Raw genomic sequence first — 57671 nt, forward strand, 5'->3', positions numbered from 1 at the left:
CCGGGGTCATGTTCAAATAGGAAGCGATCATTTTTTGAGGAAAGCCCTGCAGCAGTTCGGGGCGTTTTTCGAGGATGTAGCGATACTGCTCCGTCGGATTGGCACATTGTTGTAGTTGTTCCCGTTCGCTAGGTTGGATGTCGAGGATCTGCCCCAATTTGAAAAATCCGGGGGTTCGGGCGATCAACCCATGCACGGCGTCGATCGTCAATTCGTAGAGGGTACAGTCCGAATAAGCCTTTACCTCGTATTCGGAAGGCGCTCGCGAAACGAAACTTTGCTGTTGAATGACCCAATCACCTGCCGCATGCAATGCCACGACCTGCTCTTCCATTGCACTATCGAAGCGGTATTGGTAGCAATGGCCCGAAAGCAGGAACCAGAGCTTTGAAGCGATGGCCCCCTGCTGTAACAATACCGTTCCCTTGGCAATGGTGCGTCGGGTCAAGACAGCTTCGAGTAGGGCTTGTTCCGATTCGGTTACAATGCCATAGCGTTCGATATTCGCTTTGAATAGGGTTTCCATAGGTGTTCGTACTTTAGGTCCGCTCGCGGAATCATAGGGTCCGTTTTCGGCGTTTGCTTTCATTGCGCAGGCCTAAGATCAAGCCGATCAATCCAATCCCCATACAGCCCAAAAGCCAGAAAAAGATATCGTATTTGTTGACCAACAAGCGGTACCCAAAGGTAAAACAGAACAGCAAAACCCCGACCAAGGTCCAAAGACCGTCATGCTCCATACGGATCTGGGTTTCCAATACCGGGGTTCTGTTGACCAGTACCCTGAGCGTCGGCCACTCCCAGACGAGCAACATCAAATTGGCCAAGACCATCAGTCCGGTGACCACAGGGGTGTAATTGAAGTCGTAAGACAAGGTAATCACAAAGATGTTCACGCTGATGGGCAAAAAGGCCACGGCCCCCAGGCGCGCATATTTTTGGGTCATGAGAAGCCCCCCTGCCACTAATTGTCCGATGCCGATGAATTGCCAGTACAAGCCTGACTGATAGAGGGTTTCAAAAAAGTGCCAGGCCGTATCGATTGGGTTTTCGGCCCCACTGGCCGAGGTAAACCGAAGCCCTTTGATCTTGATCAGGCTGGCGAAAACGAAGGTACCCCCGATGAGGTAGCGGGTGTAAATGACGAAAAGTTGTACGAGGCGGTGTTGTTTGATCCGTTGCATGGCGTGGCTGTTTTACGGGACGGTATCCCGAAAAATAGGACGATGGTATCGGCACATTGTTTCAATTCAAGTGATAAATTATTCCCGAAGTCATTCACTATGCGCTCGGGATACCCCCTTGATAAAGCTGGGGATTATTCGGAAGGAACTTGGGCATACCACCCGATGGGATGCCGAAAACTACTGGGCGCCCGGGTGATAACGGTATCTTTTATATAGTCATGGCCTACGCTGCTAATGGTGCCGTTGGTACCCAAAATCCAATAGGAGTGGGAAGGTAGCAAGGTCATGCTCAGTGTATCGCTGGTCAAATCGGGCCGTTGGGCCAAAAAGGGAGTGATTTGGGCAAACACCTCTTTGCCATTGGCGATGGTCATGAATTCCGCATCCACAAGGTGCTCGACGCTTTTGGTGGTGTCGCTTTGACGTCTAGAGGCCCAGCCCACACGAATGGGGCCTCCTTGACGAACGGCTTCCAATAGGGCGTTTTTATCCCCTTCAAGGGTTTGACCATGACGGTCGTTTTTATAGACCAAACGCCATTCTTGGGCGGTCTTGTTCGCTTCGGGCCGGCAACTGCATAGGCATCCGATGATGACCCATAGGAGGATTCGATAGTACATAGGTTAGGGGTTTTTTATGGATAGGAAGGTCTCGACTTCGGCCTGGTCACCGTCGAAGTATTTCTTACCGTGAACCGTGAAATCGGCGCGGTAGGCCCTGTTCAAGGTCGCATCGTTCTGCCAGATGTCCATCCAAGTAGCCAAAATAGCCTGGGGCATGGGCCCTTTGGAGACGAATTTTTCATACGTATCCCTGGCAATGCGGTGGGCGACCATCCCTTCCGGCACCTCTTCCACCGAACTGACGGCACAACCGATGATCATGGTATAGGCGCCTTGGTAGTCGCTTTCGTAGTCGGTATATACCGCATAGATCTCCTCATTGAGGGCGTTCGGTATCTTGTTTTGGATTTCTTCCCCCCAAAATCGACCCCAGAGGCGTTCGACATCCACAGCGGATTGTCCGTTGGCATTGGTCGTTCGGGTACTGATCCCAATGATATCAAAGGCTTCGATTTCCATAGGTGTCGGTTGTTTTTATGGTTCGTTTTGGCTTGTTGTACGTTCTTCCAAAAAGCATTTGCTTCGTTTGTATAAGCTTACAAGCTCAAATCGGTTTCACCATCGATCAAGTTGATATGGCAGCAATCAGTGCCCACGGTATACATCGCGCTGATGACGGCTTGTCCATTGACAAAGCCCGTAAATTGCAATTCGGTTTCTTGCAACAGCCCGAGTACCCCATCTTCGATCAGCGGATACTGTCCGGTTTCACGGGCATTGTCCCATTCACTATCCGAGAGGGTCAAGGTCAGTTCATTTCCCGATTGGCGTTCCAGGACTTGAATTGCATCCAAGGCCACCGGTTCTTGGGTCGCATCGGAAACACGGATGATGATCCGCCGCAATTCCAAGGTGCAAAACGTGTCTTGACATTCCGCAATGGTATCACCACCATCGTCTGAACCACATGCGAGGAAGCTCAAGGATAGGAGTAACAGGAATAGGGAGTGAGGGGTAGGTCGTAGTTTCATAAGAAGTATAAAAATAAGGATTAGCAGCGCATCAATTCGTTAAAGGAATCTTATAAACTGCGCGGATTGGATTGTTTTTGGTTTTCGGAAACGGTCTGTCGCAGCTCGCGATACGCCTTTTTCAAATAGGTGACCACCATCGTGTGGGCCAACCACAGCGGCATGCCCTTTAGATCAAAGCGAATGGTCTGGGTCATTCGACTCGACTCCTGGTCAAGGGCGGTAAATTGCACGGCCCCTTCGAAACGTTCTACCCGTTTCCAGCGCCTATCGGTGTTTGTGGTACAGTCGGGCCAAGCGGTTTCCCAACGCAGGCCTTGGTTTGCATTATCCGCTTTGGTCCGCGTATATCGCACACACAATTCAGTATCCCGGAAGGGAAAGGACTCCTTATGGGTCATATAGACCAACAACGCACTGTCGTTTTTCCGCTGCAGATCATAGATGGGATACTCCTTCGAAGCAGGAGCACCGGCCTTGGCATGTATGGCCTCCTCGAAACCTAGCAAGGCTTGTTTTGGGGTCAACCCGATTTGGCCGGAGATACGGTATTCCCATTCCCGTTTGCCCAATTGCCTTCGTGCTAAAGTGATCGATCCTTCCTCCTTTGACTTGTTTGAGATCGCTTGCCATTCGGTACGTTCCCATGCAGCGATGCTTTGGTTGCGGCCAGTGGCACAGCTCCCCATCGACAAGGCCAGTATGCCTGCCAATATCAAACCAAAGGTACGTGCGATTTTGGATTGTATCGTCTCCATAGTGTCTATTTGGAAAGGCAAAACTAGGAGCGGTTTTCATGGATGACATTGACCTAAATCAAGAAATCGGACAGCCTGCTCTGGCTGCCCGAATTCGTTCTGGAATATATGTAGGATTGGGTGTATTGTCCAATTCCAGCTCCTATTGCCTAATCGACCTGTTCGGCGTATTGGTTGACCTGGTAGTTGCCCGGTTCGAATTTGAAGGTCTTCATCAAGAAGGTCCAACTGTTGATCTGTGAGATGGCCAAAGTCAAGAAGCAGATCTCGGCTTTCGAGAAATGGGCGGTCAAAGGTTGGTACACGCCATCGTCCAAAGGCCGATCCCCACCGGTGGTCAAGGCATCTGTAAATCGGAGCACGGCCCGTTCTTTTTCCGTAAAGTAGGGGGTTGCTTCCCAAATGCTAAGGGAAGAAAGCCGCAGTTCCGATTCACCCAAATGCCGCAGTTCTTTGTGGTGCATATCAACACAGTAGGCGCAGCCATTGCGCTGGGCCACCCGTAGACGCAGTAACTCCAATAGCGGGGTTTCCAAAGTGGAGGAATTGATGAACTTTTCCAGTTCCATTAAACGGTCGAACAGTCCCTCGGGAATATCCTGATAGAAAATACGTTGCATAATGTTGCTTTTGATAATGAATAAGGGACAAAGGTATCAGGCAGGGCAATGCTACTTCTTAAGCTGTCTTAAGAAATGAAGGGGTCACTTTTTCCGTAGCTCGCTGAGGTATTCGGGACTCATATCGAGGTAAGAAGCAAGCATGTATTGGGGAATGCGTTGTACGAAACCCGGCAGTTCCTTCATGATCATGGCATAGCGTTCTTGACTGCTCTTACGGAGGTAATGGTAATGACGGCGTTGGAGGGCCACCATACGCCGTTCGGCGATGATCCGGAACAACCGATCGATCCCTGGAATTTCACGACTTGCGGTTTCCAGTTCATCAAAGCTGATCGCCCACAGCTCGGTTTCTTCCAAGGCTTGGATGTTCACACTTGCAGGCTGTTGTAGACTGAGCCCCTCGATATCGGTGAGCCACCAACGCTCAATGGCGAAGCTGGTGATCACTTCCTTGCCTTTCTCGTCGGTAAAATACGAACGAAGCAACCCTTTTCGAATAAAAAAGTAATGCCGGCAACGTTGCCCTTCTTTCAAGAGGTAGGCCTTTTTTGCTAGGCTACGAGCTTTAAAATACCCGCAAAACCGTTCGATATCGCGTTCGGATAGGGGGACTTTGGCGGTGATATACGTCTTGAGATCTTCGTACATAAAATAGCATGCATCGGTGCCCAACGGAAGGAAACCAGTAACAAAACTAGTTAAAATGCGGTTTCGACTACAGGGCGAGTGTCCCATTCAACAGGTTGGGGGCTTGGCATCCCCCTTAAATCCCTAATTTTGTCCCTTCATCAATCCAAAAAAAGGAAGCGCTATGGACCATGCCATCATCGAGTTCCTATCCCGATACATCACCTTGACAGCGGCCGAGAAAGCCTATATCGAAAAACAGAACGTCATCCAGTACTATGCAAAAGGCAGTAAACTCCTCTCTGAAGGGGAACGGGCGAGGGAATGTTATTTCGTATTAAAAGGCTGTGTGTATAGCTATTATTTGAGGGATGGCGATCTTAAGGTGACCGATTTTTTTACCGAAGGGCAACCCATAACCCCGACCAGCTATGTCGACAAGGTGCCATCGGCCTATTTCTTGGAATGTGCCGAAGATACGATCCTGGCCTTGGCCAATGAAGAACGGAATGCCGAGTTGATGCGCAACCTACCCCGTTTGGCGACGATCAGTGGCCAAGTCATGCAAGATCAAATGAACTTGCAGCGCTTGAAATACGATGAGATGATCCGCTTGACCCCGGAAGAGCGTTATCGCAAGCTTCAAGATCAGGCTCCTGGATTGTTGAATCGGGTGCCACAGTACCTGATCGCCAGTTTTTTGGGCATCCAACCTGAAACCCTCAGCCGCATTCGCAAACGATTGGTGGGTAAAGCCTGACCGTTCTTGATCCAAATCAATGTGCATGGGATCGACATGGTGGATTTTTGTCGGGAATTCAAATCCAAAACCCATGGACGATCGACGCCAACTACTTTCCACTTTATGGATTTTCGTCTTATTGCATATGGTATTTCGCGATCTGCACCAATTCGGAAACCAGGCCTTCGTTGCCGACATGCTGCGGGGCGAAGCCAACGGTATCAAAATCACCGAAGGATTGATGGTGGTGGGCTGGCTGATGATCGAGATTCCGTTGATGATGGTTTTGTTGTCAAAATACCTTCCTCCGAAACCCAATGCCTATACCAATGGTTTCGCGGCCCTGTTTACCCTATTGATCCTGCTTTCGGGCCTGGCGACCGCTGATTTGGATGATTGGTTTTTCACCCTGGTCGAAGTCGCGAGCTTATTGTACATCATAAGCATCGCGCGAAAGCTATTGCGGGATCACGCTATGCATCGGAATGCTAAAGCCACCCAGGGTTATTCGGATTCCGGTTTGGAGAAGCCGTAGTGTTTCAATCCTGAAATCGGATATAAGCGCTCTCTATCAAAACTGTCGAAGCGGTACTCGTCCATAGAAAAACTGTAGACCTTTCGGTCTTTGGGTTTCGGGGTTTTGAACTGGATGGTGATCTGGCTCGGGAGGTAGGCACCTACCTCCGTTTTGGCGCGCTCGTACCGGGCCGTGGCATGCTGCAAGCCTTTCGGCATCGCCAAGAAGAAATCATTGATGGTCACTTCCAAAAGATCGATAAACCGGGTCTCGGGATGGATGTAGACCAACATGCGGTCGTAGGTTTTGTTCGGGGACTCGGATCCCCAGGTGACATAAACGGTGTCATAGGCGATATCGTCTAGGATTTGGGTTCCGGCATAGCGGATGATCTCGGCTTGAGGAAGGTGCATCGGGGCTTCGATCAGATAGTGGTAGGTGGCCAGCCCCCATAAATACCGGTCGTGTTCGTGTCTTTTCAAGTAATCGCTGTCGCGTTCCGTTTTGTACCCCTCCCAAGACTGTAGGCCTTGGATGGTCCCTTTTTTTCGACCGCTGAGGTATTCGACCTGACCGTCGAAACTGTTGGTCGCGAACCGAAGCTGTAAGTTTTCTTTGTTGTTACCCGGAAAGGCGTTCATCGGCATGAGCAGCCAGAAGCCCTTCCAATCGAAAACGGTTCGGGCCTCATAGACTTGGGTTTGGGCCAATCGGTCATAGCCCATGGCCTTCTTGGCCGTTTCGAGCAATGCTTTGCCCCGCTCTTCCAAATTCTCCGGGTTTTCGGCCATATAAGGCGTGCGCAGGTCTACCGATTTGCAGGACATTCCCATTAGGGACAACGTCAATATCAAAAAAGGTATTGATTGTTTTAGGGTCATGGTTTCTTGTTTTTAAGGTTAAAAAAATCGGGAGATGGCAATACGTAGGAAGCTGTCTTGGCTAAAATTTCCCAAGATCAATTCGGAAGGATCGATATCGGAAAATATCCGGGCCTCGACCGCTACGGTCCAGTTCGAACCGAAACGGCGTGAAGCTTCCAAACTATACAGGGTACTGCTCGAATTCAAATCGGTCAATCCGCCCAACAATATGGAGGTATCCTGAACATCGTTGAACGCGATGCGGGTGCCGAAAAAGACATCATCCTGCAGGGCGTTCAGCGCAAGTTCATCGCGCCCGTCATAGAGGTATTCCCCAAGAATTCCGATATCCAAGCCATTTCCATCGATATTGCTGAAGGTATATTCCACGCCCGCTGCCAAGGCAAAAAAGTCTTGGGCATCGGCGTAACGGTAGATCGATTCCAACTTCCACAGAAAAGCGTTGTGGGTCAACTGTAGATCGATCCCCGTTTGATGGATGGTCGGATAAAAGGCATCGATGTCGCCCTCGGGGGTGAAGACAAAAAGCGGTTCGCGGCCATTGCCGTAAAAGTGGGATAGCCCGATATCGAAAGCTCCGACAAAATGCTTCCATCGCAAGGCAAGGTCTTGGCGCCATTGCTCGGCCCCACTTTCATACCCCAAATCGTCTTGGTTGACCACGGTACCGAAGCGTAGCCGCCCAGCCTCCCCGGCAAAAGTGCGTTTGCGATGAAAGGGCAGGTAAAAGAAATCGAAAGTACCCCAACTATCGGTGATCCAACTGAATTGGATCATGGGTTGCCCCAGTTTTTTTTCACCATCGAAGGTTTCGACCGCATCGGTCTGGTTGATGATATCGACCAAATGATTGCTCTCGATGACCCCCCAGAACACTTTTTTCAAACCAATGCTCAACTCCCAGTTGTTCTTGGCTTTTTGATAGTAGAGTTCCCGAATGTCCCAATGGGTCCGTTCGTCATCCCGGTCCAGACGGAAAAAGCCTTTGGCCTTGATGCTTTGATAACCCTTGTCCCATTCCAATGCATATTCAGGCAGAAAGGAGATGGAAGGGTAATGGTCCAACTGATCCGAAAAACGGGCGTCGTCATAGAAATAACGGTATTCACCACCGACCTCCAATTGAAATTCATGGGCAAAATCGGGGGAGGGCGTTTGTTCTTGTGACCAGACCGCGATGGTAATCAAGCCAAACAGGTGTAGATACACCCATCTGACCATAGGTTGATGTCGTTTCATGTTCAGGATGCTTTTCCAGTCAGGGAAGGGCAGGGAGCTGCACCCTGCCGCATTCCCTTCCTGGTAACCAACACATTATACCTTATCTCCCTGCCCGTTTCAAAGCGACCTGCGAGAAGTCTTCTTCGGTCAGCCCTTGATCGAAGTCGTAGTCACTGAATTCGAGAACCGTTTCCTTGTTGCTTTGGTGATTGACCATTTTCAATTGACCGGCCCGCCAGAATTTGTCTTTATACAGCTGATAATCCGAATAGGTCAAGGTCTTTAAAAGCGCATTCTTACGGTCATAGAACTCAATTTGTTCAAGGCGATAGCCCTTGTCTTTATTATAGGTCGCGATACGACGGGTATAACCTGATTTAGGATCTACGGGATCTTGCTCGACCCATAACATCGGTCCTTCTTGTTTCAGGAATTTGTAGCCGTATTTTTCCACTTCTTGGGAAGACAGATCTTCATAGGCGAACTCACTCCCTACGAAGGGGCCGGATTTGTTGTTGGACGAAATGCGTTTCACCCTGGCGATCGAAGGCAGGAACAACCATTGGTCGTCGCTACCGATTTTATGGGTAAAGGTCAAGGTGGCGGTGCCTTTCACGTCTTTCGGACTGTTGAATACGATAAGCGATTTATCGCCGTCTTCGGTCAATTCCAAGGTTTTGTTCTCCAAGTAACGTTCGGAGGTTTGCCCGTTTTTATTCTTCAGCGTCATTTTCAAGGCTACGGTCGAACTGCCGAAACCGAGATCGGCCTGTTCGGCGGCCTTGGCGATTTCCAAACCCCGTTGTTCGGCGGTCTGGGCGTTGATCAAGGCGAATCCGGCCAAAAAGGCCATGCTGGTTACGAATCTTTTTCTCATGATGTTTTTAATTTTTATGGATGTTGTGCTTTTGTCTTTATGCATTTTGGTTGCCGGCCGTGATCGCTTTTTTTCCTTCCCTACTGGTCAATAGCAGTAAAGCCGGTAAGAGGAGGAAATCGATGATCAGGGCCGACGAGATGATGATCAGGGTGATGCGGGCCATATAGCTGTTCAAGGCAAAAGGGGAGGTCGACAGCACGGCGAAACCGGCCATTAAAACCACGGTGGTAGTGACCAAAGCCCGGCCGACGGTCTCGAAAGCGTAGATAACGGCATCTTTGGCCGAATAGCCCAATTCGCGGCGTGCCCGAAGGAACTTGCTCATAAAGTGGACCGTATCGTCGACGATGATCCCCAACGTCATACCGAAAACAATGACCATACCCGTATTGATGGTTCCTTTATACAACCACCACAAACCGAAACCGACCAATACGGGGGCCACATTGGGGATGATACTCAAAACCCCGAGCTTTAGGTTCCGCAGGGCGAACATCAAAACCAAGGAAATCAACAACAAGGCCACGATATTGCCATTGAACATGCTATCGGCCTGACGGAAGCCCAATTTCGAAAACATCAAGGTCGGGCTCACCCCAATGGCATGCATGGGTTCGGGTGCATTGTCTTTCAACCACTGCTCTGCCCGTTCGGCAAAGGCGATCATCTCAACACTGGAATTGTTTTCCAAAGTCGCGGTCACGCGGGTTTCCGATTTGTCGACATTGATCTGGTTGTTCAGATCAAGTCCGAAAGGGAGCGAAAGCTCATAGAGCAAAAGGTATTGGGCAGCCTCTTCCCGTTGGGTCGGCACCTTGTAGTACTTTTGGTCATCACCATGCATGGATCGGTTGACCCTGCGGGCCACTTCGGTAAAGGCGTTGACGTGTACGACCTCGGGCTGTTCTTCCAACCATTCCTCGAATTCATTCAGTTTTTGAAGGTATTCCGGATTGTTGATACCCCCACTTTCGCCACTACCGACCGAAAATTCGACATTGTAGAAACCGGTCAGGTTTTCGTTTATGAAATCGCTGTCTTGGCGGAATTTCACCGTGGTGTCGAAGTATTCGACGAATTCGTCATTGAAGCGATTGAACGACCCGATATAAGCGAGTACCGCAATGATACCGATGGATACCACCGTAATGCCTTTGGGGCGGTCAATGACCCAGTAGCCCAAATTCGTGTACCAGCTGGTTTTCTTTTCGACCTGCTTGGTTTTTTTCTTCTTCCAATATGGGAAAATAGCGATTAGGGCCGGTAAGAGCGTGGTCGAGAAAATGAAAGCCATGGTCATACCGAAGGCCACGATGTTGCCCAGGTCCCAGAATGGCGGCACGTCACCGAAATTAAAAGTCAAGAATCCGATGACCGTGGTCAGACTGGTGATGAGCACGGGCATGAAATTGAGGCGCATGCTTTCGATCAGAGCCTCCTTTTTATCCAGACCATCGGTACGTGTTTTTTGCAAATAGGTAATCAAGATGTGGATGCTATCGGCCACTGCCAAGGTGAGGATCATGGTAGGAAAGACCGCCGAAGGTGGGGTGAGTTTGATCCCCAATAGACCGATAAAGCCCAAGGTCGCCATAAAAGAGAACAGAAAGACGAAAAGGGTCGACAGCATGGCGAAAAGGTTCCGGGTCAAGATCAGGGTCAGGATCATGACAATCAAGATCATCAACCCGACGCGGGCAAAGTCCTTTTCGGAATGCTCGAAAAAAGCGGTGTTCAAAGGCACCAAGCCGGTGGTATATACATCGAACTCCGGATGATCGTTCTGGAAGGCCGTTATCATGTCACGGGCCGCTGTGGTCACTTCTGGAATTTCGACCGCACTATCTTCGCCAGGGAGCCGTACCGTGACATTGATGGCGGTGACGCTTCCGTCCTTATTGATAAGACGGTTGATCAATAAAGGTTCGTGAAGGGCGATTTCCCGGATTTCAGCAATGTCCTCCGGTGTTTTCAAAGACGACTCGTACGAGAGATCATCCACGTAGAGATCGTCCCCTTCGGCGCGTGTATGCTGGTAATTCGTGATCGCATCGACCCGCGACGAGTATGGCGTATTCCAGGCTTGTGCGGTCAATTCTTCAATGGCCACAAGGTTCTTTTGGGTAAAGACGTTCTTGTTCTTCGGGGCCAATACGATGAGAATGTTGTCGTCTTTGGTGTATTTTTCCTGAAGGGCATCAAAAGCCTCCAACTCCGGGTTGCTTTTGGAAAAGAAGACGTGATAATCGCCATCGAATTGCATTTTTCCCTGTGAGCCCAAGCCGACGGCTAGGAGGAGACAACCCAGGAGTACGGGCCATTTGTAACGGATTACGAAAGTCGCCCATTTTTCGGCGAAGGTATTGCTGGCTTCCCCAGCTTTCTTAAGTGCATTCATTGTTGTTGTTTTAGGTGTATCGTAGTATTGACGTTTTGGTGCTAGTCCATTGGACAACAAAAAGTTGACCGGTCGTCTATTAATCGGATAAATTTTTTTAAACCATGCGTTTTACCATACGTAAAAAGTTATCGATCGGGTAACAGCTATCCATTTCCTTCATGCTGACCATGGCCCCTTTGCCGGCGTCCTCCATAAAATTCACCCAGTCCATCGCGGCAATGCTATCGTCCATCTCCCCATAGTTTTGGGCTTCTTCGACCACTTCGGCGATATAGCCTTTGACCAAACTGGTTTTCTTTTCGATGGCTACCCGTATCGCCTCGCTGTGTTCGCCCATTTCATTGGCCAGGTTACAGCCCATGCAGCCCATTTTGCAGTTGAACTCCTCTTTGAGCACATGGCCACGGAATTCGTAAAAGTCGATCAAACGCTGTTTTGGTCCGACGGTTTTGTTTTGCAGGATTTCGAGGGCAGGGGGGAAGGTTGTTTGAAAGTACATCTCAATTGCCTTGACCGCGAAATCTTCCTTGCTCTCGAAATAAAAGTAAAACGACCCTTTCGGAACCCCAGCGGCATCAACGATGTCTTTCACGCTGGTGGCGTTGTAGCCTTTGTTCCACAGCAACAACATTCCATGTTCGATCAAGGAATCCATCTTTGCACTATGTTTGGTCGCCTGCCACATGATTTGCGGATTGTGGATACAAAGATATAACATTTGACCGGTCGTCTAGTGTTTGGTTTATGCAATTTTTAACAACTTTTTCTTTCGATCGTGCAATTCGCCCCGTTCGACATAGATCTTGAGTTCCTCCAAGTTTTGACGTAGAATGGAACGCATCTTGCGTTGCATGGGCCGTTTCATCAGCACGCCCATGAACCCTTTCAACTGCATATTGACATCCATGGTCAATCGGGTATTGGAGGCTTCGCCGATATGGGTCCAGGTGTTGGTGGCCTTCTCGACCATACCTGGAAGTCCGGCAACGATCTGGTAGGTAAATTGAAACTGTTCAGGCCGGTAATCCACAATGCGTTCGGTGGTTTTTTCAAAACCCTTATAGCTCGGTTCGCACACCCGTTCGAGACATACGGCACCGAGTTCACTGGCACCGTTACCTTCGGAAAAGAGCACTCCGGCACTCCAATCACCGATCTTATCGAATTGCAGTGCGGTGACCTCCCAAAGCCGTTCTTTGGGCACACCGATCATGATCGATTCCCGAATCCGTACTGCTGTTGCCATACCTTTTGATTTATAAGACAAAGGTCGTTGGTCAGGCTGGGGAACTCTTGGTCGAAAGGGTCAAAGAATTGTCGAAAAGGGTCAGCTCCCTCTTTTGTATTCCGTGGGGGAGCAGCGGTATTTTTTGGAGAACGATTTCGAAAAGGTGCTGAGACTCCCAAAACCACATTCAAAACAGATATCGGTTATCCGTTTATCGGTATACCTTAGGAGTTCTGCCGCTTTTTCAAGCCGCTTGTTCACGATATAATGCGCCGGGGTATCCTCAAAGATTTCCTTGAACCGTCGTTTGAAGGTCGAGAGGCTCATATGGGTAAGTGCCGCATAATCCTTGATATCGAGTTCCTCGTACAGTTGGGCTTGGATGATCGCCTTGAAGTTCAAGGCCACAGGGTCAAAAAGGGAGTGAAGTAACTCCCGGATACCGGGGTAGTCGATCTGGTGCAGCAACAGAATCAGTTCTTTCAATTTCAAAACGATCAGATCGTCATTGATCAACTGCGGGTTTTCAAAATAAAACAGCAGCCCTTTGATGTATTCGTCAATGATCGTTTTCTGCGGGATTTTGGTGAAGATCTTGGTGTTGGCCTTTTTTGAGTTTCGCAGGAAATCGGGGGGATTCCTTTCATAGATGAATTGGAGCACCTCGGGGTTGACATGGATCGCGATGATTTCACATAGTCCGGTATCCTTGGCGGTTTTCCAATGGTTCACGAATGCCCCGCATTTCATCAAAACACTTTCTTTCGAACCAATGGGACTTTGTTCCATCCCCCCATATAAAATTCCCTCACCGGCCAAGGAATAGATAAAGCAGGCTTCCTGGTCGAAATTGGCTGCAGGTTTGAACGGTGGTCTGAAAATTACCTTTTCAAAGACCTTGGTCGTCTGAAGTTGATATGATTCGTATGCTAAGATCATTTTGGATAAAACTAAGCCATTCTTTTTAAGGATGCCCCACTCTGAAAAACCGGAAGAGGGTTTCCAGCTGTCCCGCCCAGTTTTCGAAATCGTGTCCCCCCTTCGTTTTCTCGAAATGCACACGGTACCCTTTACCCTCGAAAAGCCGCCGCAGGGGTTCAGCATAGGTTTCCGCATCATTGGTACCGGTCGAAATATAGATGTTCAAAGCGGTGTTCGTGCTAAAACTGATGGCAGCGCCCAGTTCGTTGCAGGGGTAGGTAACCGGTGAAAGCAATGCGTACTGCGTAAAGGCCTCCGATTTCGCAGCGAACCATGCGGCATTCAACCCCCCGAAGGAGATGCCGATCAATCCGCGTTGGGTAGGTTCGAGGGTCTTCCCAATGGTTTTTTCGACCCTAGGGAGGACTTCCTTTTCAAAAAAAGAAAGGTAGTCGGGATTGCAAAAGAAATACCGGTTTCGTTGATCAATGCCGTCCGTTTCATCGACGGTGCCCACAAAGACGTAGTAGGCGGCAGGGATCTTGCCCGCCCCGTGCAAGGCTTTCAAGCGTTCCAAATAGCCCGCGTCAAGCAGCTTAGCCCCATCGGTCAAGTAATACACCGAAGTTGCCGCAGTTACGTTCCCTATTGGTTCGATAACGACCGAGGTCGTCGTCTTCAAGAGCGGGCTTTCAATCGAGAAGCGCTGGGCATGTACCGAATGCCACGACAATGCGAGCAATAGTACCGTCAAAATCCTGAATGTGGGTCCCATACTTAAAGATATTGAAATGAAGAAAGCACCTTCTTTTGAAAGGTGCTCTTCGAATTAGCCGATCGGGTTACGATTTCGCATTGTGGAGTTCATACAATCGTGTGATCAATTGGGTCGAAACGGCATCCAAGAAGCCCATGAACTGCGCCTTGTCCATTTGGGGGTTTTCGACGAAGGTCCATCCGCCCGAACTCCAGACCACCATACATTTTTTGTACCCGAGATCCACTACTTTGAACGAGTTGACCATGTTTTTGGCCGGTACTCCGGCAACGGCATAGGAATAGAACCGTTTTTCGTCATCATAGGCCAAGATGGTTTCGGTAAAGGCCGGGTCGGCCGATTTGCGGGTTTGCCCTGGGGCCGAACAGCTGCGGGTCGCTCCTACGCCAACGGTGCCGGTGATCCAAGAATCGCCTACATAGTCGGGGGTGAGTTCTTCGACCTTATCCAATTTGCGCAAGCGTTCCCAAACTTCATCGGCTGAGGCATTGATGACTTGGGTCTTGGTCATGATCGCATCCGATTGTTGGGCCCTGCCCTGTGCGAATCCGGAGAAGATCAGCGCCATAACGATGAGGGTTTTTGTAGTTTTCATACTGCTTTTGATTTAACGATTAACGGATACAAAGTTCAGGAGAAACGCAACCGCTGACTTGATCCTAAAGTCCATTTCGTTGTTTTTGAGGGTCAAGGGGATTTGTCGCGGAAAAGGAACCACGACCCTAAATTGGGTCACGGTCCCTTAAACAACGCAACACACCTAAAAACGGTTTCTATTTCATGGCTCGTTTGCCGACATTGGCAATCATTTCTCCCGAAGCCTGAGTCAGGAAACCCTTGAATTGGGTTTCATCCATTTGCGGATTGGTTACGAACTTTTCGTAACTGCTCGTCCAGACCACCATACTTTTTTCGTAACCCAGATCGACGACCTTGAATTGGTTCACCATTCCCATTGCAGGTACCCCTTCGACCACAGCATAGGTATAGCTACGCCCGATATCATCGAACTCGATGATGGTTTCCTTAAATCGCCCCTGACCATCGGCAGAGGTACAAACACGACTACCACCTACACCTTTTGGGCCATTGAACTCTACCTTGGCAATGATGCTCGAAAGGACGTCGATATTGTCCAATTGCCGCAATTCACTCCAGACCTTATCCGCGGAGGTTTCAAAGATTTGCGTAATGGTCACGTCGGCGTTTGTTTTTTGTGCCGTGACATTCCAGGCCGTCATGCAAAACAGGAACAGGCCGAGACTTTGTGTAATTCGTTTCATTGTTTTTGTTTTTATTTTGTTTGGCACTTTGATTCGAAAATTCGGGCGCTGTGACAATTTTTATAAAAGGCGTCACAGCTTGGGGCAGATTGCATCCAAGTAAAAATCATACGTATGGAAAATCCATTTTTACAGGAGTATCAAAGCGATAAGACCGATCAGCAATTGGTTGTCGAAGCACAGGGTGGTGACAAAAAAGCCTTGGAGGAACTGGTTCTGAAACATCAACCGTTTATCTACAATATCGCCTGGAAATTCGTAAGGAACCCCTCTGATGCCCAAGACCTGACACAAGAAGCCATCATCAAGGTGTTGACCAAACTATCGACCTTCGAGAACAAAAGTACATTTCGAACCTGGTCGTATCGTATCGTTGTCAATCACTTTCTCATGGCCAAACGCAAACCCAATGAGTCGGTATTCAGCGATTTCGATACTATGGCCAAAAACCTCGAAATGACCCCGGATACCGTTTTGACCCCATTGGAGCAAGAAGAGAAAAAGGCCTATATCAAAGAAATGAACTACAGCTGTATGAGCGGTATGTTGTTATGTCTGACCCGAGAACAGCGTTTGGTCTATATTCTTGGTGAAATGTTCGATGCCGACCATACCATTGGATCGGAGATACTCGAATTATCGAAAGACAACTTCAGAAAACGGTTGAGCAGGGCCCGAAAGGATATCTATCACTTTATGAACAACAAGTGTGGACTGGTCAACAAGGCAAATCCCTGTCGTTGCCACAAGAAAGTGACTTTTGCGCTTGACAACAAAGTAATCGATAGCCGCAACTTGCTTTTCAATCGAAAGGAATACCTGAAGTTCAAAGAAGCCATCAAATATGATGCGAACGAAATGATGGATTTCATTGATGGAAAATATGCGGAACTCTACCGCGGTTTGCCCTATAAAAAAGAGTTCGACAAGCGCACATTTTTAGAAGACATCGTCAATGACGAACATGTCAAAAGCCTAATGAAGCTCAACTAGCACCCAACTCCGGTATCATGCCTTGTTTTCAAAGTCGTCACACCTTCCCGATTCCGGCTTCTAAGTAGAAAACAAAAACAATGAAATTAAAAATTTGTACAAGTATGGTAGTGTTATTTATGGGATGGACCACCCAAGCACAGCAGATGGACAAAAAGTTCCACACCCTCCATGTGTCCATGAAGATCAATGCTTCGGCCGATAGGGTTTGGGAAGCCATGGTGCTCGACTATGGGGAAATTTCGAATTTTTCGCCCTACATCTTCGCTTCGAATTACGAAAACGGATCGTTAAAAGGCGTCGAAGGTGCCGAACGCAAGTGTTTTTTCAACAAGAAAGGCTCTCGTTGGTCGCACGAACGGATCATGGCCATCGATGTGAAAAACAAAACAATGCACAACAGCATCATCGATGCTCAAAAATTCCCGCTTGACCTCGACAATTCGCAAGCTTTTTATCGGGTAAAGGACAATGGGGACGGTACCAGCACCGCCAGCTACGAATTCCAATTCCGAACGAAACCGGCTTTTATGGGGGGGCTTGCCAAGGGCAAATTCAAGAAAACGCTAGAAGGTACCTTGATCGGTTTGAAACACTATGTGGAAACCGGTGAAATCGTAAATGGGAGTAATGGAAAATTCAAAGAAATCAAGGGCAAGTATCCCAAAGCCACCGAAATCAAAACCAAGTAAAATGATGACGAATCAAGAAATTGCGAACAGACTGGTCGAATTACTGAACCATGGCCAATTCGAAACGGTTTATAACGAACTTTTCCACAGCAATGCTGAACATATCGAACCCCAATCCGAACAGTTTGCCCATCTTCAGGGGCTTGACGCGATCAAAGCGAAAGATGCGGCCATGTCGGCACATATCGCTTCGGTCGAAGGACCGGAAGTTGGCCAAGCCATCGTGGCCCGATCGCATATTGGGGTACCTTATAAAATGAAAGTCACCTTAAAGGATGGCAGCTTGATGGATCTTGACGAACTCATAGTTTATCATATCGAAAATGGAAAGATCATGGAAGAGCGTTTCTTTTATTGATAGTTATCTTTCTACTGCTTGAACGAGACCGCCGATGATAACTTCGGCGGTTTTTTTTATTCCCAAAAAACGTGTGATACCGAAATTAGGCATAAACCCAAATCGCACTTTGGTCAATCCGCTCCCTGTAACCCTCAATCCACCCTATGGCTCCTAAAAGGAAGCAACTACCTTTTAGGCTATGCGGGGATATCGCTTTCTTTTTTGGGTGATGATACCTTTCCTTTTCGCCCTCAACGGCATATACGCCCAGGATTTGGGGAAAATCGGGGATTCTTCAGGTGTAAAGGTCACCGGTGGTGCCGGTTTACGAACGATATTTTATGCGGCCGACGGAGGTGCAGACCGAAGGCAGCCCTTTACCTATGTGTTGTCGGGCAACGCCAATCTCAACCTTTATGAGCTCAATATTCCATTCAGTTTCACTTTTTCGAACCAACAATTCGGTCTAAGCCAACCATTTAATGAATTTGGGGCAAGTCCGACCTACAAATGGGCGACTGCCCATGTGGGGTATCGCAACATCAACCTTTCGCAATACACCCTTGCAGGACACCAAATGTTAGGTGGCGGGGTCGAATTGAATCCGGGTAAATTTCGATTGACCGCCATTTACGGTCGCCTGCAACGTGCGGTTACCGAAGATACCACCTTGTTGGCCTTGCGTAGACCCGCATTTGAACGTAAAGGTTACGGCATTAAAGTGGGCTACGGCAGTCCATCGAAATTCATTGACTTCGTCCTATTCAAAGCCGCCGATGATGAAAATTCCTTGGATGCTGAAGAAACTCCGGAAACGATCACCCCGGGTGAAAATGTCGTTTTCGGTGTCAACAGCCGAACCGCTTTTTTTAAGGACAAGCTGGCTTTCTTTTTCGACGGGGCGGTCAGTACCTGGGTACGGGATAAACGTTTGGAGGGCGAAGTGCTGGACTTGCCCGGTTATTTGAATTGGATCGATTCGTTTATCGGTCTCAACGAATCGGCACAGTATTATACCGCTTTCAAAAGCGGGTTACAGCTACGACTGAAAAACTTCGGACTACAAGGAATCGTGCAGCGCATTGATTCCGATTACCGATCCATGGGCATCTATTTCGTGAACAACGATGTGCTGGCCTATACCGTGGCCCCTTCCTTCTCCTTGTTCAAAGGAAGGTTGCGGGTAGATGGTGGGTTGACCCTCCAGCGAGACAACCTCAACAATAAGAAGGCTTTCACGAGTAAAAGGACCATCCCTAGGGCGTCCCTGTTTTTTAGACCGAGCCAGAAACTAAGCTTTATCGGCACCTATACTAATGTAACGACCTTGATGGAAGAAGGGGCTATTCCATTGGACAATGAATTCAAACAAGACCAGAACAACCCGATTTACACGTTTACAGCTACCTATGCCACGGCAACGACCACCAAGGCCCATCAGGTTTCCCTTTTTGCCAACCGAAGTGAATTGGTCGACAACAACCTTTTGACCAGCGCTTTTTCAGAATATGTGGGAAATACGGTCAATCTGAGTTACAATTTCAATCACCTGACGGCATATTACGGCTTGTTCGCTTCGCTCAATTATAATGATCTCGAAACCTTTAACGGCAAGTTGCCGGGTAAAGGGATTTCACTTGGATTCAACAAATCGTGGTTGGAAGGCAAACTTACTTTCAACTTATCCGGCAGCTATGCCGAACAGAACGATTTTGGAAGCCAAAGTGTGAATTTCGGCGGGGCATACCAGCTAGGAAAACACCAACTCAATATCACCGGCACTTATTTGAACACCCAAGTGATCGACGGCACGTTCAACGAGTTCACCGGCTTTATCAACTATGGAATTCGGTTTTAAAACAAACGTCATGCGAAAATCGTACTGCCTTTTACTTTTGCTCCTTTCTTTGTGGCCTTTGACCTTGGTCAAGGCACAAAACGATGTGATGGTCGTGACCCAAGTGCTGCCGCCGTATTCCCCCTATTTTTCCGATTATACCTCTTATGACAATCGGGTGGTGGTGACCTTGAACAATCTAAATCCCGCAGGTTTGTCACAAGAAGTGCGCCTGACCGCATCGGCAACGGGCAACAACGGTATCGCTTTGGCCTTGAACCCTTCTTTTCTCCCTTCACAACCTATTTTGATCCCTCCCGGTGGATCGGTACGTTTGACCGGGTTTCAACTTCAAGAGTATTTCGACCTCAATGCATGGGATCTGAGTGGCATTTCGGCAGCAGCGCTTCTTAGGGGAGGGGGGCTTCCCCAAGGGGATTATGAGCTTTGTGTCCAAGCCTTGGATTACACCACCGGTCAACCCCTTTCGATGGCTGCGCCCAACGGTTGCGGGTTCTTTACCATTAGTTCGGTCGAACCTCCGTTGATCTTACAACCGCTTTGCGGCGATGAGGTTTCAAAATCCGATCCGCAAAACCTCTTGTTTTCTTGGGCGATTCCAGCAGGTGCGAATCCGATGCAGGTCGAATACGAATTGGTCATTCAAGAAGTGTTCAATGGCATGGACCCCAACCAGCTCTTTTTGGCCCTGCCCACCACTCCGTTTTTTCAAAAAAGGGTCACCAATAATGTCTATTTGTATACCCTGGCCGATCCACCTTTGGAACCCGGCCGCACCTATGCGTTTCGAGTGACCGCGGTCAATCGGCAAGGGTTCGTTGATGCCAACGGTAATGATCGCCCCTTGAATTTTCGAAATGGGGGAAGCAGTGAGGTATGTACGTTCCAATATGGCCAAGTGCCCAAGACCGAAACACCGATCGTCATTGCGGATGGTTCGCCCCAGGAGACGCCTGTTGAAATTACGGTCTTGCACATCCCCGGTGATGACGTTAAAGTCAATAATCAAGGTCAGAATTCACCTCCCGATCCCGACGATGCCCTTGACTGTATCGCACCGTGTACCGTGCCCTTGCCCCAAAACCAAAATCCGGTTTCTAACTTGGCACCTGGTGATGAAGTCGCTATTGGTAAATTCTCGATGCAAATCACCAACGCGCAATTTTCACAAGGGGGGTTCACCGGCGACGGAACCATTTTCATCAATTTTTTGGACATCCCCATCCACGTAGAATTCACCGACCTTAAAGTAAATACCGATCTTACGGTATATCAAGGTCAGGCCAATGCGGTATTAGATGGTGGTTTACCGCCACAAGCGGCCTTTCTGACCCAAGCGGTCGATGTACCGGCGGTTTCCCAAGAGGTTTTTCAGAATGCCATGGCATTCATCGATGATCAAGGGCAAAAGATCCACCTCTTGGAACAAGGGGGTCAGGCTGTAGGCATGCCTTTACTCTGGGAAGTGGGCCCCTCGCGGTTGACCTTGCTTGGAATGGTTTTCTCAGCGACTGGGGCACATATCAATATGGCCTCCGGCCTTGAGCTTCCCGATGCGTTGAACGATCAGGTGTTGCTCTTGACCGGAAGCAATTGTTTGCGCCCAAACGGTTTCGGAAACACGGGTGAAATGTTGCTTGCCGAAGATGTCGTTGTTCCGTTGGGTGTGAATATCGATCACACTTTCGCCGAAGGAACCGGTCTGCAGTATGATTGTTCCGGAATCCAGGGTATTGACCTCAATGGCCAGCTCGAATTCGACCGCAACCTCTTGTTGCCCTTAAGTGGCAATGGCACGGTCATCGACGGCACGGTCACCGCTTCTTATGAGACCCAAGTGGAAAACATGCAGGATTGGTCCATTCAGATCGAGGCGTTCAACCATCCGTTCACCTTGCCCGGTCTGGTGGGTTTTCAGATGGAAGCCCAAAACATCGTTTTCGACCAGTCGCTCTCCCAATCGCCACCTGAAACCGATAGGCCGGCTAGTTGGACGGGGTTGTATTTGGGGGATTTCGTTGTGACCTTCCCCGACTTTTTTAAGAAGAACGGGGAGCCAATCGAGAAAACGGTACAAAATTTCATATTGGATAAAAACGGGGTTTCCGGAACTATCGGCCCCTTTGACAACCTCATTTCCATAGAAGAGGGCGATGTATCGAGCTGGCCCATTTCCGTCACTGGATTTACGGTCGAAATCCAAGAAAACCTGCTTCAGGGGTCCGAGATTTTCGGTAACATCCGATTGCCCATTACCGATACAGCACTGGGGTATACCCTTTTGTTGTCGAGCGCAGAAGACCCTGAAGCCTACCTTGATTTGGTATGCGAAATCGATTTGGAAGATGATTTACAAGTGCCTATGTGGATGGCGACCCTAGACCTATTCGAAGGCTCATCGGTGACCTTGAAAAAGACAGAGGGGGTTTGGACGCCTCGCGCTGCGCTCCATGGTACTATTGAAGTTGCCTGGGGAGAGGACCAGGATTTGGGCGAAGACAATGCTGTTTCCGCATTTACGCTGCCCAAGGTCGAATTCCAGGATTTTACCGTCGAACCAGGTTTGGGCAATGTTCCCAAGGTCGATATCGGTAGTTTTGGCCTGACCGATGCCCAAGCAAACATCGCGGGATTCACCTTTGCCTTGAACCAGCTCGAGTTTGATGGCGGTGAGCAAAACAAATTGGGCATCACCCTCGATATCGGTGTCAAACTTTTGGATGAGGTCAACTCCATTGAAGGCGATTCCAAGTTCACTATTTGGGGTGAATACGACAATAAAACTTTTGGTTTTGATTATGTCGAACTTCAAGAAATCAATTTAGGTACCAAAGAAAACCCGATCGATTTGGGGGTGGCCGCGTTGCACGGTGGGGTGAAGATCTTTAAGAAAGATGAGGTGTATGGCAATGGCTTTAAGGGGGCGATAGGGGTGCGCTTGAATGCCATCGAGTTCGGATTCGATGCCTTAATGCAGTTGGGGTCGATAACCGAAGGAGATGAAGATTACCGCTATTGGTATTTTGATATGAACGCCGATATTCCCGGAACCGGAATCCCGATACCTCCGACGATTTTTTCCATTTTCGGTGGCGGTGGTGGCGCATGGTACAACATGAGCAAACCGGAAGTGGTCGCACCGATAAGCATTGCCGAGCTTAAAAACGCCCAGGTTTTGGATGAAGCTGCCTTGGAAGCGAAACCACCCGGCTTCACGAGACATGCCAGCGATCAGCGTACTCCTGAAAAAGGCACTTACGGGCTCTCCCAGTCCATTGTCTTGGGTATCAACAGCGCCGAAACCGTTTTCAATGCCGACTTGAACTTCGACATCCAGATCGAGACCGGGGGTAGTTTCGTACCTACCTTATCGATGGGGGGCAAGGGTTATTTGGTACAATCGCTCGATAATCGTGATGGGGCGTTTATTACCGGCGATGTGGACCTGACCATTGTCGCCGATCCTGAAGATCCAAAATTTTCAAATACCTCGACCTTTAATATCGATATTCTGGATGGTATGGTCGACGGATCCGGGACCTTGGACATTTACGTCGATAAAAACCAATGGCACCATAAGTTCGGTTTTTGGTCCCAAGAAGATTATCCTTGGGAAGATGAAACCCGGGTACAGTTGAATTTGGGGGATTTCTCAGGATTGGGTACGGATCAAAACGATGGCCCGTTGCAAGCCAATGTCAACAGTTATTTCATGCTAGGTTCCGATATCCCCGGGATTCCGAAAATGCCATTGGATGTGCGGAACTTCATGGATCAGCCGGTTGCCAGTGAGCGAGGACAAGTGTTTGCGGCGACCTTTAACGAAGGTCAATTACAAGGCGGGTCGAACCCTGGCCTGGCCCTTGGTGGTGGAATCCATGTCGCAACGGATATGGATTTCCTCATCTTTTACATGCGTTCGAAATTTTTGGCCGGATTCGATCTTGCCTTGCGTAAGGAACCGGGTTTATGCGAAGGGGGCGGGATCAACGGGTTCTACGCCAAAGGCAATGCTTATGCCTATTTCTTGGGCGATGCAGGGGTCAACCTGGATCTATGGGTATGGAAGGGTGCGCTCAACTTTATGAAAGTGGAGACCGGGGCCACCTTAACGGCCGGTTTACCCAACCCCGTTTTTTTTGATGGGAAGTTGAAAGTCAATGGGGAAGTGTTGGACGGGCTCTTGCAATTCGATCTTGACTTCAAGGTAGAATTGGGAGAAGAATGCCAGAAGGGGCAAGGGAGCCCATTCGATGAATTTCCGATAATCGCCGATGTGATTCCCGCGGATGGCGAAGATAAAGTGTCCATTTTGACCATACCTGAAGTGGCGTTCAACTTTCCGGAAGAAGTGTTCGAGTTTTCGGAAATCAACAAGAAAGGAAAGGAGGTTACCCGGAAGTTTCAGTATGAATTGGACTATTTTACCTTGGAATGGCTTGAAGGCGACAAAAAAGCGGTCGAAGAGTTGGCTTCCTTTAAAAAATACCGTCCAGATGGTTATTCGGCTACCTTCAATCGGGAAGATTACATCTTGCCCGAAGAGACTTCGATTGCCTATAAGATCGGGGTCACCGCATACGAATGGGTCGATGGGGAGAAAATCGAGGTCCTGAAAGAGACCAAGACCGGTAGTTTCGTCACCGATAGATTGCCCGACAAGATCAAAAAAGAGCACATCTGGCTAAGCACCCCTTTTATTGGGGAGAATTACTTCATCCCATCGTATCATTCCAATCAAGGTATGCTCACTTTGATGGCGGCCTTCGATCATTGGGACGATCCCGATTATTGGTTTTCCGAAGTTTTCGAAATGGGTGATTCGTATAAAGGGATGGCTGATGGGGCCTTTGCCTTCATTGCACAATTCACCGATGTTAAGTCAAAAACGGTATTCACTTCGACCTTTGAAGTGGACAATGTCGGGGCCAAAGGGGATAAAGGAGGAGGCATCGCCTTTGCCATTCCCCAAGGCTTGCAACCGAACAGGGGATACGAACTGGAACTCATCGTCAAATACACCCCGCCTATCAATAAATTCGCATTGCCCAGCAATACCGATGTGGTTTATCAGGAGATGCTTTTAGGCGCTTCAGGTAAAAGCGCTCCGAAACAAGAGGGTTTAGGGTATCAGACCATGCAAGTGAATGCAGGTCAGATCGATCAAATCGAACCGAAGGTGATGCAGATGAGCTTGGCCGGGGGGCAGGGTAATGGCATTAAAACGATGCAATGGGCCGGAGGGCAACAGCAAGGTAAATCAGGGGTTAGTATGAAAGGCAGCAAGATTTTGGCCAATGTGGCCAATACGCCCCCGAATCCCATTTTCGAAGCTTCCTTGGCCGATTTGAACAACGGCGACCAAAACGTGTCCATCAGAGGCCGGCAAAGAAAGCTATTGAACCCCGAAATCGGTGGAAAAGCCTTCGAATGGAAACTCTTCGAAGGGTTCAAATTCCAGTTTAAGACGAGTACCTATAGCACCTTGGCCTCCAAATTGGCCAGTATCCAATATGAATCGACCAAAGTGGGAAGCTATCCTTCCGATTTACCCGGTGTGGGGACCGATGAACCCGAATACCTTGATTCGAACCTTCCGATCATTGTACTTAGTGCAGGGGAGAATTTCGATCAACGAACGGTTTTGGGGCAGCGGCATATGGAAACCATTGGGCAGGGCGAAGAGGCCACTGAACTCAGTTGGACGGTATCGCCTATGATCGTTATTGACGAAAAACCCTTGTTCAATGATTTCGTACAGAAATGGGGTGCTACCTTCAGCCCCAACCTTTGGGGTCAAGGACAGGGTCTGAAGAAGGTCTATCACGTGCCCAATGCGAACGACTGGGCGAAACTTGAGGCCGATGGGGCCTTTTACCAAAATTTGGAATATGGCTACCCCAGCGACGACCACTGGCAATTGGTTTTGCCCGATATGCAAGGCAATGCGTCATGGTCGGCCGATCGCTATTTGGAAGACAGCCGATACGCACCCTTTCACGAACGCTATTATCCGAACGTATATGAACTGATCGCCGCTGAAAACGAACCGGCCACCATAACCTGGCATGCCGGCTCCTATGCCTACGAGCCGATACAACATCAAGGGGCGACCGTCGGATTTACGACAAAACCCTACACCCATGGAGGAGGAGCGAATGGGGGCCTCTGGTTGGCGAACAACCAATTTCAAAACAACGACCAATTGCCTGATGAGACCGGCGTCTTTTTTGCACTTGTCGATTATACAGAGTGGCTGGCGATGCGCGACTGGCATCGCTTGCGAACGCATATTTACGAGGCAAATGAGAATTTGGGATATGGAGCGGTCCAAAATGATTATGGGTCCACTTTGGAATTCAATCGGGCGCGGCAAGGTTTAGGGTATTGGATTCAAAACTTGCACCGCTATAGCAGTTTCTCCCGCGCAGGGGGCAGCCCTCAATTCACCTTAAAATCGTCTAAAGGGGGTGGTCAGAAAAAATTGACTTATAACATCCCACCAAACATGAACACACCATGAGAACATCATATACTACCTCTTATCATGCGTATTTACTTTGGTTGACTTGTCTTTTGACCGTTGTATCGGTGTGGTCACAAACCTCCCCTCAACTTCTTTTAAAATCAAGGGTGTATCAAGATTCGATCGTGTTGCGCTGGTCGCCTACCGAATTGGACGCCTGGCGTTTGATGAACCGCGAAGGGGTGGTGGTCACACGTACGGATAACCGAACCGGTATACGTGAAACCCTCACTCCGATCGCACTCAAACCGTATACTTTGGAACAATGGAAGACCTTGACCGATACGACCAACATCTTCGTCGCAACGGCCGCCCAGTGTCTATTGGGAACAAACTCCGTTACCCCTCGGATTTCGGCGCAAAATTTTAGCAATAAACTGCTAGCTGCCTCAGAACAAGGCAACCGATTGGCCTTTGCCGCTTACAGTGCCGATTTTTCCATCGAAGCGGCCAAGGGCTTGGCCATGCGTTTTGTGGATGCAGCCCCTTTTGAGGATGCGGTGTATTCGTATACGTTGTTCGTAGGCGGTAAGGCGATCTCCAACCGCTCTAAAGCGGCAACTATGAATACCTGGGCGCCAAAGACCGTCCGCGGTTTTACCGCCACGGCTGAGAACGGTCAAGTAAGGTTGACCTGGCCTAAAGTGGGTAATAATTCGAGGTATTCGGGATACTATGTAGAACGAGCTGTCGAAGACGGTACGTTTCAACGTATTTCGCCCAGCATCATCAAAGCGACTCGCAACGTATCGGGATCGGATCGACAGTTTTTTATCGATAGTGAAGTCGCCATCGGTACCCAATACCGGTATCGCATCATAGGGGTGGGGAGTTTTGCCGATTTCGGGAGCTATGGCACCCCTGTCACCATTACCGTTACCGATAATGAACCGCCGCCGGCCATTACCGATTTTGAGGTAGCACCCGTGAAAGGAGGCGGTTTTTCCATTTCTTGGGAGCCAGAACAAGCAGGGGCCTCCGACCTTGTCGGGTTTCGCCTATGGCGTAGTGCCACATACAATGGTCCTTACACGGAGATAACGACGAATTTGCTTCCCCCTTCACAGGGAACGTTCACCGATACCGATCCCATCCAGGATGGAGTGAACTTTTATATCGTCCTTTCTGAAGATCAGGTCGGGAACCAAACGATTAGTCCGATCAAAATGGCGATGTTACCGAACGAATCGGCCCCCGCTAGGCCCGAAGGCCTGCAAGCGACCATTGACTCTTTGGGAGTGGTATCCATCGGTTGGAAGTTGGGAAAAGAGGCTGATTTACTTGGGTATCGCGTATTTCGGTCGGATGCCCCGGATCAGGAGTTCATGCAACTTACGCGTAGACCGGTGTCCGGCAATTTTTATAGCGACACGGTCCGATTGAAGACCCTGAAAAGGCAATTGTATTACAAAGTCATTGCCTTTGATACGTATTACAAAGCATCGGCGGCTTCCGATACCATCATTGTGCAATTGCCGGACCTCGTCGCTCCGGTGGCCCCCAGCTTGCGCCCATTGGAACGCGTTGGGGATTCGGTGGTATTGCGTTGGACCCTAGGGGCAAGTTCCGATGCCACGGCCACCCGTATTTACCAAAAGCTTGATGAAGGCAATTGGCAATTTCTGGAGGAAGTCCCACATCCCCAAACATCCTTTAGCACCTTAGCGGATACCAAGTCCAAGTTCACCAGATTCGCTGTGGTGGCAGTTGACGGTTCGGGATTGGAATCGGATAAATCGAACATCCGAATGGGATACCTCGCTAGTCCAATGCTGGATGGAAAACCCAAGTTGACCGGACAATTCGATGCCGAGACCAAGACCTTGCGATTACAATGGGAGATAGCTCCTGAACCCAAGGCGACGGTCATTGTTTTTCGCAAATCGGACAACGGTTGGGCGCAGTATGCCGAAGTGGATTCAAATCGCGGGTCCTTCATCGATCGGGCTTTGTTCAAAAATAGAGAGGGTTATACCTACCAGGTCAAGTTGGTACGTGATGACGGTGCGACCTCGGCTATGAGCAACCCATTGAAAGTAGTTCTTGATTGAAGGGATTTGCGTAAATTAATCGGTATCGAATCACTAAACCATTAACCCGTCCTCTTCCCATGATATCAGAAGCGGAACTTTTTGCATTGCCCATCCATATTTTTATGGGTACCGCCTTCGCCTTTCTCTTGTGTACTTGGGCCATTTTTCTCTATAACCGGAAGCTTGAATTCCTATGGTACGGCTTGTATCTGGTTTTGTTGATGCTTTATTTCAGTTTCAAAAGTGATTTGACCAATCGTTTGATTTATGGTAATCGAACGCTTTTGCCCCAAATACTGCACGATAGCTCGCAAATCGGGATCAACCTTTGTTATTTGCTGTTTTCAATGACTTTCTTGAATACCAAGGAAAACTACCCCAAGTTCCATTTTTTTCTCAGGATCATCGTGGGCACTTTATCGGTTTTCTTGGTGATGCATTCGTTGTTTTGGTTATTGGGATGGGACCCATCGCTTCAGAAAGATCTGATGGACCTGCAACGTTCGGGCATGTCTTTATTCGTTTTGTTCAACACCTGGTACCTGCTACGCTACCGCAAATCGAATCTCGAATTCTTCGTGATCGCGGCCTCGTTGGTCTTCGCCCTTGGGGCGATCATGACATGGGTTTCGGGCAATTTCCATTACATGGTCTATGGGGCGGCTTTGGAAAACTTCGTTTTTTCTTATGGACTGGGCTATAAGATCAAAAAGTTGAACACCCAGAAATTAGCGGCCGAGCGGGAGGCGGTCCAAAACCAGATCCGATCGCTCCGAGCACAGATGAACCCGCATTTTATCTTCAATGCACTAAATTCGATATTGGGCTTTATCTTAAAGGGAGATAAAAAGGAATCGGTCAAATACCTCAATAATTTTTCGGATTTATTACGAAAGATCTTGAACACTTCCGAAAACGGCTCGACCTCCTTGGAACAGGAGATCAATTTATTGAAATTGTATCTCGAACTGGAAAGCCTCAGGTTCGACAAGAACTTCGATTATGAAATTTCAGTAGATGATCGTCTAGATATCCATAACCTAGAAATCCCGATCTTGTTGATTCAGCCCTATGTAGAAAATGCGATCATCCATGGATTGGCCCCCAAAACTGAAGGTGACAAGCATATCGCAGTCAATTTCACGGACGAAGGGGAATTCATCAAATGCCATATCGTCGATTCCGGAATCGGCAGGGCGGCCGCTTTGGCCCTAAAAAGGAAGAAAAACATTTACCATGAATCAAAAGGGATGTCGATAACCAAAAAGCGCATCGAGCTACTGAACCTGCAAGGCAGCAAGGAAGGTGCTTTGGTCTCCATTGACGATCTTTTCGATGCTGAAGGGAAACCCAGTGGAACCAAGGTTGCCTTACGTATTTACAAACACCAGATGAATTGAAATGGAATTACGGGTAGTCATCGTCGAAGACGAAAAACGGAGCATTGATGCTTTGAGCCAACTTTTGATCGAGTTCTGTGAAGAGGTAACGGTTTTGGGCCATGCTTCGACCGTGCCCGACGCCGTAAAGCTCATCAAGGCGACCCGGCCCGATTTGGTCTTCCTTGATGTAGAGTTGCATTCAGGAACGGGGTTTGATGTATTGATGGCCTTTGAAAACCCTGAATTTGAAGTGGTCTTTACCACCGCATTTGAGCATTATGCCCTGAAAGCGATCAAATTCAGCTCGATAGACTACCTGCTGAAACCTTTAGGTTTGGAAGAATTACAAACCGCTATTGAAAAAGTACGTAAAGGAAAAGGAAACAAGCTCTATCTCTCGAAAATCAAGAATTTTATCGAGAACATCCAGGGGGGCAATACGAATGAGAAAAAAATCTGCCTCGCTACTTTGGAAGGATTGGAATTCTTCAAACCTTCGGAGATTATCTATTGCAAAGCCAATGGGGCGTATACCTTGTTCAGCATCAAAAACCATAAAGATGTCATGGTTAGCAAGAATTTAAAGGAATATGAAAATTTGCTGGCGGATATTGATTTCATGCGCGTGCATAATAGCTATTTGATCAATCTGAACGAAGTCAAGAAGTACGTCAAGACCCAAGGGGGGTATATTATCATGAGCAATGATGATCATGTGTTGATATCCAACTCCAAAAAAGAACTGTTCTTAAGCAGGATGGTTTGACGGCGCGATAAAAAAAAGCAGGCCCTAAGGCCTGCTTTTCTTTGTTTTCAATCGGGAGTATTACTTTCCGGTCCCAAAATTGTTTTCGACGTAGGCCTTGAATTTTAGGACGCGGTTTTTAACGGCCGCATCATAGTCGGTCCCTTTGTATTTTTCAAAGGTTTTCTTTGAAAGGCCCTTGTACCATACGGTTTCGGTGAACGCCAAGACATCACCGGGCACCAATTCCCTTTTGACATAGATGTTGCCCGAAGACAGTTTATGTCGCAGGGTGTAGGATTCGTTCTCAACGATTTCCTCGATTTCGACATCGTACATCTTTCCGGCGCTGACAATGGCCTTGCAATACTCGTTCTTCTTCAGTTCATCGGGACACTTGACATCTACGATCATTTCGTCCCACTGCTTGAAGTTCGAAAAGTCGGTAAGCGCTTCCCATACCTGCTCTTTGGAGCTATCCAAATTTACGGTGTGGCTGAAGGTTTTGGCGTTGTTCTTGTCTTGTGCGGTGGCCGTGAACGCGATCAAGGCGACCCATAGATATGCTATTCTTTTCATGAGGTAACTGTTAGATGTTTATAGGAATAAAGTTCCCCATCCCCTTGAAAAAGAAGGGTGTCATTTGACACACTAACAAAAATTTAAGAAAATCAGGCCGCGGCCAATTTGCGGCGAATGCGGTGTAAGGTCTCCCTTGAGGTGCCGATCAATGAGGCGAGGATCGTGACGGGTACAATGCGTACCATTTCGGGATCGTTGTTGAGCAGGTCCAAATACCGTTGCTCTACGGTCATTTTTGACTTATTGTTCGCTTCCAACACCTTGGCCGACAACATCTGTTCAATGATGGTATAAATAAAATTTGCTAGGCGGTCGTTCTTCGATTTTATCCGCAAATAGTCTTCCCGTTTCAATTCACAAAACCGCACATCGGTCAGGGCCACACATTCGTCCTGGGCAATGGTCTGGTTCATGAAATTGTCTAGAATGGTCCAACAGACGTTGGGTCGTACCACCTTTAAGGTAATGCGTTCACCCATATCCGTGTGGGTATAATAATGCAAATACCCCGATTCCAAAAAGTAGATGGAATCGACCCGTTGATGTGGGGTGATCAACAACTCGCCCTTCGCGATTTCGCGTGGGCGGCATTGTCCCAATAAAAAATCCATGTCCGCATCCGGAAGGGTCCCGAATCCATTAAAATACTCGCGCAGCATTTGCATAGATTAAAATTACATGATCCCGGCGAAAATCAAAAAGAATGCTTGTTAAAGCCTAAGTATCGCTGAAGTACGGGTGGGATAGGTTTTTTTTACCACCTTTGATCATACCGATGGCAGTGGATCGACCGAAAAAGATAAAATTCAGGAACAGTTTCCAACCCGGATCGAAGTTTGACCTGCTTCGGTTAGAGGAACTCTTCACCCGTACCTTTTCGGACCATGATTCCGAAGAGCTCCACAAGATCGATTTCTTTATCGTGCTTTTGATTACCAAAGGGCATGGGGTTCATACCATTGATTTTACCGAATACCCTTACAGTGAAGGATCTCTTTTGACGATTCGGAAAGACCAACTGCATCGCTTTCATAAGAAAAAGGGCGTCGAAGGGTATTTGTTGCTCTTCACCGATGATTTTCTGGTTAGTTATTTGGAGGGCTTGGAAGCGCGTAAGACCATGCGATTATTCAACGAATTGTTAGGACATCCGATGTTAGAGATCCCCAAACCGGATCGCCCCGAAGTACTGGAAAGCATCGAACGTATTGAGCACGAATACCGGATCGTGGCGGATTCCCATTCTACCAGTATTATCCGAAGCGAGCTACACATTTTGGTCTCAAAACTCTTTCGGATCAAATCAAAGGGGGAGCAGATGGTGGCCGATAGCAAGTACCTGCCTGAGTTCATTCGATTCCAAGATTTGGTCGAGTCGAACATTTTGAAGATATCGCGTGTCAATACCTATGCCCAAATGATGGGTGTGAGCAGTAAGACCTTGAACAACATCACCCAAAGTGTGGTCAAGCAAACAGCCAAAGAAGTGATCGATGCGATATGGATGACGCAGATCAAACGACTGCTGATCAATACCCCGCTTTCGGTCAAACAGGTAGCCTTAACCATGGGCTTTGAAGAAACCTCCAATTTCTATAAGTACTTCAAGCGCCATGCCGGTATGACCCCCGAAAGTTTCCGTGCAAAACAGTCATAATTCGTATTTATACAGTATTTAATCTAATTTCTATAGTTGGTTTATAAGCTGTTAAATAGAACTTTACGCCCAATTTAATCCAAACACCGAAATGAAAAAATTTCCCATTAACACAGTGGTTCTCTTGGCTTTCATCGTCATCGGATGTGGTGAAAAGACCAAAAAGGAGCTCCCAGAAACAGAAACACCTGAAATCGAAACACCTATGGAACTGACCAACAAAGAGAAAGTAGTAGCGCTGTTGAACAGCTTCAATACCGGCGACCAAAGCCCAATCGCGTATATCGATGCCACGCAATACAAACAGCACAACCTAGCCGTTGGTGATGGCTTGGAAGGTTTTGGGGAAGTCATGAAAAATGCCCCTGAAGGTGGGTTCAAGGCCAATGTGGTCCGAGCTTTTGAAGATGGCGATTTCGTGTTCACCCACACCGAATACGATTTTTTCGGCCCCAAAGTCGGTTTTGACGTGTTTCGTTTCGAAAACGGAAAAATCGTAGAGCATTGGGATAATCTCGCTGAGATCACACCGCCCAATCCAAGCGGCCGCACCCAACTAGACGGTAGCACGGACTTAATGGACCTAGACAAAACCGAAGCGAATAAGACCTTGGTCAAAGGCTTTGTTACCGATATCCTCTTGAATGGGGAGAGTGATAAAATGACCGAGTACATCAATACGGAGCAATACCTGCAACACAATTCGGCCGTAGCCGATGGGTTGGATGGTTTGGGGGCCGCCTTGGCCTATTTCGCTGAAAATGGATTGGTGATGGAATACGATACCGTACATCAGGTGATGGGTGAAGGCAATTTTGTCTTGACCCTCAGTGAAGGTAAATTCGGTAAGGGTGACCATGTAGCCTATTACGACCTCTTCCGGGTAGATAACGGCAAGATCGTCGAACATTGGGATGTCATCCAGCCCATCCCACCCAAATCGGAATGGAAAAACGACAACGGTAAATTCTAAGAACCCTTCATCAAGCCCGCCTCGAGCGGGCTTTTTTGATAACTCATGCCCTATTGTTGATTATCATTGCCCGCTTCGCTTCGAACTTTACCGGTTTTTAGCGTACTTCACCAAAACTTAGCGAATGACCATTTTTGTGGATATGGATGAGGTCATGGCCGATGCCTATCAAAAGCACATCGACCTTTACAATGCCGATTTCGGAGCGAATTTTACCAAAGACCAATGTTGGGGCAAAGAGTTTTGGCGCTGCGTACCCGAAGCCCATCAAGACAGCGTGCACGGTCATGCCTCGCGAGTGGGTTTTTTCATTGACCTCAAGATCATGCCCGACTGCCAAGAGGTTCTGGAGGAACTCAACCGCAAACACGAGGTTTATATCGCTTCTGCGGCCATGCAGTTTCCGAATTCGCTTAAAGAGAAATCCGATTGGCTGGACGCGAATTTTCCGTTTATCACCTGGCAACAACGAATCCTATGTGGTCATAAACACGTGTTGAAAGGGGATGTGTTGATCGATGATCGCGCCTATAATCTAGAGCGGTTTGAAGGCCGATCGATTATCTTTACGGCACCGCATAATGTCGATGCCGGGCCGTTCGAGCGAGCAGGGTCTTGGCGCGAATTGGGTGATTTGCTATTGTAAATGAACGTTCGAAGGTACATATTCATCTTGTTTACCGCGCTGGCGGCCAGTTGTGCCGGCCAGGGACAATTGATTGAAGGGGTCGAGGACATCCAACTGCACGATGAGCTACATTACTACTTGTATTATCCGGAATCCTATGAATCCAAAACCGATGAGGAGTTCGGATTGTTGTTGTTCTTGCATGGGGGTGGTGAATCAGGTGCTGCCTTGGAAGAAATCAAAAAAAACGGCCCTCCAAAACTATTGGTCGAAGGCAAACAGTTCCCATTCTTGGTGCTGGCACCCCAAAATCCGTATAAGAAGCAATGGTGGAATATCCATGCGGTGAAGCAATTACTCGATCATATCGTAAGCTCGAACCGTGTCGATACCGATAAAATCTATCTCACCGGACTGAGTCGTGGGGGAAGTGCCGCTTGGAACCTGGCGGTGCAATACCCTGAGACCTTTGCTGCGCTGGCTGTGGTCTGCGGTATGGCCCCTGCTCCTTATGCCCATTGGCTCGATAAGGACATGCCGATTTGGGTGTTTCATGGCGATGAAGATCCCGTCATTCCCGTCAGTGAATCCGATGTCATGGTCGCTAAACTGCGCGGCATGGGATTTGATGTCCGCTATTCCCGATACGAGGGAGTAGGTCATAATTCTTGGGAGCAAGCCTATACCAATGATGCCCTTTACGAATGGATGAACGATCAACAACGGGACCGATGAAACAGTGTTGCATCCTGCTTTTCGGTTTTCTTGTTATTGCCTGTGGCCCGTCTCCTAAAAGTGCGGAAAAGAGATCGGACATTGAAGAAGTAACGGCCATAATTAATGATTCCGTTCGAACGGATATGGTCCCGAAATTCATTCCGAAAAGCTTTGCCGGGATCCATGACACCACCTTTGTCCGCTTGGCCGATTTTTCAGATGCTTTTGCCTACGATCTTCGGTATGCCACCGAGAACAATTTTCTAAAGGCCAAGGTTTACGACTGTGCCGAGTGTTATGTTCGGGCACGAACGGCGAAGGCCTTGTTGGCGGCGAACGCTGCGTTTCTCAAAAAAGGATATCGCATCAAATTTTATGATTGCTACCGCCCCAATGCCGTGCAATACAAAATGTGGGATCTGGTACCCAATCCGCAATACGTTGCCAATCCGGTTAAAGGATCGATCCATAATAAGGGTGGGGCCGTTGATATCACCTTGGTCGATCTAAACGGTTCGGAACTCGACATGGGCACCGATTTCGATTATTTCGGTAAAAAAGCATACCACGACATGCTGGATTTGCCCGATACCGTGCTGCAAAACCGTCGATTGCTAAAAAATACCATGGAAGCAAACGGGTTTTGGTCCATCCGCACCGAGTGGTGGCATTATAACCTGCAGGGAGGGTCAAAACAAAAAGTGGCCAATTTCAAATGGCCTTGCCCAACGGAACCGTAATCCTTATTCTACGGTAAAAAAGAACGACCGCCGTTCTTGACTGACGTTTTCAACCGAATAACCTACACCGCATTTCGTGAGTCCGAGATAATCATCACGCCCTGAAACGGGATAGTTGTCAAGAAGTTCGGTATTCAGGTTCCCATTACGTAAACGAACGGGTTCTAACCAACTCAACACATAATCCCCCGGCGCTAATGCGACCAGTCCGACCCGGTATTCGAATTCGGCTTCGCTAGCTGCAATCGGGGCGATGGCAATCAATTCCGACTCCGGACAAGCACCTAGAACATCCGTACTGCCAATCGAAGCGATCGCACTGAATTGGTCAAGGGCTTCTTCGGTATTGCTAAAATCGTCGCCCTGAACGAGGCGCATCACACTGATGATGTCGCGGGTCGAGGGCTCCATGCTGGGTACCGAATCACCGGTATCCGAATTGACCAGCATTGAAGAAACCTTGCCATTGATCCAGAGGGTATCATTGACGGCATAGGTAAAGGCTTCTGAAATTCGGACTTTGAAAGCGTTGCGTTCCAATGAGGGGCCGATCAATTCATCTGCGGGATCGCAAAGTGCGGCCAAGAACAAAGGGGTAGTGGCCAAAAGCAATCCGAGTTTCCGTTTCGTTTGTTTCATTTTCATGTCGTTTATGCATTGAACAATCCTGAGATGGCGAACCCCTACCCAAGGTGGTTTACCAAAAGGTAAAGTTTGGGTTAAGAATCTTCTTTGGGTCTGGTTCGGATTTTGGGTTGGATGGGAATCCAAATCTCTTCTTCCGACTCGGGATCGTTGTTTTTGTAGTTGGGTCCCAATACTTCAAAATGGGGCCGGTCATCAAGTACAAAGGCCGAATTCGGAAGCCATACTGCATAAATGTATTGGAATATGGACGGGTCGGCACTGGATCCTTTGTAATCAAAAACCGCATACGATCCGCCTGCGAGATCGAAGGATCGCATCCCATCCGGAATCCCTTCATAGGTTGAGACTTCGACCGCCGCCCATTTTTCGAAAGTCCGCATCGGATCAAAACGCTCATAAAAATCGATCGGATAAACCTGTAGGGAGTATTTATCGGTTCCGAGGCGTTGACTTACTTCCCGTATCCGAGGACCGAAGCCACCCCATAAGCTTGCCGTGGTATTTTGGGCCACGCTCATGACCATTGACATACCGATCAGTTTTTTGGGGCTTAGGGTTTCAATTCTGGGTTCCATCGGTTTGTTTCAAATGGTGGTAACAGGCAAAGATGGTTTTCATCTCCTTGAGCATTTCCGGGGATAACCCGACCTTACGATCTTTTTTAGGGCCTTTGAAGGTAATCGTCACTTCCTTTTCCGACGCTGAAAGGGCCTCGAAAAGCCTGATGAAATTTTCGGTATTCGTCTCAATGGTGCAGTACTCAAACCCGTTATCATTGGTTTTGACCCAGTTCAAGAAATAGTCATGATCCATTGCATCGACGGTCATTCGTATCTCCTCAATACCAAGGGTAGGCCGTCCATTGGTATAATTGACCATTTCAAGATGCAGATCTTGCGAAGTATTAATGAACAAATAGAGATAGGCTCCGCTTTTTTCTTTTTTGGTCACTGCTTTGAAATTCGCATCAGGTTCGATAAATAGTGCGCCTTTGTCGCGGCTCAATTTCAATCGATTGGCGGTTAAAAGGCTATCGGTTATCCTTATCGTATCGGCTTTGGGGATGTTGAAATACTGCAAGCCTTCCAAATAAGCGATATGTCTTGTCAGCTTCGCTTCGAAATCGCGGTCTTTGGCCATGCTGAGCACGCCGTTCAGGCTTTTCACAAAAGCATCCCGTTTGGCCGGGGTGGCAGCATCCACGGTTTTCATTAAAGAGTTATAGGTCAACTCCGCCAAGCGTTGGTTCTTCCGCTGGGCTTGTATTGGGTTTAGCACGCCAAGCAGCAACAGGTATAAAAAGAATCTCATAAGGAAGTCAATGGTGTTCGTTCGGTGTTGAAGATACGCAAATTGTAGCGTGTCGAATGCGTCAGTGGTTTATTTTGGCACAACTTAAGACCAAGCGATTTCCATTAGCATCCGTGGTAAAGAACAAGTAGGCCGAACCTCCATCGGCAATGCGGTGTTTCTTGCGTATTTGGGCTACGTTGATCGGGAAGTTCCGGGTGCTGATATTCGCTTTTTGATACGGAAGGTTCCGCATGGCCTCTTTGCTATAAGGGTAGGTAGCTACTACTTTAAAACGCCTGCCCGGAAAATCGATCAAGGAGTCACTGGTATACAAATGGGAGTGTTCCGCTATTTTGCTAAAGGTGAACCGCTTGGCGATCGAACGGAAGCCACCGGATTTCATAAGTGCGGCATGGGGCTCGTACAAGTAGGTTTTCGGTAACGCGTAACGTACCTCGGCCAAGTCCTCTTCCTCTTGGGTGAAGCGGAATTCGATTGCCTTGTCTTGACCGAGGTTTATGGCAACGATGTTCGGAGCATCCGCATGCCCTTTTTGCAACACCCAAAGCAATTCCTTCACTTCGTTTTCCAAGGCGACCACGTAAATCGTTACTACATGATCCAATTCCCGCAACCCTTGTTTGATATCAAGCAGGGGAGAGGTCTTTACCAAAATCGATTCGGCATGTGTAAAAAGTAGAGACAAACGTTCCGGTACATTGGGCATACAGTCTTTTAAAAAATACACCTTATTGGCACTGGCATCCCGTCGTGATGGATCGACATAAATCCAATCGAATGGGGTTGGGTCGTCTGCTAGGACTTCAAAACCATCCTTGGCAAAACAATCGACGTTCGAAATGTTAAGCATGCTGAAATTATGGGCAGCGACCTCAGAGAGCTCGGGGTTACTTTCACAATGGATGACCGTTTCGAATCGTTGTGCGAAAAAGTAACAATCGACACCGAGTCCACCGGTAAGATCGATCAATCGTTTTCCTTCGATGAGAGAGGCTTTGAAAAGAGCGGTCGCTTCGGAACTACTTTGTTCGATATGCACCTTCTTCGGATAATAGATCTTCGCGCTATCGAACCATGTAGGCAACTTCTTGCGACAGCGTTTTTTGCCTTCTAGCTGCTCGGCCAGCTCTTGCTGCGAAACCGATTCGAAAATCGGTTTCTTCAATAAAACTGACATGATGTCAGTGTTCCAATTATTTAATATAAATTCTTGTATTCCAGTATTTAAAATACTTTTATTCAAAGCAATACTATAGGTTTTTAGTGAACTTCCGCACAAAGGTGTTTTCCGCTAAGAATTCCTTTAAAATCACCTTGATGGCGGTGTATCCGGGTACGGCGATGACCATGCCCACGACCCCGAACAACAGTCCTGCGATAATGATGACCAAGAAGATTTCCAAAGGATGCGACTTGACCGAATTCGAGAATATTATGGGTTGTGAAAAGAAGTTGTCGATCAATTGGCCGATCGCCAAACCGATGAGAACGTAGGTGGCTTTGGGTAAGATAACGGTGCTGAAATCGGCACCCAGATAACTGGTCATGGTCAGGGTGACCATGATGACCCCACCGATAATCGGACCAACATATGGAATGATGTTGAACAGGGCACACAAGAAGGCAATGACGATGGCATTTTCAACACCAACGATCAACAAGGTGACCGTATAAATGACGAACAGGATGAACAGTTGCAATAAGATGCCACCGAAATACCGTGACAATAGGTTGTTGATCTTATCGATCGATTTGACCAAATTACCTTCCCGGTTATCGGGCACGAATATTAGCAGTCCGTTTTGAAAGAGCTTGCTGTCTTTCAAAAAGAAAAAAGAGATGAAGAGTACGGAAAACAATCCGATACTGAAATTGCTCAACACACTGATGAAGGAGTTCAGGAAATTCGGAATAAAGTTCAAGTTCAAGCCTTCAAGGACGCTCTTTTCCAATTCGGAATCCTGTAGCATTTCATTGACGTTGGCAGGGGTGGCCCCGAAGTAATCGACGATCTGGAGGTAAAGGGTATTGATATTCTCCTTCAAATCCTCAATACTCAACAACGACAGGTTACGACTCTGTTCGTTGATCAAGGGGATGAACAAGGCCAAGATGCCTATGAAAACGGCCAACATCAGTCCCATGGCCACGATGACCGCCAGGGTATTCGGAAATTTCAGTTTCCGCCTCAAAAAGAGCACAATGGGCCGCCCCAATAAGGCGATAACCGCTGCAATCGCCAGATAGGCCAGAACCGAACGTATTTGATATAAAAAATAGAAGCTAAGTACGATGGCCGTCAGGATGAAAACAGCGCGTAAGATGCCATTGGTTATGGTGTTGGATTTCATATCGGTCAGGATTTAAAAACGTAATCAATAATGTTGGCCCCCATCCGCAAGGCCCGTAACCTCACTTCTTCAGGGTCGTTATGTACCGCTGGGTCTTCCCAGCCATCACCTAGATCACTTTCAACGGTGAACAAAAGCAACAAGCGGCCTTGATCGATTATCCCGAAGGCTTGGGGACGTTGCCCATCGTGTTCATGGATTTTGGGCAGGCCTTGGGGGAAATCGAATCGTTGGGTAAAAAGCGGATGGTCGCTACCCAATTCGATCAATTCCTTATCCGGGAAGACTTTCACCAGTTCCTTTCTGAAATAAGGTGCCAGGCCATAATTGTCGTCAACATGCAAAAAGCCTCCCGATAGGAGATAGGTACGCAGGTTTTCGGCTTCTTCCGCGCTAAAAAATACATTGCCATGCCCGGTCATATGCAGGTACGGATATTGAAAGATGGTCGGGCTTCCGACTTCGACGGTAACCGGCTCCGGGGCGATGCGCGTATCGATCTCGCTATTGCAAAACCGGATCAGGTTCGGCAAAGCGGTCGGATTCGAGTACCAATCGCCTCCTCCGCCATACTTTAAGATGGCCAGTTCTTGTCCCGATATCTGGAACATCACAAAAAAAGTTAAAATCAAAGTCCAGTCCGTAAGTTGCCGCATAAGGATTCGAATAATTAAGCAATTCAAATGTACAGTAATCATGGTTAAGAAAATCGTAATTCCCGTAGTTGTATTCGTTGCAATGACCACAACGGCCTTTTTAAAGGTCAAGGAAGTTGAGGATAAGCGCACTGAAAATACCGCGGTTGAGGCGGTGTATGCCCCCGTTGTAGTCTTGGAACTGTTCACTTCCCAGGGTTGTTCGAGTTGCCCACCTGCCGATGTGGTACTCGACGAATTGAAAGATCGTTATCCGTTAGAGGTGTTCGCCCTTTCCTACCATGTCGACTATTGGAACTATATCGGTTGGGAAGACCCCTTTAGTAAATCAAGCTATACCCAAAAGCAGCGCTTTTACAACCGCAAATTCAAATACCGCAGCAATTACACCCCGCAATTGGTGGTGAATGGAAAGGAACACTTCGTAGGATCGAATAAAGCCAAGGCCTATGCCAAGGTGGATCAGTATGCTTCTTTGAAGTCGCCCAATCAATTGGCCATAAAAGCGACGGCCACCGAGGCAGGTAGCATCAGCTTCGAGTACGAAATCGAAGGTCCCATAGATGCGAAACAATTACGGGCCGTCTTGGTGTTGAACGAACGGACCACCGTGGTCAAACGTGGGGAAAACCGAAACCGCACCCTTAAAAACAGCAATATCGTTGTGGCCGAAACCTATATCAAGGACTTGGCCCCGGCTGGCAAGGCGAGCATCCGGATTCCGCCTATAGTAGGTAAGAATGAAGCCTTGACCCTCATGCTTTTTACCGAAACCGAAGTCCTCGACATTACGGCTGCCGCAAAAAAATCGTTGTGAGCTTCAACTATTGATCATGGCTATCGTACTGCAAGCGACGATTGCCGCTGTTTCGGTACGTAACCGGTTTTTGCCCAAAGATATCGGTAGGAAGCCGGCATTGAGGGCATGGTCAACCTCTGGTTTTGAGAAATCGCCTTCAGGGCCGATTAAGATGACGATGTCTTTATCGGCCGCGGCCCGACGTTTCAATTCCATCTTTTCACCTTCATGACAATGCGCGATGAATCGAAGATCCCCTTCGACATCTTTCAAAAAATCGGAAAGGGGCGTCAGGGGGTTCAGTTTGGGCAAATAAGTCTGAAGCGATTGCTTCATGGCCGTCTCCAGGACTTTTTGCAGCCGTGGTTCTTTCAAGGCCTTTCGTTCGGAATGGTCACATAGGATAGGAGTGATTTCATCAATGCCTATTTCCGTGGCCTTTTCCAAAAACCATTCAAATCGATCGTTCATTTTGGTTGGGGCCACTGCCAAATGCAAATGGTGAAGCCTCGGAATGGTCTTCACTTCGTCGATCAATTGGGCCTTGCATTTTTTCGGGTTCGCTTCCAAAATCTCCGCTTCGAAACGATATCCTTTACCGTTGGTGATCGTTAAGGTGTCACCGGGGTTTTTGCGTAGTACCCTGACGATATGCTTGCTTTCGGCTTCCGAAAAAAAGAACTGTTTGAAACTGCCATCCAAAGACGGGTTGTAGAATAATTGCATGCTGTACGCTTTTAGGCCAATTTTAGGCCGCGATTCCGACTGCTAAGTTAACCACTGATTTTGTATCGCGCCCTTGCGGCGATATCCTGCTTGCTGAATTCACCATTCAGGAATTTCAAATACCCAACGATACCGATCATGGCCGCGTTGTCGGTGCAGTAGGCAAATTTAGGGATGTAGGTCTGCCACCCCCTTTTTTCGGCATCTTTCAAACGTTGCCGTATACCTGAATTCGCCGCGACCCCACCGCCAATCGCAACTTGGTTGATTCCGGTTTCCGCAACCGCCTTTTCCAATTTATCCATCAAAATGTTCAAGATGGTGTATTGGATCGACGCACAAATGTCATCGATATGGGTCTTGATGAAATCGGGGTCTTTTTTGGTATTCTTTTGGATGAAATAGAGGATGCTGGTCTTGAGTCCACTAAAGCTGAAATTCAAGCCTGCTACCTTGGGTTTTGGAAATGGGAATGCTTTTTCATTGCCGTTTTGGGCCTTCTTGTCGACCAATGGGCCACCAGGATAGGGTAAACCCAATAACTTGGCACTTTTATCGAATGCTTCGCCAACGGCGTCATCAAGGGTTTCACCGAGTACCTCCATTTCGAAATGATCGTCGACTTTGACGATTTGCGTATGTCCGCCACTGATGGTCAAGGCCAAAAAGGGAAAATTCGGGGCACGCTGGGCTTCATCACGAATGAAATGGGCAAGGATATGGGCTTGCATGTGGTTGACCTCGATCAGGGGAATGCCCAAGCCCAGGGCCATCGATTTGGCAAAGGAAGTTCCGACCAGCAGGGATCCCAATAGACCCGGGCCTCTGGTAAAGGCTATGGCCGAGAGTTGATTTTTAGCGATATTTGCTTTGGCCAAAGCCTGATGCACAACGGGAACGATATTTTGCTGGTGCGCCCTTGAAGCCAATTCAGGGACCACACCTCCATATTGCCGATGTATTTCTTGGGTCGCGACAACATTGCTGAGCACTTCGTCGTTACAAAGGACAGCTGCCGAAGTGTCGTCGCAAGAGGATTCAATGGCCAGGATATAAATATTTTGGTTTTCCACCGCTTTTGGAACAAAAATTGAAACGCAAAGATAAACCGTAAAGCCCTATCAAAAAACTAAGAAAAATACTGGTTCGTCTTTTGTTGGCGCTTTTGCTGCTTTTTGTTCTGGCGACCATCGTGTTTTCACTTCCGGTGGTGCAAACCGGCTTGGCGAAAAAGGCTACGGATGGATTGAATGCGGAGTTCGGTACCAACATCCAGATCGATAGGGTACAGATCACCCCGTTCAACCTCAATGCGAACATCAAGGGCATCTATGTCGAAGACTACAGGCAAGACACCCTTATTTACATCCAAAAATTAACGACCTCCGTGTTGAGTGCCCGAAATATGATCAATGGGGACTTGGAGTTCGGCGATATCGAAGTCGACAACTTGCTTTTGAATATGAAGACCTATAAGGGTGAAACCGATACCAATCTTGATGTCTTCGTCGATAAGTTGGACGATGGACAACCTCGAAAACCCGGTACTCCTCCCTTTTTGATGACCACTGCGTCGATCCAGATCAACGATAGCCAGTACCGTTTGTATGATGAGAACCTTGAGGTACAGGAGGTCTTGTATTTCGACCAACTTGCCGTTTCGGCTTCCGATTTCCAGATTCTGGGCCCCGATGTGACCATGCAGATCGATGCCCTTTCATTGATCGACAAACACGATATCCGTTTGGAACAGCTCACTACGAGTTTTTCCTATACCAAACAACATATGCGATTCGATTCGTTGACGATTCGAACGCCCGAATCTTCCTTGCATGGAAGACTGCATTTCAATTATAACCGAGAAGATTTTTCAAGCTTTCTCGATAAGGTCAAAGTCGATGCGGAATTCATTGATTCAAAGGTTTCGTTCAATGAGGTGAACCGATTTTACAATGAGTTCGGAGCTGACAAGACCGCCACCTTTTCTACCAAGGCTTCGGGGGTCTTGAACGACATCACCTTTACCGATTTGGTCTTGTTGTCAGGCAATACCGGGGTGAGGGGCGATTATCGTTTTCGAAACCTATTCAATGCCCAGGCCCCATTTATCATGAACGGAGACATGGAAAGTGTCACCTCAAGCTATTACCAGCTTCGCGGCTTGTTGCCCGAGATTTTAGGAAAGAGCATCCCGACCTCCTTTCAAAAATTCGGTCAGTTCACCATACGGGGTACTTCGGAAATCACGGAAAGCTCCATAGATGCCCAGATCAATCTAAGTACGGCCATCGGTAGCAGTTACTCCGACCTTCAGATGACCAATATCGATAATATCGACGATGCTTCGTATCGCGGGTTCATCTCCTTGATCGATTTCGATCTCGGGACTTTTATCGACAATAACAAATTCGGAACGGCCACCTTGGACGTCAATGTCGAAGGCAAGGGCTTTATCGCCGAGTATTTGAATACGGAGGCCATCGGTGAAGTCTATAAGATGGAATTCAACAACTACGAATACCAGAACACCAAGATTTCGGGTATTTTGAAAGATGAGCTTTTTGACGGTTCGCTGATCTGTAACGATCCCAACCTTAGATTCGATTTCAAGGGGTTGGCCGATTTCAGTTCCAATCGAAGTGAGTTCAATTTCAGGGCCGATGTCGATTATGCCAATTTGAAACAATTGAATTTCATCAACGATAGCATTTCGATTTTTAGGGGTAACATCAATATGGATATTGCCGGCAATACCCTTGATAATCTCGATGGGGAATTACAGTTCACCAATACCGCCTATCAAAACAAGAACGACACCTACTTTTTTGAGGATTTTGCCATTTCATCGACTTTTGAACAGGATTCCATCCGCAATATCCAGATCATATCACCTGATATCATCACCGGGTACATGAAGGGGTATTTCAAAGTGAACGAGTTGGGGCGGTTGTTCCAGAACTCCATCGGAAGCATTTATACCAACTACCGGCCCTATGAAATTTCGGATGGCCAACACATGAATTTCAACTTTAGGATCTACAATAAGATCGTCAACATCTTCTTTCCAGAAGTGAGTTTCGGCCCGAACACCTTCATCAGAGGGGATATCGTCGCCGATAAAGGGGATTTTAAATTGACCTTCAAATCACCTGGCATCGAGGCATTCGATAATGGACTTGACGGTATCGAGCTCAAGATCGACAACAAGAACCCCTTGTTCAACACCTACCTCTCCGTTGAGAATATGTCGACCATTTATTATGATGTACAAGACTTCAGTTTGATCAACACTACCTTGAAGGACACGCTGTTCTTTAGAACGGAGTTCAAAGGGGGTAGTCAATTCAATGATCGTTATAACCTTAATTTTTACCACACCTTCAACGAAGAGAATAAATCGGTTATCGGTTTGAAACGATCCGATATTAGTTTCAAAGACAACATCTGGGTCTTGAACAAGAACGGGAATAACCGGAACAAAGTCATCTTAAACCGTACTTTGGATAGCATCCAAATCCAAGAGATCGTGATGGACAACAACAACGAAGAACAGATACGACTTCGTGGTGAACTCGCCGATTCGACCTACAAAGACCTGGAGTTGCAATTCAAGATCGTTTCCCTCGATAAGATCACCCCAGAAATCGATAGTTTGCGCTTGGGTGGCGAGGTCAACGGCTTTTTGAACGTGCTGCAAAAGGATGGAAAATACCTGCCATCATCTAGTCTTGACATAACCGATTTTTCGGTCAACGATTTGGTCATGGGGGATATGGAAGTGGTGATTTTCGGTAATAATGACCTAAGCGAATTCGGTGTCAATACCTGGCTTAATCAGGAGGGTACCGAGCGCTTTAGTCTGAACGGGAATCTGTTCAATGATCCGGACCGGACCACGGTCGATCTGCAAGCCTCTTTCACCGAATTCGACCTCACGCCTTTTGCCCCCTTGGGAGAGGATGTCATATCGAACATCAGGGGCTATTTGAACGGGAATGCCCGGATTACCGGTGCGGCCGAAAACCCGGATATCAACGGCACCCTAACTTTGAACGAGGCCGGTCTGGGAATCCCGTATTTGAACGTCGACTATGAATTTTCCCCCTTGTCGCGTATTCGCTTGTTCGATCAAACCTTTTATTTCGAGAATATCGGTTTGACCGATAGTGCGGAACGTACTACGGGTATTTTGGACGGAACCATCAGCCATACCGCTTTTGGGGATTGGGATCTCGATTTGAATATGGATACTGATGGTGAACGCTTGATGATCTTGAATACCGACTACGATGAGGAAGCCTTGTATTACGGTAAAGGTTTTGTCAACGGTTCAGGAAGGATCCATGGGCCGACCACAGCCTTGAATATCGAATTCGATGGTGCCACGGCACGGGGAACGGAATTAAAGATCCCGTTAAGCGACCTTACCAGTGTCGGGGATTACTCCTTTATCAATTTTATCGAAAAGAACAAGGGGACGACCATTGATGAGGAGCGGGTGCTCGACGACTATGAAGGCATTGAAATGGCGTTTGACCTTGCGGTCACCCCGGAAGCCGAGGTCGAGATCGTGGTCGATCCACAGACCGGAAGCTCGTTGAAGGGAACGGGTGAGGGGCTATTGTTGATGGAGATCAATACGAACGGGAAATTCAACATGTACGGCGAATTCGTCGTGGTGACCGGAAAATACAATTTTAAACGGGGCGGGGTGATCGATAAGACGTTCACCGTGCGCCCTGGGGGTACCATTCTTTGGGAAGGCGATCCCTTAGCGGCGCAATTGTCATTGGATGCCGTCTATGCGCTCAATGCGAACCCGGCGCCATTGCTCGATGATCCGAGTAGCTCACGTCGAAGTATCCCCACCGAGGTAGTAGTGCGCTTGGAAGGAGAGCTGGAAAGTCCGACCATTGATTTCGATATTGAATTTCCAGGAACCAGCTCTGTCATCAAATCCGAGTTGGAATACCGGTTGCAAGACCCGACTATCAAGAGTGATAACGCCTTTTTCCTATTGGCCCAAGGAACTTTCGTCAATAGGATCAGTCAGCAAGCCGTGACCGGAAACTTGATCCAGACGGCCTCAGGCTTGTTGAACTCAGTCTTGGGCGGTGGCAACGACAAATTCAATTTCGGGCTTTCATATGAGCAAGGCTATACCGCTTCTGAAATAGATACCGACGACCGTATCGGGGTCAGCGTGTCGACCCAGATTTCCGATAAGATTTTATTGAACGGTCGGGTAGGGGTGCCGGTCGGGGGAGTCTCCGAGACCGTTGTGGCCGGTGACGTCGAAGTACAGATCTTATTGAATGAAGAAGGCACCCTGAGTGCCAAGATCTTCAATCGTGAGAATGAAATCAACGAATTCCTAGCCGAACGCCAAGGGTACACCCAAGGGGTTGGATTATCGTATCAGGTTGATTTTGAAGACTTCAATGATCTGTGGCAACGTATTTTCAAGAAAAAACAAGACAGTACCACTGTGAAAAAGCCACCTACGCAACAACAAAATGTGATGGGGCAAGACAGTTTGATCCGATTTTACGCGAAAAAGCCATCAATCCGGCAATAAATCCTACGATTTCGTCTATTTTTTGTACAATAATTTTACGAAATCGTTTGAGGATTTTAGATACCCTAAAATAAGCGATAGCGCATTTTTTAATTGAAAGAAGTTCACTAGTTTTGATCTCTTAAAATTTACTATGGCCAACAAAATCAGGAAAGTAGCCGTATTGACGTCAGGAGGGGACTCACCGGGAATGAACGCGGCGATTCGATCCGTAGTACGTACTTGCGCCTTTATGGAGTTGGAATGTGTGGCGGTCTACAGAGGATATCAGGGCATGATCGATGGGGATTTTAAGGAAATGAACGCCCGTAGTGTCAACAACATCATCAATAAGGGGGGCACGATACTGAAATCGGCCCGTTGTGAGGATTTCAGGACGCCTGAAGGAAGGAAAAAAGCCCATGAACAATTGGTCAAGGCCGGCATCGATGCCTTTGTGGTCATCGGGGGTAATGGGAGTTTCGCAGGAGCCCTTAAATTCAATGAGGAATTCAATTTCCCGGTTATGGGGATACCGGGTACGATCGACAACGACATTTTAGGTACTTCCTTTACCATAGGTTTCGATACGGCCATCAACACCGTGGTCGAAGTAATCGATAAGATACGTGATACCGCCAGTTCGCACAACCGCTTGTTCTTTATCGAGGTCATGGGCCGCGATGTGGGGCATATCGCCTTGAACGCAGGAGTAGGTGCCGGGGCAGAGGAAATTTTGATCCCTGAACAAAATCTTGGCTTGGAACGACTTCTCGATTCCTTGAAACGAAGTAAGAAATCAGGGAAATCATCAAGTATCGTCATCGTTGCCGAAGGCGATAAGACCGGTAAAAACGTTTTCGAACTCAAAGAATACGTAGAAGAGCATTTGCCGATCTATGATGTTCGGGTTTCCGTTTTGGGCCACATGCAACGCGGGGGTAACCCAACCTGTTTTGATCGGGTATTGGCCAGTAGAATGGGGGTTAAATCGGTCGAGGCCCTTTTGGAAGGAAAAACCAATTATATGGTAGGAGTCCGTGACACCAAACTCATCTTGACACCCATCAGTGAGGCGATCAAGGCACATACCGAAATTGACGCGGAACTCATCAGGGTTTCTGATATAATGACTACATAATCATAACTTAAAATAAAAAGATAATGTCACAAGTAAAAATAGGGATTAACGGATTTGGAAGAATTGGCCGTTTGGTCTTTCGGGCCAGCGTAAAACGCGACAATGTTGAAGTGGTCGCCATCAATGATTTGTTGGATGTCGAGCATTTGGCCTACCTATTGGAATACGATTCGGTACATGGCCGTTTCGATGGCACCGTTGAAATCAAGGACGGCCATTTGGTCGTTAACGGCAAGACCATCAGGATTACCGCCGAAAGAGACCCGAAAAACCTGAAATGGGATGAGGTCGGAGCTGACATCGTTGCAGAATGCACCGGAATATTCACCACTTTGGAAACCGCCCAATACCATATTGATGGCGGCGCTAAAAAAGTGGTTATTTCAGCACCTTCGAAAGACGCACCCATGTTCGTTATGGGTGTGAATCACCACGAAGCCAAAGCAAGCGATACCATCGTTTCGAACGCTTCCTGTACGACCAACTGTCTTGCCCCTATGGCCAAGGTCTTGAACGACAACTTCGGTATCGAAGAAGGATTGATGACTACAGTACACGCCACCACCGCAACACAAATGACCGTTGATGGGCCATCAAGAAAAGACTACCGCGGTGGTCGAAGTGCCATGATCAACATCATTCCGGCTTCTACCGGTGCGGCGAAAGCGGTCACCAAGGTAATACCTGCCCTTCAAGGCAAATTGACCGGGATGGCCTTTAGGGTTCCTACTGCTGACGTTTCCGTTGTCGATTTGACGGTTCGACTCGAAAAGGAAACTTCTTATGAAGAAGTCAAAAAAGCGTTCAAAACCGCTGCCGAAGGTGATTTGAAAGGCATTTTGGGGTATACCGAGGAACCGGTGGTTTCCCAAGATTTCGTTTCAGACAGCAGAACCAGCATCTTTGATGCCGGAGCGGGAATCGAATTGAATTCGAAGTTCTTCAAGTTGATTTCGTGGTACGATAACGAAGCTGGATTTTCAAACAAAATGTTGGACCTCGCTTCGCACGTCGCCAATCTGTAAGATTTTTACCCAACGTATTCCTGAAAATTAGGCCTAAAATCCTTATTTTCAGGAATATTTATTTATAGCACCAACCCATGGTTTTAATTGTAGATAGTGGCGCCACTAAGTCGGACTGGATCGCCCTTGACGAAAACGGTGAACAACTATTCAATACCCAGACCTTAGGTCTTAGTCCGGAAGTGTTGACCGAACCCGTGATCAAAGACCGTCTTGCCAATAACTTCGAGCTTTCAAAGAATAAGAACGACGTCACCCAACTCTATTTTTATGGTGCCGGTTGCGGTACGGATCGTATGAAGCAGTTCTTGAAAAACATCTTTACCGATTTTTTCCCGAATGCGAAGGCCGAAGTCCATGAGGACACCTATGCGGCTATCTACTCGACGACCAAAATCGGGCATCAGGGCATCGTTTGCATCTTGGGTACCGGATCGAACTGCAGCTATTACGATGGGCACCAGCTCTTTCAAAAAGTCACCTCCTTGGGTTACATTTTGATGGATGACGGCAGTGGTAATTTTTTCGGGAGGAAGTTATTGAGGGACTATTATTTTCACAAAATGCCGCAAGACCTTGGTATGAAGTTCGCCAAAGAATATGAGTTGGACGCCGATGTGATCAAAGAACACCTCTACAAACAACCGAACCCGAATACTTATTTGGCCACTTTTGCACGCTTTATCATAGAAAATAAGGACCACCCTTATTGCAGAGGGGTCATCGACAAAGGCTTTCAACAGTTCGTGAACAACTACATCATGCAATTCGAACTTGCCACAAAAGTGCCGATTAATTTCGTGGGCAGCATCGCACATTTCCTACGCGAGGAATTGACCACGGTGATCGAACGCAACGATTTGATTTTAGGGGTTATCCGACAACGCCCTATCGAAGGCTTGGTCGAATTCCATAAAGACACTATTTAACGGCGATCATCGAAATTTCGACATTGACGAATTTCGGTAGGTTGGCGACTTCCACAGTTTCCCGAGCAGGTGCGGTTTCCGCATCGAAATACGCTCCATAGGCTTCGTTGATTTCTGCAAATTGATGCATATCCTTAATGAAGATCGAAGTCTTGACAACATTGTCGAAGCCCATACCAGCAGCTTCTAGGATCGCTTTGAGGTTTTCCATGGATTGACGGGTCTCTTTTTTGATATCGCCCGCTACCAAATTACCAGTACTGGGATCAATCGGGATCTGACCTGAAATATACAGGGTTCCGTTGATAAGGGTCGCTTGGTTGTAGGGCCCGATAGGCGCTGGGGCATGCGGTGTATTGATGATGCTTTTCATAAGGTGGATTTTATCGACGTATGCGTTGGCTGTTCTTATCGTATTTCAAGTCTTGTAGGATCGAACTACTGATTCCAATAAAGAAATCCCAGCGCTCGTTCCGACCGAAAGGTACCCAATTGAATCGAAGATCGAAACTTTTCAAATTGCGACTGAACCGGAATTGGGTCTGGGCAAATCCTTTGTTTACGAAATCATACCCTGAGGAAATCCCCATTTGCCATCGAGGCGATAACTCGATATCACCACCGAACATTAACGAAGCGTTGTTGATTTCGTTCTGTCTATTGGAATTCAAATAGCCCAAGGCGAATTGCACGTTCAGGTTCCAGGGGATTTTGGTACCGTAGACCGGGTTTTCGATATCCCCTTCTTCCTTTCGGGTGCTGAACTGTGTATCGAAACCTGAACCGAAGAGGTTATCGTTACGTCCGCCACTCGCCGCACGGTACGAATCACTGGCCTGTTCGCCTTCGGCCTTATCATCACGACCACCTCCTTTTTTGAAGATGCTGTTGTCAAGGGCATAACGAAGGTTCAACGAACCTCGGGTCAATCGAACAAGCCCTCCTCCCGCGTTCACGTTGAAGGTGTTGATACGACGGCCGTTATTATCAATGGTATAGGGGTCCAAGGTTCCTGAAAAGTTGATGCTCATTTTGTTGTTCAAGAGCGTGGTTCCCCCATTCATGCTGACTGGTGCCAGTTTGAGCGAATCAGCTTCAAAGTTATACGAGGTCGAAAAATTCAGGTTGCTCAATATGGGTATTTTCTTGGGTTCCAATTTGGTCGAATCCTTATCCCGTACCTTGGCTTCGATAGTGTTCTGTAGCGAAAACGTGATCGAATTCGACTTGTTGAGGCTTGGGGCACCGTTCAAAGTGCCTTCGAACCTACTGAACAACACTTCTTCACCGTCGTTATCGGTATAGGTATCGTAAAACTGTTCGAACGAGGGGGTATATGCCCACCCGATCTGGGGTCGCATGACGTGACGAATCGCTTGTATCTTTTTGTCTTCCCCGAAATTAAAAGTACCGTACAGGGTGGTTCCTACGCTAGCACTTAGGCCGTATTGGTTGTAGCGGTCAAACCCGTTGATGGTGTCCAAGACCACTTCGGTATTGCTATCCGGGTTGTCGGGATCGAGACCCCTATTGAAGGTTTCCAAGGTCCATACGTCCTCATAATTCCCGCCCACCGTTACACTGAAGTACTTGGCGACCTTGAAGTTCGTACTGATGGGCAAGGTATGGCGTGCCCCGACCCGTGCATCGTCGAACATCCTACCCGTCAGAAAATCTTCCTCATTGGTACGAATGCGGTTCTCAGCCCTTAAGTTATATTGGAAATTCAGGTTTTGGATGATGCCCTTTTTGATGCCGTCACGTTTGGCAAAAGGGAAGATCCGTTCCATACTGGCCTGCAAGGTCGGTAGGGTCAGGTTGACCTCCTGGGTATTGGTATTCTGATTGTGGGTGGCGGTCAGGCTGAAGTTCACCGATGGGTAATTCGGAAAGGTCTTTGAATACGAAATCGACGACGACAGGTTGTTGTTCTGGGTGTTCTGGACATTGATCTGGTTGAAGGAATTCGTAAAGTATTGACTGCTTCCTAAATTGACCGAAGCCGAAAATCGGGAATTCGGGTTGGCCTTCGCATCTTGACTGTGCGATATCTGGAGGTTGTAGAGCGTCGTACGCCTGAAATCATCAAACCCTTTTTGACTAAAGACCTGGTTTTCGTAACGAAAATTGACATTCCCCCGAAAGCGGTAGCGCTTCGCATAAATCGATTGGGTTCGCACACCGTAGCTTCCATTCGTGAAAAAATCACCCATGATACTTAGGTCCACATAGTCACTGATCGGAAAATAATAGCCACCGTTCTGTATGGCAAAGCCCCGGTTGGGATCTTGGGTAAACGAAGGAAAGATCAAACCCGCCGTTCGCCCTGTGGTCAGCGGAAAATAGGCAAAAGGTAACGCGATAGGGGTGGGTACGTCTACCAAATACATGTTGCTGTAACCAGCGATGATTTTCTTACCGGGTACGAATTTGGCCTTCCGGACCCGGATGTAATAATCCGGGTCGACGGTATCTTTCGAAGTGGTGAGTTTGCCATCCTTCAAAAAATACACCGAGTCGTTTTCCTTTTTCGTGACCTCGGCCAGTACTTTCATGGCATCGGCCCCAAAGGAGCCCAACCCGGCCTGCTGCTCGGTGCGCGAATTCCAGATGAGGGCCCGTTCCGTATCGAAATTAAAACGAATGGAATCGGGGATCACGATTTGATCCCCTTGTTTGAAATAGGGCAGTTGGGTGTAGGTGCCCGTTGAGTCTTTGATACGACCGGCATAGACCTCGTTTTTCACATAATCCATGACGATTACACCCGCTTTCAATTCGATGTCTTGATAGTAAATTTCGGCTTCGTCGTAGAGGTAGATTTTTTGTTCTTTTCTACTCAAACGAACATAGTCCTTCGCCTTGTATCGGATCTTATCGAGAAGGACGCCCTGTTTTTTGGACGTGGTATCGGTCAGGGTGCTATCCGCTTTGAGGCTGGGATTTAGGGTTTCCGGAAGTAAAACCGGGGCACTGATGGTATCGGTAATCGCCTTGACCGGTAGTGGAACCACCTTGTCTTCTTGAGCGCTCATACTGAGGGTTCCAAACACAAATAGGAGGACCAAAAGAAACCGATGTTTGTTTGCGTGCAACGTGATAAGTCCTATTTTTGTAGCAGGTTGGCCTAATTTTTGAAGCCAAACTTACATATATTTTTTGTTCTGTTCCTTGGGCGTTACGATTATTTTAACCAAGGCAGAACGCTCAAAACCGGCAGTGTCCATGATTAAATCCAAGTTGGCGACCTTCCTATTTTTTGGGGTCTTTTTCATCTCTAGCGCATTCATCAAAAATGGTACCGAAACGGATCAAATGCAAAAATTCGTTGTCGTTCTGGATGCTGGGCATGGCGGGCATGATCCGGGGAACCTGGGTAATGGATATCTTGAAAAGAACATTGCCCTTGCCATCGTTTTGGAGGCCGGTAGGTTATTGGAACGTCAAGACGATGTGACCGTCATCTACACCCGTAAGGACGATACTTTTATCGACTTGTATAAAAGGGGTAAAATCGCCAATGATGCCAAGGCCAATCTCTTCGTATCCGTCCATTGCGACTCCCATAATTCGGATGCCTTCGGTGCAGGTACCTTTGTTTTGGGGCTGCATGCCAATAAGCAGAATTTCGAAGTGGCAAAAAAAGAGAATTCGGTAATCTATCTCGAAGATAATTATGCCGACAACTACGCCCAATACGACATCAATTCGCCTGAATCGGTCATCGGCCGTACCATCATGCAGGAGGAATATTTGGAATCGAGTATCGAGTTGGCCAAATTGATGCAACAAAACTTCACCAAAAAATTGACGCGAAAAGACCGTAAGGTCAAACAAGCCGGCTTTATCGTACTGCACCAGACCTTCATGCCCAGTGTATTGGTGGAGACCGGGTTTTTAACGAACAAAACGGAGGGGGCTTACCTGAACTCCAAAAAAGGGCAGAAAGAGATGGCAACCGCCATGGTCAACGCCATTTTAAGCTTTAAGGACGGGGTCGATGCGAACGTGATCGCATTCGACACCCCAACACCGGAACCGGAAGAGGTGGTGCAAAAACCAAAGGAAACGGTCGAAGCACCGAAGGAGCAGGTTGAAAAAACGGTCGAGACACCTAAGGACCAAGTGGAAGAAAAGGTTGGTGAAACCGAAACGGCCACCAAGCCTGATTCCGTTAAACCGGATACTAAAGAACCCGAGGAAGTCACGGTCCCAAAACCCAAGATAAGGGTGAAAAGTACGATCGGCTATAAAATCCAGCTGATGGCCAGTGGTAAAGAGGTGCCTTTGAGACCCGAAAATTTCAATGGCCTCAGCATTATCTCGAAAGAACCCTACAAAAACCTGTTCCGGTATATGTATGGCAATGCCACCTCCTACCAAGGTGCCAAAAAATTGAAAGAGTTCGCTGACTCGAAAGGCTACACTTCATCTTACATCGTCGCTTACCGTGATGGGGTCCGTATTCCGTTGGCCGAGGCCATAAAATCTGAGGCGAGCCAGTAGAACGGTGTAAATTTTTCCTAATTTTGTTGGAAACCGAAAACCAGATCTTTTGAAATTATCCAGGGAAGTCAAAACAGGTATCATCGCTTTGGTCGGTATCTTTTTGTTCATTTTAGGGTATGGTTATTTGAAATCGGCATCCATTTTCGATCAATCAAGAACCTTCTACGCGGTATACGATAACGTCCAAGGCCTTCAAAATGGAACCCAGGTTTCCTTGAACGGGCTAACTATAGGCAATGTCAGCAGCATAAAATTCAAGGATAACAGCGGGAAACTGTTGGTCACTTTCAATATCAATACGGATTTCGAATTCTCCAAGAACAGCACGATCGAGCTTTTCGATACCGGTATCATCGGTGGCAAGGGCCTGCAGATCATACAAGCATTCGACAACGCCCCAATGGCGCAGTCCGGAGATACGTTGAGAACGTTAATCAAGCCGGGATTAACGGAATTGGTACAACAAAAACTCACTCCGCTTCAAATGAAGGTGGAGGGGGCCGTTTCACATGCCGATACCTTGTTGATGAATGTAAACGATGTATTGGATGCCAAGACGAAAATGGAACTCCGCCAAAGCATTGCGGGCTTGAACGGTTCGATTAGAAGTTTCGAGACCACGACCAATGCCTTGAATGCGCTATTGGTCGAGAACAAAGAGGTGCTCGATTCATCGATTAAAAATTTCGGAACGATCACCGCGAACTTCTCTAAACTTTCGAAGACCTTATCCGAAGCTGATTTCGAAGCCACCATAAAGGGATTGCAGGAATCGCTCGACGGTTTGAACGGCGTTTTGGCCAGTATCGAAAAAGGGGAGGGAACCTTAGGAAAGCTTGCAAAAGACGAAGCGCTATATACCAACCTATCGGATGCGTCACGTCAACTACAATTGTTGTTACAGGATTTCCGTTTGAATCCGAAACGCTATGTGAACGTTTCCGTATTCGGCAAAAAACAGAAAGACTACGAGTTGCCCGATAACGACCCGGCGGCTCAAAAGGAAAACTAATGATACAATACCTTCCGAATGTACTTTTCGCGATCGCACTGATCGCTGGTATCGGTTTCTTTGTTAGGAACATTAAGAAACTTACCCGAAACATCAAACAAGGAAAGAGCGTCGATACCAGTGGCAACAGTGCCCAACGGTTGAAAAACATGGCCCTGATCGCATTGGGGCAGCAAAAAATGGTGGTACGACCTATTGCCGGGATTTTGCATATCGTCGTCTACCTTGGCTTCATCATCATAAACATCGAGGTCCTTGAGATCATTATTGACGGCTTGTTCGGCACCCACCGAATTTTTGCAAGCTTGGGGGCTTTCTATGATTTTCTGATCGGTTCGTTCGAGATTTTGGCCTTTTTGGTCATCGTTGCCGTAGTTGTCTTTTGGATGCGGCGAAACTTGATCCGGCTGCAACGTTTTATGAAGCCTGAAATGGCAGGTTGGCCCAAGAAGGACGGAAATCTGATCTTATATATCGAATTGGTCTTGATGACCCTGTTCTTAACGATGAACGCTGCGGATCTACAGTTACAACAACTGCAAGCCCCGCATTATGTGGAAGCAGGGAGCTATCCGATCAGCAAGTTCATCGCCCCTTTGTTTTCGGGCATGGGCGAAGCAAGTTTGATTATGGTCGAACGTTCGGCTTGGTGGATGCACATTCTCGGGATCTTGTTCTTTTTGAATTACCTCTATTATTCCAAGCACTTACATATCTTATTGGCTTTTCCGAACACCTATTATGGTAAGATTCGGCCAAAAGGGGCCTTCAACAATCTAGAGTCCGTTACCAGTGAGGTCAAACTGATGATGGACCCCGATGCGGATCCCTTTGCGGCTACGGGAGGTGAAGAAACCGCAGAGCCAGATAAATTCGGAGCTTCGGATGTCATGGATCTCAACCGGATCCAATTGCTCAATGCCTACACCTGTACCGAATGCGGCCGTTGCACTTCCGAATGCCCGGCAAACCAGACCGGTAAGAAGCTTTCACCTAGAAAGATCATGATGGATACTAGGGATCGTCTGGAAGAAGTAGGCAAGAATATCGATAAGAACAAGGGCACCTTCGTCGATGATGGCAAACAGCTTTTGGATGATTATATCAGTCGGGAGGAACTTTGGGCCTGCACTACTTGTAATGCTTGTGTCGAGGCCTGCCCGGTGAGTATCGATCCCCTTTCGATCATTATGGAGATGCGACGCTTTTTGGTCATGGAGCAATCAGCGGCCCCTACGGAATTGAACAACATGATGTCGAATATTGAAAACAATGGTGCTCCTTGGCCCTACAACCAAATGGACCGCCTGAATTGGGTTAACGAATAAGCAACACTATGGCAGATACATTGACGGTAAAGACCATGGAACAATTTATGGCCGAAGGCAAACAACCCGAAATCCTCTTTTGGGTAGGTTCTGCCGGTAGCTATGATGATCGCGCCAAAAAAATATCCCGGGCTTTTGTCAAGATCCTGAATAAGGCGAATGTCGA

At 47.8% G+C, this 57671-nt stretch carries 54 protein-coding genes (2 of these 54 running past the window's edge); 24 read left to right on the forward strand and 30 right to left on the reverse strand.

The genetic code is table 11. The features are described from left to right. The 8 genes from ABV409_RS15200 to ABV409_RS15235 form a co-directional block, all read right to left on the reverse strand. Positions 1 to 589 carry the 5' portion of a Crp/Fnr family transcriptional regulator gene (locus ABV409_RS15200; RefSeq protein WP_353878477.1) on the reverse strand. The gene continues 44 nt to the left of window position 1, outside the view, so only the first 589 of its 633 coding nucleotides appear in the window; it begins with the start codon at positions 587 to 589; its stop codon lies beyond the left edge, outside the window. Further along, positions 558 to 1184, reverse strand: coding sequence for a hypothetical protein (locus ABV409_RS15205; RefSeq protein WP_353878478.1), 627 nt, complete (start codon positions 1182 to 1184; stop codon positions 558 to 560). Before ABV409_RS15205 ends, ABV409_RS15200 begins: the two co-directional genes overlap by 32 nt. Before the next feature lie 134 nt (positions 1185 to 1318). Further along, complete coding sequence (locus ABV409_RS15210; RefSeq protein ID WP_353878479.1) at positions 1319 to 1807, reverse strand: hypothetical protein; 489 nt, start codon at positions 1805 to 1807, stop codon at positions 1319 to 1321. A gap of 3 nt (positions 1808 to 1810) precedes the next feature. Then, on the reverse strand, positions 1811 to 2269 hold the full coding sequence (locus ABV409_RS15215) for a GyrI-like domain-containing protein (RefSeq protein ID WP_353878480.1): 459 nt from the start codon (positions 2267 to 2269) through the stop codon (positions 1811 to 1813). Positions 2270 to 2346: 77 nt separating this feature from the next. After that, a complete protein-coding gene (locus tag ABV409_RS15220) occupies positions 2347 to 2781 on the reverse strand; it encodes a hypothetical protein (protein ID WP_353878481.1) in 435 nt (144 codons plus the stop codon). Positions 2782 to 2831: 50 nt separating this feature from the next. Then, entirely contained in the window at positions 2832 to 3539 is a 708-nt protein-coding gene (locus ABV409_RS15225) for an SRPBCC family protein (RefSeq protein WP_353878482.1), read from the reverse strand. A 149-nt stretch (positions 3540 to 3688) separates the two neighbouring features. Beyond that, the gene (locus ABV409_RS15230) at positions 3689 to 4159 is read right to left on the reverse strand and encodes a carboxymuconolactone decarboxylase family protein (RefSeq protein WP_353878483.1); all 471 of its coding nucleotides are present in this window, start codon (positions 4157 to 4159) and stop codon (positions 3689 to 3691) included. 84 nt (positions 4160 to 4243) lie between these two features. Further along, positions 4244 to 4810 (reverse strand): Crp/Fnr family transcriptional regulator, encoded by a 567-nt coding sequence (locus ABV409_RS15235; protein ID WP_353878484.1) that lies wholly within the window; start codon positions 4808 to 4810, stop codon positions 4244 to 4246. A gap of 163 nt (positions 4811 to 4973) precedes the next feature. Here ABV409_RS15235 and ABV409_RS15240 point away from each other — a divergent pair, with 163 nt between their 5' ends. Together ABV409_RS15240 and ABV409_RS15245 are read left to right on the forward strand one after the other, a co-directional pair. Beyond that, positions 4974 to 5549, forward strand: a complete 576-nt coding sequence (locus tag ABV409_RS15240) for a Crp/Fnr family transcriptional regulator (protein WP_353878485.1) — start codon at positions 4974 to 4976, stop codon at positions 5547 to 5549. 73 nt (positions 5550 to 5622) lie between these two features. Next, positions 5623 to 6066 carry a DUF6326 family protein gene (locus ABV409_RS15245; protein ID WP_353878486.1) on the forward strand — a complete coding sequence of 148 codons (444 nt, stop codon included), beginning with the start codon at positions 5623 to 5625 and terminating at the stop codon, positions 6064 to 6066. Here ABV409_RS15245 and ABV409_RS15250 read toward each other — a convergent pair. The 10 genes from ABV409_RS15250 to ABV409_RS15295 all read right to left on the reverse strand — a co-directional run bounded on the left by ABV409_RS15250 (position 6036) and on the right by ABV409_RS15295 (position 15644). Beyond that, positions 6036 to 6881, reverse strand: coding sequence for a hypothetical protein (locus ABV409_RS15250; RefSeq protein WP_353878487.1), 846 nt, complete (start codon positions 6879 to 6881; stop codon positions 6036 to 6038). The genes ABV409_RS15245 and ABV409_RS15250 overlap by 31 nt on opposite strands. Positions 6882 to 6947: 66 nt before the next feature. Continuing rightward, positions 6948 to 8171: a hypothetical protein gene (locus ABV409_RS15255; RefSeq protein ID WP_353878488.1), complete on the reverse strand. Its 1224-nt coding sequence runs from the start codon at positions 8169 to 8171 to the stop codon at positions 6948 to 6950. Between the two features lie 82 nt (positions 8172 to 8253). After that, complete coding sequence (locus ABV409_RS15260) at positions 8254 to 9030, reverse strand: outer membrane lipoprotein-sorting protein (protein ID WP_353878489.1); 777 nt, start codon at positions 9028 to 9030, stop codon at positions 8254 to 8256. Positions 9031 to 9067: 37 nt separating this feature from the next. Then, positions 9068 to 11431, reverse strand: a complete 2364-nt coding sequence (locus ABV409_RS15265) for an efflux RND transporter permease subunit (RefSeq protein WP_353878490.1) — start codon at positions 11429 to 11431, stop codon at positions 9068 to 9070. A gap of 97 nt (positions 11432 to 11528) precedes the next feature. After that, positions 11529 to 12089, reverse strand: coding sequence for a TetR/AcrR family transcriptional regulator (locus tag ABV409_RS15270; protein WP_353878491.1), 561 nt, complete (start codon positions 12087 to 12089; stop codon positions 11529 to 11531). 87 nt (positions 12090 to 12176) lie between these two features. Continuing rightward, positions 12177 to 12680, reverse strand: a complete 504-nt coding sequence (locus ABV409_RS15275) for an SRPBCC family protein (RefSeq protein ID WP_353878492.1) — start codon at positions 12678 to 12680, stop codon at positions 12177 to 12179. Positions 12681 to 12761: 81 nt separating this feature from the next. Next, positions 12762 to 13601 carry a helix-turn-helix domain-containing protein gene (locus tag ABV409_RS15280; RefSeq protein WP_353878493.1) on the reverse strand — a complete coding sequence of 280 codons (840 nt, stop codon included), beginning with the start codon at positions 13599 to 13601 and terminating at the stop codon, positions 12762 to 12764. Positions 13602 to 13626: 25 nt separating this feature from the next. Continuing rightward, positions 13627 to 14358, reverse strand: coding sequence for an alpha/beta hydrolase (locus tag ABV409_RS15285; RefSeq protein ID WP_353878494.1), 732 nt, complete (start codon positions 14356 to 14358; stop codon positions 13627 to 13629). Between the two features lie 67 nt (positions 14359 to 14425). Continuing rightward, complete coding sequence (locus ABV409_RS15290) at positions 14426 to 14956, reverse strand: SRPBCC family protein (RefSeq protein ID WP_353878495.1); 531 nt, start codon at positions 14954 to 14956, stop codon at positions 14426 to 14428. Between the two features lie 178 nt (positions 14957 to 15134). Next, positions 15135 to 15644, reverse strand: a complete 510-nt coding sequence (locus tag ABV409_RS15295) for an SRPBCC family protein (RefSeq protein WP_353878496.1) — start codon at positions 15642 to 15644, stop codon at positions 15135 to 15137. A gap of 114 nt (positions 15645 to 15758) precedes the next feature. Here ABV409_RS15295 and ABV409_RS15300 point away from each other — a divergent pair, with 114 nt between their 5' ends. From ABV409_RS15300 to ABV409_RS15335, 8 genes are all read left to right on the forward strand, one after another. Then, on the forward strand, positions 15759 to 16637 hold the full coding sequence (locus ABV409_RS15300) for an RNA polymerase sigma factor (RefSeq protein WP_353878497.1): 879 nt from the start codon (positions 15759 to 15761) through the stop codon (positions 16635 to 16637). A 104-nt stretch (positions 16638 to 16741) separates the two neighbouring features. Further along, a complete protein-coding gene (locus ABV409_RS15305) occupies positions 16742 to 17329 on the forward strand; it encodes an SRPBCC family protein (protein WP_353878498.1) in 588 nt (195 codons plus the stop codon). A 1-nt stretch (position 17330) separates the two neighbouring features. Next, positions 17331 to 17687, forward strand: a complete 357-nt coding sequence (locus ABV409_RS15310) for a SnoaL-like domain-containing protein (RefSeq protein ID WP_353878499.1) — start codon at positions 17331 to 17333, stop codon at positions 17685 to 17687. Between the two features lie 211 nt (positions 17688 to 17898). Then, the gene (locus ABV409_RS15315; protein ID WP_353878500.1) at positions 17899 to 19527 is read left to right on the forward strand and encodes a hypothetical protein; all 1629 of its coding nucleotides are present in this window, start codon (positions 17899 to 17901) and stop codon (positions 19525 to 19527) included. 10 nt (positions 19528 to 19537) lie between these two features. Then, a complete protein-coding gene (locus ABV409_RS15320) occupies positions 19538 to 26050 on the forward strand; it encodes a fibronectin type III domain-containing protein (RefSeq protein WP_353878501.1) in 6513 nt (2170 codons plus the stop codon). Further along, complete coding sequence (locus ABV409_RS15325) at positions 26047 to 28104, forward strand: fibronectin type III domain-containing protein (RefSeq protein WP_353878502.1); 2058 nt, start codon at positions 26047 to 26049, stop codon at positions 28102 to 28104. The genes ABV409_RS15320 and ABV409_RS15325 overlap by 4 nt, the downstream gene beginning before the upstream one ends. Positions 28105 to 28163: 59 nt before the next feature. Continuing rightward, the gene (locus ABV409_RS15330) at positions 28164 to 29486 is read left to right on the forward strand and encodes a sensor histidine kinase (RefSeq protein ID WP_353878503.1); all 1323 of its coding nucleotides are present in this window, start codon (positions 28164 to 28166) and stop codon (positions 29484 to 29486) included. Position 29487: 1 nt separating this feature from the next. Continuing rightward, positions 29488 to 30234 carry a LytR/AlgR family response regulator transcription factor gene (locus ABV409_RS15335; protein WP_353878504.1) on the forward strand — a complete coding sequence of 249 codons (747 nt, stop codon included), beginning with the start codon at positions 29488 to 29490 and terminating at the stop codon, positions 30232 to 30234. 60 nt (positions 30235 to 30294) lie between these two features. Here the strand turns inward: ABV409_RS15335 and ABV409_RS15340 are convergent, their stop codons facing one another. Further along, positions 30295 to 30792 carry a hypothetical protein gene (locus ABV409_RS15340; protein ID WP_353878505.1) on the reverse strand — a complete coding sequence of 166 codons (498 nt, stop codon included), beginning with the start codon at positions 30790 to 30792 and terminating at the stop codon, positions 30295 to 30297. A 92-nt stretch (positions 30793 to 30884) separates the two neighbouring features. Beyond that, positions 30885 to 31460: a Crp/Fnr family transcriptional regulator gene (locus ABV409_RS15345; protein ID WP_353878506.1), complete on the reverse strand. Its 576-nt coding sequence runs from the start codon at positions 31458 to 31460 to the stop codon at positions 30885 to 30887. A 110-nt stretch (positions 31461 to 31570) separates the two neighbouring features. On the opposite strand from ABV409_RS15345, the gene ABV409_RS15350 reads away from it, so the two are divergent. From ABV409_RS15350 to ABV409_RS15370, 5 genes are all read left to right on the forward strand, one after another. After that, positions 31571 to 32452 (forward strand): AraC family transcriptional regulator, encoded by an 882-nt coding sequence (locus ABV409_RS15350; protein WP_353878507.1) that lies wholly within the window; start codon positions 31571 to 31573, stop codon positions 32450 to 32452. A 91-nt stretch (positions 32453 to 32543) separates the two neighbouring features. Further along, on the forward strand, positions 32544 to 33425 hold the full coding sequence (locus ABV409_RS15355) for a nuclear transport factor 2 family protein (protein WP_353878508.1): 882 nt from the start codon (positions 32544 to 32546) through the stop codon (positions 33423 to 33425). Positions 33426 to 33549: 124 nt separating this feature from the next. Further along, positions 33550 to 34071, forward strand: a complete 522-nt coding sequence (locus ABV409_RS15360) for a 5' nucleotidase, NT5C type (RefSeq protein ID WP_353878509.1) — start codon at positions 33550 to 33552, stop codon at positions 34069 to 34071. Further along, complete coding sequence (locus ABV409_RS15365; RefSeq protein WP_353878510.1) at positions 34072 to 34788, forward strand: carboxylesterase family protein; 717 nt, start codon at positions 34072 to 34074, stop codon at positions 34786 to 34788. It abuts the gene before it with no gap. Further along, positions 34785 to 35510 carry a M15 family metallopeptidase gene (locus ABV409_RS15370; RefSeq protein WP_353878511.1) on the forward strand — a complete coding sequence of 242 codons (726 nt, stop codon included), beginning with the start codon at positions 34785 to 34787 and terminating at the stop codon, positions 35508 to 35510. The genes ABV409_RS15365 and ABV409_RS15370 overlap by 4 nt, the downstream gene beginning before the upstream one ends. Before the next feature lie 3 nt (positions 35511 to 35513). On the opposite strand, the gene ABV409_RS15375 is transcribed toward ABV409_RS15370, so the two are convergent. The 6 genes from ABV409_RS15375 to ABV409_RS15400 form a co-directional block, all read right to left on the reverse strand. Further along, a complete protein-coding gene (locus tag ABV409_RS15375) occupies positions 35514 to 36149 on the reverse strand; it encodes a hypothetical protein (protein WP_353878512.1) in 636 nt (211 codons plus the stop codon). Positions 36150 to 36229: 80 nt separating this feature from the next. Beyond that, complete coding sequence (locus ABV409_RS15380) at positions 36230 to 36733, reverse strand: GyrI-like domain-containing protein (protein WP_353878513.1); 504 nt, start codon at positions 36731 to 36733, stop codon at positions 36230 to 36232. Further along, the gene (locus ABV409_RS15385; protein WP_353878514.1) at positions 36717 to 37469 is read right to left on the reverse strand and encodes a hypothetical protein; all 753 of its coding nucleotides are present in this window, start codon (positions 37467 to 37469) and stop codon (positions 36717 to 36719) included. The genes ABV409_RS15380 and ABV409_RS15385 overlap by 17 nt, the downstream gene beginning before the upstream one ends. Before the next feature lie 61 nt (positions 37470 to 37530). Beyond that, entirely contained in the window at positions 37531 to 38649 is a 1119-nt protein-coding gene (locus ABV409_RS15390; RefSeq protein ID WP_353878515.1) for a THUMP-like domain-containing protein, read from the reverse strand. Positions 38650 to 38722: 73 nt separating this feature from the next. Then, a complete protein-coding gene (locus ABV409_RS15395) occupies positions 38723 to 39823 on the reverse strand; it encodes an AI-2E family transporter (RefSeq protein ID WP_353878516.1) in 1101 nt (366 codons plus the stop codon). A gap of 5 nt (positions 39824 to 39828) precedes the next feature. Beyond that, the gene (locus ABV409_RS15400) at positions 39829 to 40434 is read right to left on the reverse strand and encodes a DUF4159 domain-containing protein (protein ID WP_425590009.1); all 606 of its coding nucleotides are present in this window, start codon (positions 40432 to 40434) and stop codon (positions 39829 to 39831) included. Between the two features lie 85 nt (positions 40435 to 40519). Between ABV409_RS15400 and ABV409_RS15405 the strand changes: the two genes are divergently transcribed. Further along, positions 40520 to 41296: a DUF1223 domain-containing protein gene (locus tag ABV409_RS15405; protein WP_353878518.1), complete on the forward strand. Its 777-nt coding sequence runs from the start codon at positions 40520 to 40522 to the stop codon at positions 41294 to 41296. A 3-nt stretch (positions 41297 to 41299) separates the two neighbouring features. On the opposite strand, the gene ABV409_RS15410 is transcribed toward ABV409_RS15405, so the two are convergent. Then, entirely contained in the window at positions 41300 to 42004 is a 705-nt protein-coding gene (locus tag ABV409_RS15410; RefSeq protein ID WP_353878519.1) for a 16S rRNA (uracil(1498)-N(3))-methyltransferase, read from the reverse strand. 47 nt (positions 42005 to 42051) lie between these two features. Next, positions 42052 to 43077 carry a tRNA (adenosine(37)-N6)-threonylcarbamoyltransferase complex transferase subunit TsaD gene (tsaD, locus tag ABV409_RS15415; protein WP_353878520.1) on the reverse strand — a complete coding sequence of 342 codons (1026 nt, stop codon included), beginning with the start codon at positions 43075 to 43077 and terminating at the stop codon, positions 42052 to 42054. Between the two features lie 80 nt (positions 43078 to 43157). Here tsaD and ABV409_RS15420 point away from each other — a divergent pair, with 80 nt between their 5' ends. The 4 genes from ABV409_RS15420 to ABV409_RS15435 all read left to right on the forward strand — a co-directional run bounded on the left by ABV409_RS15420 (position 43158) and on the right by ABV409_RS15435 (position 50656). Then, a complete protein-coding gene (locus tag ABV409_RS15420) occupies positions 43158 to 47582 on the forward strand; it encodes a translocation/assembly module TamB domain-containing protein (protein ID WP_353878521.1) in 4425 nt (1474 codons plus the stop codon). Positions 47583 to 47715: 133 nt separating this feature from the next. Then, the gene (pfkA, locus tag ABV409_RS15425; RefSeq protein WP_353878522.1) at positions 47716 to 48702 is read left to right on the forward strand and encodes a 6-phosphofructokinase; all 987 of its coding nucleotides are present in this window, start codon (positions 47716 to 47718) and stop codon (positions 48700 to 48702) included. 23 nt (positions 48703 to 48725) lie between these two features. After that, positions 48726 to 49727 carry a type I glyceraldehyde-3-phosphate dehydrogenase gene (gap, locus tag ABV409_RS15430; protein WP_353878523.1) on the forward strand — a complete coding sequence of 334 codons (1002 nt, stop codon included), beginning with the start codon at positions 48726 to 48728 and terminating at the stop codon, positions 49725 to 49727. Between the two features lie 77 nt (positions 49728 to 49804). Then, entirely contained in the window at positions 49805 to 50656 is an 852-nt protein-coding gene (locus tag ABV409_RS15435) for an N-acetylglucosamine kinase (protein ID WP_353878524.1), read from the forward strand. Here the strand turns inward: ABV409_RS15435 and ABV409_RS15440 are convergent. Together ABV409_RS15440 and ABV409_RS15445 are read right to left on the reverse strand one after the other, a co-directional pair. After that, positions 50649 to 51029, reverse strand: a complete 381-nt coding sequence (locus tag ABV409_RS15440; protein ID WP_353878525.1) for a RidA family protein — start codon at positions 51027 to 51029, stop codon at positions 50649 to 50651. The genes ABV409_RS15435 and ABV409_RS15440 overlap by 8 nt on opposite strands. A 10-nt stretch (positions 51030 to 51039) precedes the next feature. Further along, complete coding sequence (locus tag ABV409_RS15445) at positions 51040 to 53691, reverse strand: putative LPS assembly protein LptD (protein ID WP_353878526.1); 2652 nt, start codon at positions 53689 to 53691, stop codon at positions 51040 to 51042. 190 nt (positions 53692 to 53881) lie between these two features. Here ABV409_RS15445 and ABV409_RS15450 point away from each other — a divergent pair, with 190 nt between their 5' ends. The 4 genes in view from ABV409_RS15450 to ABV409_RS15465 are tightly spaced (at most 49 nt apart) and all read left to right on the forward strand, a layout consistent with a single transcriptional unit that may run on beyond the window. Beyond that, positions 53882 to 55162 carry an N-acetylmuramoyl-L-alanine amidase family protein gene (locus ABV409_RS15450; protein ID WP_353878527.1) on the forward strand — a complete coding sequence of 427 codons (1281 nt, stop codon included), beginning with the start codon at positions 53882 to 53884 and terminating at the stop codon, positions 55160 to 55162. Between the two features lie 49 nt (positions 55163 to 55211). Then, entirely contained in the window at positions 55212 to 56177 is a 966-nt protein-coding gene (locus ABV409_RS15455) for an MlaD family protein (RefSeq protein WP_353878528.1), read from the forward strand. A gap of 2 nt (positions 56178 to 56179) precedes the next feature. Continuing rightward, on the forward strand, positions 56180 to 57505 hold the full coding sequence (locus tag ABV409_RS15460; protein ID WP_353878565.1) for a 4Fe-4S dicluster domain-containing protein: 1326 nt from the start codon (positions 56180 to 56182) through the stop codon (positions 57503 to 57505). Between the two features lie 8 nt (positions 57506 to 57513). Then, a protein-coding gene (locus ABV409_RS15465; protein ID WP_353878529.1) for a (Fe-S)-binding protein crosses the window boundary here: on the forward strand, positions 57514 to 57671 show its 5' portion. 628 nt of this gene lie beyond the right edge of the window; 158 of the gene's 786 nt are visible here — the first part of the coding sequence; it begins with the start codon at positions 57514 to 57516; its stop codon lies off the right edge, out of view.

This window comes from Flagellimonas algarum, assembly GCF_040513375.1.
Classification (GTDB): domain Bacteria; phylum Bacteroidota; class Bacteroidia; order Flavobacteriales; family Flavobacteriaceae; genus Flagellimonas_B; species Flagellimonas_B algarum.

Coding starts and splice junctions, on each gene's coding strand:
- ABV409_RS15205 (WP_353878478.1), bottom strand. CDS start 1,184: ATGCAACGGATCAAACAACACCGCCTCGTACAACTTTTCGTCATTTAC.
- ABV409_RS15210 (WP_353878479.1), bottom strand. CDS start 1,807: ATGTACTATCGAATCCTCCTATGGGTCATCATCGGATGCCTATGCAGT.
- ABV409_RS15215 (WP_353878480.1), bottom strand. CDS start 2,269: ATGGAAATCGAAGCCTTTGATATCATTGGGATCAGTACCCGAACGACC.
- ABV409_RS15220 (WP_353878481.1), bottom strand. CDS start 2,781: ATGAAACTACGACCTACCCCTCACTCCCTATTCCTGTTACTCCTATCC.
- ABV409_RS15225 (WP_353878482.1), bottom strand. CDS start 3,539: ATGGAGACGATACAATCCAAAATCGCACGTACCTTTGGTTTGATATTG.
- ABV409_RS15230 (WP_353878483.1), bottom strand. CDS start 4,159: ATGCAACGTATTTTCTATCAGGATATTCCCGAGGGACTGTTCGACCGT.
- ABV409_RS15235 (WP_353878484.1), bottom strand. CDS start 4,810: ATGTACGAAGATCTCAAGACGTATATCACCGCCAAAGTCCCCCTATCC.
- ABV409_RS15240 (WP_353878485.1), top strand. CDS start 4,974: ATGGACCATGCCATCATCGAGTTCCTATCCCGATACATCACCTTGACA.
- ABV409_RS15245 (WP_353878486.1), top strand. CDS start 5,623: ATGGACGATCGACGCCAACTACTTTCCACTTTATGGATTTTCGTCTTA.
- ABV409_RS15250 (WP_353878487.1), bottom strand. CDS start 6,881: ATGGGAATGTCCTGCAAATCGGTAGACCTGCGCACGCCTTATATGGCC.
- ABV409_RS15255 (WP_353878488.1), bottom strand. CDS start 8,171: ATGAAACGACATCAACCTATGGTCAGATGGGTGTATCTACACCTGTTT.
- ABV409_RS15260 (WP_353878489.1), bottom strand. CDS start 9,030: ATGAGAAAAAGATTCGTAACCAGCATGGCCTTTTTGGCCGGATTCGCC.
- ABV409_RS15265 (WP_353878490.1), bottom strand. CDS start 11,431: ATGAATGCACTTAAGAAAGCTGGGGAAGCCAGCAATACCTTCGCCGAA.
- ABV409_RS15270 (WP_353878491.1), bottom strand. CDS start 12,089: ATGGATTCCTTGATCGAACATGGAATGTTGTTGCTGTGGAACAAAGGC.
- ABV409_RS15275 (WP_353878492.1), bottom strand. CDS start 12,680: ATGGCAACAGCAGTACGGATTCGGGAATCGATCATGATCGGTGTGCCC.
- ABV409_RS15280 (WP_353878493.1), bottom strand. CDS start 13,601: ATGATCTTAGCATACGAATCATATCAACTTCAGACGACCAAGGTCTTT.
- ABV409_RS15285 (WP_353878494.1), bottom strand. CDS start 14,358: ATGGGACCCACATTCAGGATTTTGACGGTACTATTGCTCGCATTGTCG.
- ABV409_RS15290 (WP_353878495.1), bottom strand. CDS start 14,956: ATGAAAACTACAAAAACCCTCATCGTTATGGCGCTGATCTTCTCCGGA.
- ABV409_RS15295 (WP_353878496.1), bottom strand. CDS start 15,644: ATGAAACGAATTACACAAAGTCTCGGCCTGTTCCTGTTTTGCATGACG.
- ABV409_RS15300 (WP_353878497.1), top strand. CDS start 15,759: ATGGAAAATCCATTTTTACAGGAGTATCAAAGCGATAAGACCGATCAG.
- ABV409_RS15305 (WP_353878498.1), top strand. CDS start 16,742: ATGGTAGTGTTATTTATGGGATGGACCACCCAAGCACAGCAGATGGAC.
- ABV409_RS15310 (WP_353878499.1), top strand. CDS start 17,331: ATGATGACGAATCAAGAAATTGCGAACAGACTGGTCGAATTACTGAAC.
- ABV409_RS15315 (WP_353878500.1), top strand. CDS start 17,899: ATGATACCTTTCCTTTTCGCCCTCAACGGCATATACGCCCAGGATTTG.
- ABV409_RS15320 (WP_353878501.1), top strand. CDS start 19,538: ATGCGAAAATCGTACTGCCTTTTACTTTTGCTCCTTTCTTTGTGGCCT.
- ABV409_RS15325 (WP_353878502.1), top strand. CDS start 26,047: ATGAGAACATCATATACTACCTCTTATCATGCGTATTTACTTTGGTTG.
- ABV409_RS15330 (WP_353878503.1), top strand. CDS start 28,164: ATGATATCAGAAGCGGAACTTTTTGCATTGCCCATCCATATTTTTATG.
- ABV409_RS15335 (WP_353878504.1), top strand. CDS start 29,488: ATGGAATTACGGGTAGTCATCGTCGAAGACGAAAAACGGAGCATTGAT.
- ABV409_RS15340 (WP_353878505.1), bottom strand. CDS start 30,792: ATGAAAAGAATAGCATATCTATGGGTCGCCTTGATCGCGTTCACGGCC.
- ABV409_RS15345 (WP_353878506.1), bottom strand. CDS start 31,460: ATGCAAATGCTGCGCGAGTATTTTAATGGATTCGGGACCCTTCCGGAT.
- ABV409_RS15350 (WP_353878507.1), top strand. CDS start 31,571: ATGGCAGTGGATCGACCGAAAAAGATAAAATTCAGGAACAGTTTCCAA.
- ABV409_RS15355 (WP_353878508.1), top strand. CDS start 32,544: ATGAAAAAATTTCCCATTAACACAGTGGTTCTCTTGGCTTTCATCGTC.
- ABV409_RS15360 (WP_353878509.1), top strand. CDS start 33,550: ATGACCATTTTTGTGGATATGGATGAGGTCATGGCCGATGCCTATCAA.
- ABV409_RS15365 (WP_353878510.1), top strand. CDS start 34,072: ATGAACGTTCGAAGGTACATATTCATCTTGTTTACCGCGCTGGCGGCC.
- ABV409_RS15370 (WP_353878511.1), top strand. CDS start 34,785: ATGAAACAGTGTTGCATCCTGCTTTTCGGTTTTCTTGTTATTGCCTGT.
- ABV409_RS15375 (WP_353878512.1), bottom strand. CDS start 36,149: ATGAAACAAACGAAACGGAAACTCGGATTGCTTTTGGCCACTACCCCT.
- ABV409_RS15380 (WP_353878513.1), bottom strand. CDS start 36,733: ATGGAACCCAGAATTGAAACCCTAAGCCCCAAAAAACTGATCGGTATG.
- ABV409_RS15385 (WP_353878514.1), bottom strand. CDS start 37,469: ATGAGATTCTTTTTATACCTGTTGCTGCTTGGCGTGCTAAACCCAATA.
- ABV409_RS15390 (WP_353878515.1), bottom strand. CDS start 38,649: ATGTCAGTTTTATTGAAGAAACCGATTTTCGAATCGGTTTCGCAGCAA.
- ABV409_RS15395 (WP_353878516.1), bottom strand. CDS start 39,823: ATGAAATCCAACACCATAACCAATGGCATCTTACGCGCTGTTTTCATC.
- ABV409_RS15400 (WP_425590009.1), bottom strand. CDS start 40,434: ATGTTCCAGATATCGGGACAAGAACTGGCCATCTTAAAGTATGGCGGA.
- ABV409_RS15405 (WP_353878518.1), top strand. CDS start 40,520: ATGGTTAAGAAAATCGTAATTCCCGTAGTTGTATTCGTTGCAATGACC.
- ABV409_RS15410 (WP_353878519.1), bottom strand. CDS start 42,004: ATGCAATTATTCTACAACCCGTCTTTGGATGGCAGTTTCAAACAGTTC.
- pfkA (WP_353878522.1), top strand. CDS start 47,716: ATGGCCAACAAAATCAGGAAAGTAGCCGTATTGACGTCAGGAGGGGAC.
- gap (WP_353878523.1), top strand. CDS start 48,726: ATGTCACAAGTAAAAATAGGGATTAACGGATTTGGAAGAATTGGCCGT.
- ABV409_RS15435 (WP_353878524.1), top strand. CDS start 49,805: ATGGTTTTAATTGTAGATAGTGGCGCCACTAAGTCGGACTGGATCGCC.
- ABV409_RS15440 (WP_353878525.1), bottom strand. CDS start 51,029: ATGAAAAGCATCATCAATACACCGCATGCCCCAGCGCCTATCGGGCCC.
- ABV409_RS15445 (WP_353878526.1), bottom strand. CDS start 53,691: ATGAGCGCTCAAGAAGACAAGGTGGTTCCACTACCGGTCAAGGCGATT.
- ABV409_RS15450 (WP_353878527.1), top strand. CDS start 53,882: ATGATTAAATCCAAGTTGGCGACCTTCCTATTTTTTGGGGTCTTTTTC.